Source organism: Paenibacillus lutimineralis, assembly GCF_003991425.1.
Lineage (GTDB): Bacteria > Bacillota > Bacilli > Paenibacillales > Paenibacillaceae > Fontibacillus > Fontibacillus lutimineralis.
Window position 1 is genome coordinate 2,885,048 of the sequence record NZ_CP034346.1, and the last position, 57,671, is coordinate 2,942,718.

Genomic DNA, 57,671 nt, shown 5'->3' on the forward strand with positions numbered 1-57,671 from the left:
TCTTGATCATAATATTGACAGCAAGAAGCTGTTGCTCGGCATTCCTGCATACTCCTATGCTTGGAAGAAGGTTAAGGACAGCAGGAATAACGGCGCATTTGCTCCCGGACAAGCGGTTGATATCGAGCGGGTGGATCTCACCTATAAGATGATTCAGAAATCGTATTTGAACCAAAATGGTTACAAGCGTTACTATGATGATCAAGCAAAAGCAGCTTATCTTTATAATGGAGATACGTTCATCACCTATGAAGACCCGGAAGCTCTTATTGAAAAGGTAAAGTATATCAATCAGCATGATCTGGGCGGCGCAATGGTCTGGGAATACTCCCAGGACGCCGAGGACGGGATCGTGAAATTTCTGGGAGATCAGCTGCGTCGATGATGAATTAGAGGATGTCGAGCCAGCAGCCAATGTATAGTCTTTTATAGTATAATAATTACTATTAGTGCGTGTTCAAAAAGGCCGGTTTTCAGCACCGAGAAGGTTGGATAAAGCTAGGGTCTGAGGAGCGGAGCGTACGTAGTTTGTACGTGAGCACCGGAGGACCCGGCTGAATTCAAGATTCGATGCCGAATAACTTCTTGATTGACTTCGTGATCAAAAGTGGACTTTTTGAACAACCTCTACTATATGAGATGAACAGAGAGAGAGGATACGGATGCCTACTATACTGGTTGCTGATGACGATGCGAACATTCGCGAGCTTGTTAGTCTATTTTTACGCACCGATGGATTCAATACGGTCGAGGCTGCAGATGGTCAAGAAGCGCTGAACATCTATGCCTCGACACAGGTGGATCTTGTCGTGCTTGATATTATGATGCCGATGATGGATGGCTGGACATTGTGCAAGGAACTCCGCAGGGCTAATCCCGATCTGCCTCTGCTTATGCTGACAGCCAGAGGTGAAACATGGGAGAAAGTGAAGGGATTCGAACTAGGAACGGACGATTATTTGACGAAGCCATTTGATCCGCTGGAGTTGACGGCTCGAGTGAAGGCATTATTGAAGCGATACCGGATTGGCTCCACGCAGACAATTCAATTAGCCAGTGTCATCCTCGATCGACTGACTTATAAGGTTACGAGAGGGACGGAGTCGTTCACCTGCCGCTCAAGGAGTTCGAATTGCTGTATAAGCTGGCTGGAACACCTGGTCAGGTCTATACGCGAGAACAGCTGATTGATCAAATCTGGGGAATCGATTATGTGGGAGATGAACGAACGGTAGATGTGCATATTAAACGACTGCGCGAACGGTTTGCGACCATATCCGATTTTCGAATTGAAACCTTGCGCGGGCTAGGCTACAAGCTTGAGGTATGCGAATGATCAAATCTTTATATACTCGGGTTGTAGCCACGTTTTTGGCCGCTATTATATTGGGGACGGTCATCGGTTTTGTTATTACATTTTGGGTATATAGAGAGAAATTGAATGAAACCATGCATACGACCTTATCTAATTTCAGTCAGGATATCGCCCGGATTTACGAAACCATTCCAGTTGATGAGGCGAACTTGTATCTGGACGGGATGAGGCAGCTCAATTCTTATCATGTTCGAATATACGATGGAACGGGGCAGTTCCAGTCCTACGGAGCACTTAACGGACACTCCCCTGCCTCTGTGACGATGGATCAAGTAAAGAAAGTATTGGGTGGGGAAATAGTTCGAGTTAATGCGAGTACCGTTTCTCCGAACCTCCTAGGATTGCCGTTGAAAACGGAAGTGGGCATGAAGGCGATGTTTGTGGAACAGCTCACGGCTCCTACTGCTTCTTTTAACATAAAGTGGTTATCTTCTTTTGTAACCTATTCGTTAATTGCAGGCAGTTTACTAATTTTGGTTGCCTCTATATTCCTGGTAAGTCCAATTAAAAAGCTAACAAGAGCTACCAGACAGATAGCGTCCGGGGATTTCAATGTCGAGCTGAACATTAAGCAAAAGGGAGAGATTGGCACTTTGGCTCGCAGTTTTGAAGAAATGATGCATGACCTGCAGCAGCTTGAACAAATGCGCAAGGATTTCGTATCGAACGTATCTCATGAGGTTCAATCGCCACTCACTTCGATATCTGGTTATGCTAAGGCGCTTAAGCATGTATCTATCTCTGATGCCGAGCGAAGCCGTTATCTTGATATTATCATTGCTGAGGCGGAGCGGATGTCCAAGATGAGCGATGGCTTGCTGAAGCTTAGCATGCTTGAATCACAGTCACAGCAGCTGAATCGGGTCTCATATGGTCTTGACGAACAGATAAGACGTGTGATCGTGGCGATTCAGCCGCAGTGGTCGGCGCGCAATATCTCTTTTGAGCTTCATTTGAAAGCAGTGACTGTAACAGCAGACTACGATCTTCTAAATCAGGTATGGACCAATATCATTGGCAATAGCATCAAATTCTCGGAGGATAGCGGTGTGATTTCCGTTAGCATCATACAGGATACCAAAAATGTGTCCGTCCAAATTACCGATGCAGGAATGGGCATCTCTACCGAGGATCAGAAGCGAATCTTCGAGCGATTCTTTAAGGCGGATCGTTCCCATAGCCGCAAGTATGGCGGCAGCGGTATGGGGCTGGCCATCGTGAAACAAATTGTATCTCTTCATCAAGGTGACATTCGAGTAGAAAGCGAGCTTGGCCGGGGAACAACGATTACGGTCACTTTGCCAATGAATAGTCTGTCAGAGTAATCTAGAAATATTCTGTTATTCAGATTGTTTAACCTATATTTCTTATGCTACAGCTTACACGGCAAGCCTTCCTTGCTATGTTAACGTAGCATTTTTTTATATCTGTTCATATTCAGTTCATATTGTCGTCATGAGGAGGACATCTTCATAAGATACACTTCTTCTAGTAGCCAAGGAGACTGAATAAACAGATATAGATAGGAGAAGATGATCATGCCACAAACCGAGGAAATGAAAATGAAGAATGGAACGAGAGCAAAAAAAGTACGAAGTATTTTGTTTAAAATAGTAGGAGCCATTATTTTAGCAGTTGTACTGTTTCTAGCCGTTGTTTTTACAGTGGATAAGATCAGTAGTCGTTCGGAGCAAAAAAGAATAGAGCACTACGGTCAGCAGGTATCAGTAGATGGAAAAAATATGAATGTATTGATTCAAGGGGAGGGAGAAGAGACGGTTGTTCTCCTGCCTGGTTACGGAACAGCTGCACCAGCACTTGATTTTAAAGCGCTAATTGAAGAGCTAGCGCCATTCTACAAAGTCGTCGTGGTTGAGCCCTTTGGTTATGGATTAAGTGATGATACCAAAAAAGAACGAAACACAGCGAATATTGTAAGTGAGATTCATGAAGCCCTGCAGAGTCTGAATATTGATCGATATATTCTGATGGGCCATTCCATTGCCGGAATTTATGGGCTGGATTACGTGAACAAATATCCAGATGAAGTAATTGCATTTGCCGGAATAGATAGCAGTGTTCCAGCACAGGGTGGTATGGATGTTGAATTCCCAACGGGAACGTTCAAGTTTCTCAAAAAATCAGGTTTAGCTAGATTAATGTTGAAAGCATCGGGTGACCCCTATGCTGAACTCCCTTTTGATGATGAAACAAAAAAACAATTGAACCTGATTACGCTCAAAAACCTCTATAATTCCAGCAGCATGAATGAAATGGAACATATTTATTCTAATTTCGTTGCCGCCCAAAATTTAAAATTTCCGGAAAATCTTCCCCTTATTTTATTTGTACAATCAAATAATGAGAACAGAAAAGATTGGTTATCACTGCATGAAGAGCAAGCCAAAGAGTCTCGGTATGGAAAAGTGATACCACTTGAAGGAAGTCATTATTTACACCATACCCGTTCAAAAGAAATCGCCGAAGGCTTTAAGGAATTTATGAACGATATAAGTTCAAAAGTAAAATAAACCATCCCCGGTCATTAAATAGACTAACTAATAAGAGGATATTATGTTCAATATATGAGCATATATCCTCTTTTTTATTGACTACTTGGACTATGGTGTTACAATATCAAATTTTTTTAGCCATAGTTATATTCGTAATTTCATAACCCATTTTTTCATATAAGCCACGTGCAATTTTATTATGACCAAAAACGTTTAGACCCATTTTATTCATACCTAACTCTTTAGCAATAATTTCAGCTTCTTTCAATGCTTTCTTGCCATACCCCTGACCTTGATATTGTTCAAGAATCACAAAATCATATATAAAACCTTCATTAGGATATGTAGGCGCTTTTTGTCCAATCCAAATCATTCCAACTAATATATCGTAGTGAAAAATAGAGAATAAATGATTATTCTCGGTCTTCTCATCGTTTGGTAGTAGTCGTTCAAATGATTCCCTCGATAAGTCAATCGCTTCATCTTCACTCCAATTTCCGGAAGCAATCTTGTCTTTTGCATAGTCTTCAATTGCATAACTGATATATTGTTTGAATTCCTCTTGGTTCATTGTTTTTAATGTAATCAATTTATTTTCCTCCCATATTAGTTTTCAATTTCAAACTTTTTAAGTTTCGTTGAATATAGATCTTGATAACTATATAGACATCCTATCGAGATTTACGCCTAATGCTATAAAACCGCATTCCCGCAGGAACTCCTTGAATTGCTAGGATACCGTTATATATCATTTCACGTAGCCGATATTCGAAATAGGCATCTCCAATACACTGCTCACAATAGCCGAGTGCCTCGCCAATCAGACGGGCTGACTTGAGGAAATCGTTATTGCTTGCCGCGGGCCGAAGCTTGTCTAGCGTGTCCAGCAAGTATTGATCATAGTAACCAGCAGGTACCTCTAGTACAGTGTTATCCTGCCAAATCCGCAGTGTACCAGTCTGTTCGGTGATCAACTGCCATTCTTGTTGTAATTGCTCGATATCTTCCGTGGATAGCGTGGCATTGTCGTTCTGACGGATGACAACTTCGCGTAATTTGTCCGGCGGGATTTCGCCGGAATGTCTGTAGTGAATAGAAGCATCAGGGCGATTGAACATTTGCTCGGCAGCTGCTCCAGCATCACATACCACAATGGAATTAGGCTTGTTACGGAGTAGATATATCGTGTGTCGCAGTCCAGCCTGTTCACTGACATTATCGTTAGTCCAGATGACTATTTGCGCCTGATCGGGAATTTGCTCCAGCCTGTCCTGTAGTGCCTCGAACTCCTCGTCGAATTCTGCATAAGCTTCATACCCATCCGTGATATGATCGTGGAACCAAATGCTGCGCGCCTCACGACCCTCCGGCGTGTCCAGATCGCCTAGCGGGCCAATAGCGTAATTCTCTCGCAGTATAATCAACTTGTGCTCTTGCGTAGGGTTAATCCCCCTGAGTACCTGCTTCATACTACCCGCGAAGGAATCACTATGAACGATATGTACATGCGTAGAGATCGGACCAGGATCCCAGGATATTCTTCCGGCCTGGAGTCCCATCAGATTATCATATATCTCAATCAATTCGGCTACGCTCTCTTCAAGCGGTATTTCCTTCTTCCTCAGATCCTCGATCCTCAATAAAATAAAGCCGAGATAAGACCGTAATTCATTCTCGCTTAAGTGAGTGATCGCTTTTTTGATCGCAAGTATATCATTCATCTCCACTTACCTGCCTTTCATTCTATAGTGTATAACGAAACGTGGTATCGCTATTTGGCAGAAAAAGAGCCTCTGAAAATTGTAACGAAACTGGGTAACGTTATTAAGGAAAATTAGCGGTATATAGCCCGTATTTCTAGTAAATAGCGATATGGAGTTTCGTTAGAATGAAGTTAACGTGCTATTCACGAAAATAGCGTTCTGTAGTTTCGTTAGAGATCTAGGGTGACGCCTGTATCAACAGTAACATGTATTCCGTAAGGTTCGCAAAACCTATGGAATAGATCGCGCTCACATTTCCTTTCAAAGTTAATTTATTTCGCGATATGCCTAAGCAAGGATATAATAGAGTAATAACTTTGACTAATATGGGGGAATGAAAATGTATCCAACGAAGCAGCAACTGGATAATTATGCGGAGCTTGCCGTTAAAGTAGGGGTTAATGTTCAGCCCGGTCAAACGGTAGTTGTCATGGCACCTGTTACGGCTGCCGACTTGGTTCGGTTAATTACGCTCCATGCGTATAAAGCGGGTGCTCATAATGTCTATGTTGAGTACAATGACGATCAACTGTCCAAAATTAAATATCATCATGCACCGGAAGAGGTATTCTCCGAATATCCAGAATGGCGTGCGAAAGCGATGGAGGAATATGCGGAAAAGGGAGCAGCCTTTATCCAGATTTACTCTCCGGATCCGGATTTGTTGAACAGCGTTGAGCCTGCACGGATCGCCACCGCTGCCAAGACGGCTGCCACTGCGCTAAACAAGTACCGCAGTTATTTGATGGCCCACCATAACGCATGGACGCTAATCTCTTATGCTACCCCTGAATGGGCAAGCAAGGTGTTTCCGGACGAAAGTTCAGAATCCGCACAACAGAAACTATGGGAACGCATCATCGATGCAACCCGAATTGATCATGACAACCCGGTAGATTCATGGGGCAAGCATAATGCGAAGCTGAGTGAAATGGTCACCTTCTTGAATGATAAACGTTATAAGCAGCTCCAATATGAAGCCCCTGGCACATCGCTGACGATTGAGCTTCCTGAAGGACATGTCTGGCTTGGCGGAGCTAAGGAGAACTCCCGTGGCGTATGGTTCAATCCTAACATTCCGACAGAGGAAGTCTACACACTGCCTAGCAAGAATGGCGTAAACGGAACGGTTCGCAGTACGAAGCCGTTGAACAATAACGGAGTGATTATCGATGGATTTTCTCTGACATTTAAAGATGGGAAGGTCGTTGATTTTAGCGCGGAACAAGGGGCTGAAGCGCTGCAGAAGCTGTTGGATACCGATGAAGGAGCAAGATATCTTGGTGAGGTCGCGCTGGTTCCTCATGATTCCCCGATTTCCAATTCGAACGTTATTTTTTACAATACATTATTTGATGAAAATGCATCCTGTCACCTTGCGTTGGGTCAGGCGTATCCTGTTACTATTGAGGGTGGAACGGACATGGGTGAACAGGAGCTGGCGAAGCATGGGGTAAATAAAAGCTTGATTCATGTCGACTTTATGATCGGAGCTGCCGAGCTTTCCATTGATGGTATTACCCAGGATGGGCGGAAAGAAGCGATCTTCCGAAACGGCAACTGGGCATTTTAGATGGATGATATGATAAATGAAGCGTATGTTTGGTCTATAATATTATCTATCTGATGTCGAGGAAAGGGAGTTCATTGTGTTTAATCTAACGGATTGTATCGGATTTATTACAAATACAGCTTCCAAGAAAATTGTTGACGCTTTTAATGAGCGCTTGCGGGATAATAATATTACCCGAGTAAAATGGATCGCTCTGTTCTTCATCGGTGAGGAGAAGAATATCTCTCAGAAAGAGCTGGCTCAAAAGATGAACGCCAACGAATCCTCCATAGCCAGATTATTGGAACGGATGGAGAGAGACGATTTATGTGTGAGGGAGAGAGATACGACGGACCGCAGAATCATTAGAGTTAACTTGACTTCCAAGGGAGCACAGTTAAGAACGGAGCTGCTGCCATTAGGACAGAGCTTCCATGATGATGCGACAGATGGGATTCCTGCGGGGGATTTGGAGATTTTCAAGAACGTGTTGGATAAAATGGTTGCGAATGTGACCAAAGATCAATAAGATATCATTTAAAAAGGCAATCTCGGTACGGTGCTGTTTATAGCTGCCGCGAGATTGCCTTTTTTGTACTAATCGATTTTAATGATCCCTGTTGTATGCAGAAGGACCAGAAGAACAAGAATAGGCGCGATATACCGAAGCATAAACAGCCATATCTTGAACCATTTCGATTTCAGTCCCGCTGCTTCCGCAGCGCCCTTCCAGAAGTAGCCCGCGAACAACGTAGTAATGAGTCCGCCGATCGGCAGCATTATATTCGAGGTAATGAAGTCAAGCCAGTCAAAGAAGTTCTTACCTCCAAGATCCGACAGGGAAGGTACCATCCCGAAGGACAGCGCAGATGGAAGTCCAATGAGCATAACTAGAATGCTAATGATGATTACGGACTTCGTACGGCTCCAGGCCCAGCGGTCCATCGTAAAAGATACCGGTACTTCCAGCAGCGATACAGACGAGGTAAGAGCTGCAATGGCTAATAAGATGAAGAATAGACCTCCGAAAAACGCTCCGAACGGCATCGCCGAAAAAGCGGCCGGAAGGGCCATGAACACGAGACTCGGTCCGGAATCAGGAGCAATGCCAAAGGATGCAGTCGTCGGGAAAATAATCAGCCCGGCAACAAATGCATAGATCAGATCTCCAGCTCCGATAGCTAGCGTAGCCGTTCCAAGCGATTGACGCTTGTCCACATAAGCGCCATAAGTAAGCAGGATCCCCATGCCAAGCGAGAGCGAGAAGAAGGCATGTCCCAATGCAACCAATGCGGATTCCGGGCTCAGCTTGGAGAAGTCGGGATGCAGGAAAAAGGCTACTCCTTCCCCCGCGCCCGGCAGAGATACGGCGCGTATCATCAGACCGATGAGCAAAATGATCATCCCAGGAATGAGTACTTTGTTGAATTTCTCAATCCCTCCGGAAATCCCTTTGATTACGACAAATGCAGTAATCAGAATGGCAACAGCCTGCCAGACGATCGGCATATACCCGCCAATAAAGGAAGAGAATTGCCCTTCATAATCAGGGTTGCTGTACAAATGGCCGCTAAAGGATTGAACCGCGTAGTTCAGTGTCCATCCAGCAACAATGATATAGAAGGTCAAGATCAGAAAAGGTGCTATAACTTGCAGAATCCCGAGTTTTCCGAATATTTTCGAGCCGCCGGCCTTCACAAACGAAGTAGCTGCGCTGCCTCTGCCCGCACGGCCAATGGCCAGCTCGGCCAGCAGGACCGGTAGGCCGATTACGATCAGACAGACAATAAAGAGCAGGAAGAAGGCCGCACCTCCATTTTCGCCAGTAATGTACGGAAATTTCCACATATTCCCAAGTCCAACTGAACTGCCGATAGCAGCCAAGATAAACCCTGACGAGGAAAAACGATCGTTCTTTCCTGACATCTCTGGGCCTTTTTTCGGTGTAGTCATAGAAGCTCCCCCAGTATTAATATAAATATTTACTTATTATATTGCATTTTTGTAAGAAAACCATGAAAAATTGTTTCGAAAAAGAAAACCTTATTTTCGACATAATACTTTACAATGCAATGAATGCAGTGTAAAGTATTATTAGATCATAAGTGAATTATTTCACAAAAATAAGGAGCTGACAGAAATGAAGAAAGACGTTAGACAAATGCTGAATGATTTTACGGGTGGATTACAGGAATTGTCTGGAACGAATGCGGCGAGCGTCAATGCGTTTATGAACTTGTTGGGAACGAACTATGCTGATGGTGCTATTGATACGAAGACGAAAGAGCTGATTAGTGTAGGGATCGCCGCTTATAACCGCTGCGAATATTGCATCGTGTTCCACGTCTATAAAGCGCTCGAAGCAGGTGCAACCCGTGAACAGATCATTGAAGCGGCTATGGTTGCTGTTGCATTTGGCGGCGGACCAAGCATGGCTTACTCTGTTACCTTGCTGAAGGATTCTATTGATGAGTTCGAAAAGGACTTTAAATAAACCTTGATGATGTTATACACAGCAACCTTCTGAATGGTTCGGGAGGTTGCTTTTTTTCAAGTAAAGCTAAGCACTAATGATTAATTGGAGGGAACATCAATGATTATCAAGCTGGAGCAGCTCACAGGACACGCCAAGCAGGCGAAAATCGGGAAGCTGAATGTTGCCGAAGGGGATCAGATTGAGATAGGTCAACCTTTACTTCAGATGGAGAGCAAGAAAGGAAATTCCCCTGTACTATCCAAATATAAGGGCAAGATTGAGAAAGTGCTGGTCGATGAGGGCCAGGAAATTGAACTCGGTCAGAGCTTATTTGAAGTAACTGCGGAAGGGGCCGTCAAAGAATCAGCAGAGGTTAAACCGAAGCTGGACTATTTCGGCGGGCTTCTGCGCGGGAAGAAGGAGGATGTACGGACTGAGCTGCTAATTATCGGTGCGGGACCGGGAGGCTATGTCGCTGCTATCTATGCAGCCAAAAAAGGCATTCAAACCGTGCTTGTAGAGAAGGATTCCATGGGTGGAACATGCTTGAATGTGGGCTGTATTCCGACAAAAGCATTGATCAAATCCTCTGAGGTCTTCCATCAAATACTGCATGCCGATGATTTTGGTCTTTCCGTGAAGGAGATCGAACTGGATATGGCTAAGGTGATCGATAAGAAGGATGAGATTAAGGGCAACTTGGTGTCAGGGATTGAGTATCTGCTTAGCAAAAATAACGTTCGCGTCATTAAAGGAAACGCTTCATTTCTAAATGACAACCAGGTGCTCGTCAAGAGTGGAAAAGATGAATATATGATTGAAGCCAACAATACGATCATTGCTACCGGATCTCAAATCGCAGACATTGCTCTACCAGGAATCGATCATGATTTTGTCATGAACAGCACCTCAGCACTCGCCTACAGAAAAAATATTAGCTCGGTTACGATTATCGGCGGCGGCGTCATCGGTATGGAATTTGCTTTTCTCTATTCTAACTTTGGCATTCAGGTTAATGTCTTGGAATTCTGCGACAGGCTGTTGACGATGGTAGACAAAGATGTCTCGGAAGAGATCGCTCATATTGCTGCCGAGAAGGGAATCGGCATATTTAACGGAGCCAAAGTGACAAGAATCGAGAAGGACCAGACAGGCAAAGCGGTTGTTATCTTTGAACAGGACGGAGTCGAAAAGTTTATAACGAGCGAGAAGGTTATGATTGCGATTGGCAGAACGCCCAATATAGATGGGCTGGAACTTGAGAAGACAGGAGTCAAGCTGAACGACAATAGGAAAGGGATTGCGGTTAATGAGCATTTACAAACTTCGGTAGATCATATCTATGCAATTGGCGATGTTACGAACCGAATTCAACTGGCCCATGTCGCTTCCCATGAAGGAATAGCGGCTGTGGATCATATTCTCGGTACGGATGCCCATGTTGATTACGAGATGGTGCCAAATGTGATATTTACTTCACCAGAAATCGCCGCGGTTGGTCTAAATGAAGATCAGGCCAGACTTATGGGCAGGAACATTCAAGTGAGCAAATTCCCATTTCAGGCCAATGGCAAAGCATTAACGATGAGAGAGGGAAGGGGCTTCATCAAGCTGGTCAAGGATCTGGACAGCAACAAGCTGATTGGCGCTTCGATCATCGGACCTGAAGCATCGGCCTTGATTAGTACATTGACAATCATGATCGGCTCAGGCATTCCTGAGGAAGAAATCGCGCATACCATTTTTGCCCATCCGACGACGGGTGAAGTGATTCATGAGGCGATACTTGGCCTTGGTGTAGGGGCTTTACATTACGATGAATAGGATTATTATATCCGAAGAGTATAATCCGTACTATAATCTAGCGCTGGAGGAAGACTTGCTGCGAGGGGTTAACACGGATGAGGTCATTCTGTATTTATGGCAAAACGAGAAGACGGTCGTGATCGGTAGAAATCAGAATCCGTATCTTGAATGCGATGTACCGCAACTGGCGGCTAACGGAGTCCGGTTGGCCAGACGGATCTCAGGCGGGGGCGCCGTGTACCATGACCTGGGCAATCTGAACTTTACTTTCATTTACCTGGAGCAGCACAAAAATCTGGAACAGCAGCTGAATGTAATTAAAAAAAGCGGTTGAAGCACTGGGAGTTACGGTTGAGTTCTCTGGCAGAAATGATCTGACCATCCAGGAACAGAAATTTTCCGGACATGCCTTCTATGCGGAGGACGGCCATGAATTTCATCACGGGACTCTCATGGTAAATGTAGATTTGGGCCAGTTAGGGCAGGTGCTTAGACCCTCCAAGTTAAAAATGCAAGCCAAGGGAATCACATCTGTGAAGAGCAGGGTCGTTAATCTACAGCAGCTTGCTCCTTCCTGTACAGTGAATCAATTGATTGACTTGCTAGCAACCAGCTTTGCAGAAAGCTATGGAGATGCGCAGTTGCTCAAATATAATAATGGAAACTACATTCCGTCGCAGTTGAGTCTGTATGAGGATTCCAAGTGGCTGTTCGGTGAGAGCCCGAAATACGACGTAATGCTGGAGAGAAGAACCTCTCAGGGTTTGATTCAAGCCTTGCTTTATGTGGAGGATGGATTGATCCAGCGGATAAAGATCCATACCGACAGCCTAAGGACCGGACCTTATGAAGAGCTTGAGCAGCAATTCAACGGTAAGGTATTTGATCTGCATTTCGAGGATCAATTATTTGGTACAATCGAAGACTGGTTTGAGTCTGGCTCCTCATCATAATGGAACTGGAAAACACCCTTGTAATCATTGGTTAACCTGAGCGGTTCCGATGCTTTATCAAGGGTGTTTCACTTATGTAACGGTATGCAAGGTTAATGATATTTGTCTGGAATTAAGGAAGAGCACTAAATAAGCTATAATGGTCTTACGTATACAGACAAGGAGGATATAGCTCATGGAATATCTTGCAATCTTACTCTCGCTTATTGCCTTGATCGTATGTCTGAGTGTATATAACAAATTATCTGCCTTAGAGGCACGGATCAAAGCGATGCAGTTCCCGAGGCCCCAGGCAGTTCCTACAGCTCAAGCAGAGGGACCAACGTCGTACTTGGGGCAAGATGAAGTGATTCGTCTAATACATGAGGGCAAGAAGGTCGAAGCTATTAAGAAATCGAGAGAATTGTACGGCATGTCGTTATTGGAAGCCAAGCAATATGTAGATGATCTGGCACTGAAGGTGTAGAAATAGAAGGGGATCTCATCATGAAGAAGTATATAGTTATTGGAGCAGGGATTTTAGGGGCATCAACGGCTTATCAATTATCTAAAATGGGGGCAGATGTTCTTATTATAGACCGTAAAGAGCAGGGACAGGCCACGGACGCAGCGGCCGGAATCATTTGCCCCTGGCTATCACAACGGCGCAATCAGGCTTGGTATCGCCTAGCTAAAGCAGGCGCGGGCTTCTATCCAGAATTAATTGAAGAGCTTATGAACGAGGGAGAGACAGAGACAGGCTACGCTAGAGTTGGCGCTCTCAGCATTCATCATGATCTAGAGAAAGTGATCAAAATGGAGGAACGGGCCCAGCAGCGCAAAGCGGATGCACCGGAGATCGGTGAGATTACGCGATTAGATGAGACCGAGACCCGAAGGCTGTTCCCACTATTAGAAGAAGGCTATCATTCCGTTCATATTAGCGGGGCAGCCCGTGTAGATGGGCGTGCTCTGCGGGACGCTTTGCTGCGCTCAGCAGAGAGACATGGGGCGAAGCGGATTGAGGGAAATGCCGCGCTAGAGTTCCAAGAGAATCATATTACAGGAGTTCGTGTGGGAAGTAACACTTACACTGCAGACAAGACGATTGTCTGTGCAGGAGCTTGGGCTAGGGAACTGCTTCAGCCTCTCGGCATTCACTTTAACGTTCGCTTCCAGAAGGCGCAAATTATGCATTTAGAGCTGAATGAGCGTCTGGATACCGGAAGCTGGCCAGTTGTTATGCCGCCATCGGATCAATATCTGCTTGCATTCGATCATCATAAGATCGTAATCGGGGCTACTCACGAGAATGAGGTTCAAGGTTATGATACAAGAATAACACCAGGCGGGATGCAGGAAATATTGAATAAAGGGTTGGAACTGGCACCAGGCTTAGGGGACAGTACCTTCCAGGAGGTAAGAGTCGGTTTTCGGCCTTTTACCCCCGGTTTTCTTCCTGTAATTGGCGCGGTTCCCGAATGGGAAGGACTTATCACGGCCAATGGTCTTGGAGCGTCTGGACTTACGATGGGGCCGTATATTGGCAGCCAGCTGGCTAAGCTCGCGATCGGAATGGAACTGGATATTGATCTTAATGACTATGACGTTCGTGGAGCGATAGAATAACAAAGTCCAGGTTGAATGATAAACACATCATAACTCTGTTGGTGAGGGGGAATGGGCTATGAATGCTATGAGTTCTCAGTGTATAACAGTACCTTCCCCGTACTCTTCCGACTTTCTACAAGCTGATGTGCCGCAGCAGCCTCGCTTAAGTGGAATCGCTCACTTATTTTTATGTTGATTTGTCTGTCCTCTAGCATTCGGAATATTTGCGATGCCGTCTCTTGCAAAGCCTCGGGGCGTTCTTTTCTTGTGGTTCCCAGACTATATCCTAGAACAGAACGGCAGCTCGCATGCAGATCTTTTGCGTGCAATTGTCCATACTTTCCACTAGAATTTCCGAATACAACCAGACGGCCGTAATGGGCAAGACATTTTATGCTTTGCTCCGTTATTTCGCCGCCAATCGAATCCAAAATGATATTTACCTTTTCGTCGTTAGTTAGCTCATTTACTTTCTCGGCAAAATCTCCATCGGTGTAGCATAACACATGGTTTGCTCCAGCTTCTAATGCCACAGGGATCTTTGCTTCATGGCCTACAGTTCCGATAATAGTCCTCGCTCCTAATACTTTTGCCATTTGAGTCGCTGTGGTTCCTACCCCGCCAGAGGCGGAATGAATCAAAACCTGATCCCCATCCTGAAGCCTAGCGATATCAACAAGTAATTTGTAAGACAGAAATGAGACAATACCGCTTGCTCCTGCGACATCAAAGCTTATAGATTCAGGAATCGCAAAGGTTAGCCTCTCATCGGCAACAATGTATTCTGCATACGAACCATTCGCTGGAAAGGCAAGCACGCGTTGCCCTACATGTAATGAAGTTACCTCATCTCCTACTTGTTCAATGACGCCTGAAGCTTCTAAGCCAGGAATAAAGGGTAATTTTCCTTGCCCCTTGTTACCCAATCTTGCTTTAATATCCGCAAAATTGACAGACGTTGTCTTTACACGGATTAAGACTTGCTTGGAATGGAACGAAGGAATCTCCACATCTGTATATTTCAGGTTATCGGTTGATCCGAACTGCTCTACAACAATTGCTTTCACAACAAACACCGCCTTCGTTTCATTGTATGAAACCTTGTTTCGATAATTAAATTATATATCGAAAAGGAAGAGTGTTAAAGGAAAATAGCCGATATGCGAATAAGATTAAACAAAAATAATATTATTTTATGATGCGACAGACTTCGACAAAGCCAATCTGCTAAATTAACTTTAGGCATGTGAATAAAAACGTTTTTATTATCGGGATAGGGGGTGAGCTGTACATATTTTATCTTTATCATGGTTCATCATTCTATAAAAGGAGAGGTATTTGTATGATAAAGAGAAATCGATTTCATAAGAAAAGCTTTAGAATCTTGTTGACTATTATTTTGTTGCTGGGTACCTTCTTGGCAGATTGGAGCTTAGGTCGTCCAGCTTCAATTCATGCTGCTGGCAGTTTATCGGATGCCGATTTTCTAAAGACCAACGGAACGTCAATTCGTAAATCCAAGGGAACAGGAAGCACTGCATATCTGCGGGGGACGAATGCCGGCGGTTGGCTGGTTCAGGAGTCCTGGATGAACCCGACGAATGCTCCGGATCAGAAGACAATGATGAATACATTGAAGGATCGCTTCGGCGCAGCGGCACGGGATGAGCTTCTTTCCGTATATGAGGATCATTATTGGACTACACAGGATTTTGACAATATCTCAGCGATGGGGATGACGGTTGTTCGGCTTCCATTCACGTATATGAATTTGGTGGATGACTCCGGAAATTTGAAAGCGGATGCATGGTCACGTCTGGACTGGTTCGTGGAGAACTGCCGCCAGCGGGGAATTTATGTCATTCTTGATATGCATGGTGCATTCGGTTCTCAGAACGGAATGGATCATTCCGGGGAAGTTAATGATGGCAATCAACTGTACGGAAACCCGAATAACCGCCAGAAGACCTTATGGCTATGGGAGAAAATTGCTGAGCACTTCAAGGGGAACCCGGCCGTGGCAGCCTATGACATTCTGAATGAGCCAGGAATCAAAGCGGCAGCAACAGGCCGTACACAATGGGATTTCTATAACGAAATTTATAATCGGATTAGGGCAGTGGATGGCGATCATATCATCATGATGGAATCTTGCTGGGATGCTGGGAACTTGCCGCATCCTCGGGACTACGGCTGGACTAACGTCGTCTATGAATATCATTATTACCCGTGGGATTCAGTGACTAGTGTCCCAGGCCAAGCGGCTTATATCTCCAGCAAAGTGGCCGATATCCGCAGTCATAATTACGGAGTACCAACTTTTGTCGGTGAATTCACTTCATTCGATATTGAAGATGCTTGGAAGAATACACTGTCTACATTCAACCGTGAGGGCTGGCATTGGACGACTTGGACTTATAGGGTAACGGGCAGCAACAATTCCTGGGGAATTTACAATCTCAATGCAGAAGCAGTAGATATTTATCATGATTCCAAGGATACGATCCGGCAAAAATGGTCTAAGGTCGGAGCGCAGTATAGTGCGGTGAACTCCAAAATCTACAACGTGATCAAGCCTTATTTGCAGGGAACTACAGATCCGGGTAGCGGTGGATCACCGCTGTTCGCGGATGGGGAATATTATTTGACCTCTGTTGCGAACGGCGGGGTTGTCTCTGCGGAGAACGGAGGGGCTGATCCATTAGTGGCCAATCGTTCTGCTGTAGGAGGGGCATGGGAGAGTCTGCGACTGGAGAATAATAGCGACGGGACAGTCTCCTTCAAATCAATGGCCAACCAGAAGTATGTCTGTGCGGTAATCGATGAGAGCAATCAATTGTTAGCACGCAGCGCCTCGATTGGAACTTGGGAGAAGTTTGAGCTGGTTAGCACAGGCAACGGAGATTACGGAATTAAGGCTGTTGCCAACGGCAAATTCGTGCAGGCGAATTTCAATGTCGGCGGTAGGCTGGAGGCAACTCAGGATAGGGTGGCAGGCGCTTGGGAAGCATTCAAAATTACGAGAATGGGCGATTCTTAACGCCTTCTCCTTATTAAGGCGGATCAACAGAATGGAGGCAAGCCGTTTGCCTCCAGTGATACGATTGGCGAAGCCTGGAAGGCGTTCTGGATTACCGGTATGAACTGAACCTCGCTAGAGAGCGGGCAGAGATGTTTTCAGCCCGCTCTTTTTTTGTTGAATCGAACCTGGAACGAAAATTGGTACTTGAGAATTGGCAATTATATGATCAGAATAATAGATTAAATGGGGAAAATACTCGCCTCGGTTTTAGGTAAGACCAAGTTGACTATATGGTTGTCGGGAGAAGGGGGTGGAACAATGGCAAATGTAGATAGGCTGGCGGAGATATTTGCGAATGCCCCTTATGAGATCAAGAGTGTCTACCGTCTAGTAATTCAGCCCAAAAGCATATTGCGTGAATTCAGGACTTTAAAGTACGGATTTCTCTTTATCATTCGCGGAGCCAACAGAATAAGCGTGAACGGGACGGTCTATGATTTACATCCAGGTTCCGTATTTCATGCAGCGCCTGGGATGCAGATGGAGGCTCAAGTTGCGGGCGAGTCAGAGTTAGAGTATTACTCCGTCTTCTATAGCTTGGATCAGCGTTATGCGGAGGACAGCCATCATGGATGCAATGCTCATTTCAAACTGGAGCCTGGTGTCATTCCAAGAGTAATAGAATTGCTGCTTATGCTTCATCAGAGTGTCCATACTCAGGGAGGGATGGAGAAGCTTCGCGTGAAGGAATTATTTCTAAGTATTATGCATCAAGTGCTGATGGGACATAAGAATCAGGCGACCATCGGTTCATCCGATATTGCAGCTATAGAGAAAGCCATCGCATACATCAAGAGAAATTATATGAACCCGTTGACACTTGAAGAACTGGCGGGAATACATGCTATGAATCCAAAGCGATTCTCTTATTTTTTTCATAAGCATATGGGTCTTCGTCCCATTGATTTCGTTATCCAATATCGGATGGAGAGAGCGAGCGAACTGCTGCGAGGGGGGAGTTTTCCTATTCGTGATATTGCGGTTAGTGTCGGTTATGCTAATCCGCTCTATTTCAGCAGAGCATTTAAGAAGAAATTCGGGATATCTCCATCCTTATACGCCAAGCAATTCAATAGTCATATCTAATGTGAAGGTAGTAGGAAGCATCTTGTTCAGTTATAAATATATCAAGTCTATATCGATTTGATAATTGTGCATGTCGTATTTGTTATTTGTGTATTTGCATTTGCTAGCGTCCTTGCTACACTGTTGATTGAGAATGATAATCATTGATAACAGGATTGATAATGATTAAGCTCGTTCTTCTAGAATGAATATCAGGGATAGCGCCATTCCTGAGCGAATGACTATTCTCTGAGTGGGGAAAGGGTGGAAGCAAGGTGAATGCAGATCGGCAATTATGTATCGGATTTTCTTTATCGGCAACCTGGATGAAGGGACATGGCTGGCGGCTTCCGGATAGCGGTGTTGAGAAAATGGGTTCGATTGATTATTACATCGAATTAGCCAAGTTGGCGGAGAACGCTAAGCTCGATTTTCTATTCAGGGCAGATTATCTTTATGTAAGTCCGCAAATGCTGGGCGATTCCGCTAATTTTGGCAGCCCTGATCCGACGATGATATTCGCGGCGATCGCCCGCGAGACGGACCGAATTGGACTTGTTACGACGATCTCGACTACTTTTAATCCGCCGTACGTTGTCGCCAGACAGCTTCAATCATTGCATTGGCTTAGCAACGGACGTGCTGGCTGGAATATTGTAACCTCGATCGAAGGAGCTGAGAATTTCGGCACGGCAGCCATGCCATCCCCGGAAGAGAGATATGCGCGGGCGAGGGAATTTACCAATGTAGTGCGTAAGCTCTGGGCCAGCTTCCCGCATGAAGCGGTTCTGATTGACCGTGAATCGGGCAAATTTACCGATACGGATCGGATCTCTCCCATTGATCATTCAGGTGAGTTTTTCAATGTTAAAGGACCGCTTAGCTTGCCAGCTCACTCATCGGGATCCATTCCTCTATTTCAAGCAGGCGCATCGAATATCGGGCGAAATTTCGCGTCTTCCGTAGCGGATGCTATCTTTGCTGCGATGCCTGATCTCGAATCTGGGATCGAATTGCGGAATGATCTGAGAAGACGAGCAGAGGAGCAGGGGCGTGATCCGAATGCGATCAGGGTTCTGCCCGGGCTATATTTCTTCTTGGCCGATACACGTGAGGAGGCACAGGCATTATTCGAGATGGCGAATGCGCATTTAAGTACCGAGCGCAGGCTTGCTTCGCTCAAATCTGTATTAGGCCTTGATCTCAGCAGTTATGCCCTGGGTGATCGGGTGACTGCCGGTATGCTTCCTGATGCGAATCAGCCAGTTCGCAGTCGCACGCATGCTGAACTGCTTCGTCGATATATTATCAACCATCACCCGACCGTGGCAGAGGTGCTGTCAAGACCGGAAGTTCTTGGCTCAGCGCACTGGGTCTCGGTTGGAACGGTTGAGGACGTATTGAATGATATTATTCAGAGATATGAAGCCGGGGCAATTGATGGGCTCATTGCTCTTCCAGGCGGCTCGGAGCAATCGATGGAGCTGTTCTTTGAGAAACTGATGCCGCGATTGGTGGAGCTGGGCTTATTCCGGAGTGAATATTCCGGTTCAACCTTGAAGGAACATTTGGGGATTTGCTGATACTGTTCTGATAAATGAGAATCCGATGATATGGCCAATTAAGCGAGGAGATTAAAAAATGCATAATAAGGAACTGTTTGATGTCACAATTGTAGGCGGCGGACCCGCAGGGCTGTTCTCCGCATTTTATAGTGGTTTACGCGAAATGAAAACGAAAATTATTGAATTTCAGTCCTTTCTGGGCGGGAAGGTGCATGTCTATCCAGAGAAACTGATCTGGGATGTAGGCGGCTTGACACCGCTTCCCGGCTCCCAGTTGATTGAGCAAATGGTAGCTCAAGGCTTGACCTTCCAGCCGGACGTTGTTCTAGGAGAGAAGATTACGTCCATTTCCAAGGATGATGAGGATCATTTCGTTCTGCATACAGACTCCGGCCAGATGCATTATTCCAAGTCCGTCATTCTGGCTATAGGGGGAGGAATTCTAAAGCCGATTAAGCTGGATATTGAGGGAGCGGAACGGTTCGAGGTAACGAATTTGCATTATACCGTGAAATCACTGGAACGCTTTAAGAACAAGACAGTGCTAATCTCTGGCGGCGGCAATTCAGCCATTGACTGGGCAAATGAACTGGAGCCGATTGCCAAGCAGGTCTATTTGACCTACCGCAAAGAAACGTTAAAAGGACATGAGGCAGAAATTTCGCGTCTTGAGAGAAGCTCAGTGGAGTGTTTGCTGAATACATCGATCGAGAAGCTCATCGCGTCTGAGGATCATCAGAGGATTGAGACGGTTGCACTGAGAAGAAATGAGACGGGCGCTACATTTGAGCTGGAAATTGACGAAATGATCATTAATCATGGATATGAACGCGATAAAGAATTGCTGGCCAACAGCGAGGTGCAGATTGAGCTGAAGGATTACTGGATTGCAGGCACTCCATTGAGCGAGACATCGGTGCCGGGGCTTTATGCCGCAGGCGATATTCTGAATCATGAGGGCAAGCTTCACCTGATTGCCGGGGCTTTCCAAGACGCCGCAAACGCGGCGAACAAGGCCAAGCAGTATATCTCGCCAGAAGCGAATGCGCATGGAATGGTATCCTCACACAATGATCTGTTTATGCAAAAGAACCGTGAGTTGATGCAGCATTTATATACCAAGAGTTGAAGACGAGGCTGGAGGAAGCAGTATGAAGAGATGGATAGGTAGTATAGTAGCGTTTGTCATTGTGACAGCGATGTTGGCCGGGTGTGCCGGAACGCCAGCGGCTGCGCCTTCAGTGAACGAAAGTAATGGCGGGCAGTCCAGCGTGACCAGTACGTCTGAAGCTGGATCGACGGACTTAGGCGTATGGCCAAGAACGATAACGGATGCTGCCAGTCATGAGATTGTACTCCAGGAACGGCCGGAGCGCGTTGTTGTGCTTCATCCCCTGTACTTGGATTACTTCTTGGCGCTGGATACGCCTCCGGTCGCTTCGGGCAATGCAATAAGCGCGTTGGAGGAATTCGAAACTCTGAAACCGTACCAAGGAACGGTTGAGATCGCTGATTTGGGCAGCGGAAGAGATTTGAATCTGGAGGCGGTGATAGCGGCGAACCCGGATGTGATCGTGACTTTTAAAGGACATGTGGACGCGAACTATGATGAATTAAGCAAGATTGCTCCTGTCGTCCAAATTGACTATGGGGATACTTGGGAGAATGCCACGATGCTTTGTGCCCAAATTATAGGCAAAGAACAGTTGGCAGAACAGCTTATCAACGATACTAAAGAAATCATTGCGAAGACGAAAGAACAGCTGAGCGGAATGAATGGTAAGAGCTTTGCGTTGCTGCGGGTTGACGGAAAAGCTAATTTTACAGCTCAGGGTGCAAAGAACACCGTCTACTATAATGATGCTACGGGATTTGGCCTGTTGAAGCCGGAGGGCTATCCTGAAGACGGGCAAGTGCTCTCGCTGGAGGCATTATCGGCGATGAATCCTGATTATATTATTATCCAGCATGATCTTAAGACGGCCCAGGCAGCGGTTCAAGAGAAGGAAGCGATGGCTGTATGGAAATCACTCAAAGCGGTAAAGGGGAATCACGTTCTATTCTTTGATAATTCTCTTAACACGGGAAGCGTCCTAGCAATTCGCTTGGCAGCGGAAAATTTCATGGAGTTGGCTGGGCAATAGAAGGTTATCCGTCTAAAATTAAAAAAAACGAGAAACAAGTATTACAAATATGTAACCATCCAAATCCTTCTTTAATTAGAAATAAAGAGTTTATTTTCATCAAAATCACCTAAATTAATCCTCTATTAGTAAAAAGAGTGCTTTGTGTTATCGTTTCCACTCTGAGATAATGAAAAACAGAGAAGGATATTGCCCCTATTAAGGCAGAGGTATAACCTAAATGGTTACAAAAATGTCATCTCAGAGGAGGAACAACATATGATTAATATCAAGAAAAGCTTGATCGGCAGCCTGGTCGTTTCTGCAGTAGTATCGGCGGTCGTTACTCTTCCAACTCCATCGCGTGCAGCATCTGCCAAAGACATGGCACCATCCTATACAACAACACAAAATGTTCAGGGTCAGGCAACTGCCAATTCTACTATTGAAAAAGTAATACAAACTGGAATGAAATATTTGGGTACTCCGTATGAGTTTGGCTCTAACCGCAGCACAACAACAACATTTGACTGCTCCGATTTCATTCGTCAAATATTTAAAGAAAGCGCAGGTGTAGTGCTTCCTACTGATTCTAGGCAGCAGGGAACATGGATCAAACAGAATAGTACACCTGTCTATAATATAGACAAACTCAAACGTGGTGATCTCGTATTTTTCATGAGCTATAAAGGTTCTAGCAACTCCGCATACAGCCGGATTGACAAATCGCAGGAGCGGATTACGCATGTGGCATTGTATTTGGGAGATGGGAAGCTTCTGCATACGTACTCCCAAAAAGCGGGTGGTGTGGTTGTGACTGATTTTACATCGTCCTGGCAGAATCGTTTCTTATATGGAGGCAGTGTTTTGAAATAGAGATGCTTTGAGAGGCCGCTGCAATGCGGCTTCTCCATTTTTGAAAGATTCCAATCATCGGCGAATCGAGAAAAGAAGAATTGTTAGAGACAGCGGCTGTCTGATTTTTTCAGACTACCGCTGTTTTTTTTGTAGCACTTGATTTGTCACATAAACGACATAAAACTGTTCGCTTTTTTATGAAAAAGGGCTAAAAAGGGCTATATTAGTGAAGAAAGTTATAGCTTATTCTAGTTTTGAGGATGATGTACGTCTGTTGGGTCATCTGTAAATAAAAGGGAGGGAGGAGGGGGACAGAATATGGTAGCCAATCGCCCAAAGATGTTCTTTGTCCGAATTAACTTACAGCTTCTAGTTATAGGCTTAGTAACAGGAATAAGCTGGAGTTCGGCTTTTACTTATACATCAGCAGCGGCGGATAGCAATGAGCAGGCCACTATGGAGGCTTCCATACTTCAACGAATGATTAACGAAGCAGAGCCAGGAAGCAGTATTGTGCTGCCTGAAGGAAGCTACTCTGGATATATCTTGATCGATAAGAAGCTGACGATTCGAGCGGACAAGACTGTGTTATCAAGCATAACTGCAGACCCTGCTGTAGTGGTCAAGGGAGATGGGGCAGTTCTTCAAGGTCTTGCTATCAAGCAGGGGGATGCTGATGAAGAGACAGCGGCTGTACTGGTTCAAGCGGATAATGTCGTTCTGATGGATCTGAATATCAAGACGCAGGGGTTTGGCATAATGCTGCGCGATGCAAATGAAGCGACAATTCTAAATAACGAGATTGCCTGGAAAAAGATAAAAAATGCCAACGGCAGCATATCCGGACAGAAAGGCAATGGGATAGATCTGTACAATTCGTATAGCAATCGGATTGAGCAGAATCGGATTTACAATATGAAGGACGGCATTTATTTAGAGAAAGGCAGTCAGTTAAGCATTAAAGAGAACCGAATTTACAGCTCTCGATACGGAATTCATTGTATGTACATAGACGAGTCCCAGATTGTCGGCAATATAGGTGAATATAATTTCACCGGCGCGATGATCATGGGAGTCAAGGACACAAGGATATCCAACAATTCATTTCTGAAGCAAAGCTGGAATGTGTATTCACAGGGAATCTTGTTATACGATGTACAGACCTCTACAGTTGAGCGAAATCAAGTGGATGGTAATCGTGTTGGAATCTATATGGAGCGTTCCAGTAACAATGAACTGAAGGAAAACTCGGTTAATCGGAATTTTATAGGCATTCAAATGCTCAACGCGGAGAATAACAAGCTTCATTATAATGACTTTGTCGCCAATGTAATCGAGGCCGAGGCTGTGAACAGCAAGGATAACGATATCTTTCATAACTACTGGGATTCAGCACAGGGCCTGGATTTAAATGACGACGGAATTAGTGAAATCGCTTACTCTATTAATCCTTTCTATCAGCAGCTCATATCGGATAAACCGGCATTTCAACTTTTTTTTCAATCACCGGGTATGGCATTTCTAAGTTCAATGTATGAGGGAAATCGGGATCAGTGGACGACAGACAGTTCTCCATTCATGCATTTAAATGTGGCTGGGGATCATATCTCGACGTTAAGCGATACGGGGGGAGAGCATGTACTGTCTGAGAAGACATTTATGCTGATTATTGCTTGTATGCTGCTTGCGACAGCTTCATTAATTATTATTTATACGGGGGGATCCAAATCATGAAAAAAGGTCTAGCAGTTCTAATGATTATGTTTGTAGTTGCCGCTCTGGTGGGATGCGGGCAGAAGAAGTATGCGGCACAAGCGATCAATGAGGACGTGAATGTATGCGCCGTTTGTAACATGCAGGTGAAGGATGGAGCGTATGCAACACAGATCGTCACCAAAGATGGCCGAAGCATTAAATTTGATGATATTGGTTGTATGAACAAGTGGAAGACTGAGAACGGAATGGATCAAATCGGTATGGAGTATGTGCGTGATTACAACGATAAGTCCTGGGTTGAGTATGAGAAAGCCTCTTATGTCTATGATCCTTCTATCCGGACACCGATGGCATACGGAATTGTCAGCTTCAAGAATAAGAAGTCAGCAGAATCATATATGAAGGATCAGGGTGTTGGTGCATTGTTAAGCGCAGATGATCTAGAGAAGCATGCTTGGGAACAAAGCATGGACATGCACGGTATGGATAATCACGAGCATATTGAAGAAGATAGCGGACATGAGCAAATGCATGGAGACGGGGATGCTGAACATGGAGAAATGAACATGAGCAGCAATAGCGGGCACTAATCCGAATAAAGGACGGAGATATGAGCATGACGGATTTACTGCAAATTGCTAAAAGAGAGATTAAAATGGGATTCCGTAATCCCTGGTCCTATTCTTTTCTCATCCTGTTTTCTGTGTTCAGCTTATGTCTGCTCCTGATTAACTCTCAAAATGAAGTCAGCGGTTATTCAGGAGTTACAGGCTCTATGATCAGTCTAATATTGTACCTCCTCCCGCTTATGGCTTTGTTCCTGGGCTCTTTCTCGCTGACAGCGGAGAAGGAGGAGGGGAGCTGGCAGCTGCTATCGACCTACCCGCTTGGAACACTTCCATTTCTAGTTGGGAAGTTTGCCGGGCTGTCTATCGTATTGCTGACAATCGTCTCTTTTGGTTATGGACTTATGGGATTCATTGCGATCATTCTGGGTATTGCCTTTGAGTTGAACACATACCTTCTTTTTCTCGCCTTCTCCTGCGGATTAGTTCTACTATTCCTGAGTGCGGCTCTATTCATCGGCTCTCTGTCCAGGAATCGCTGGCAGGCTCTGACGATCTCACTAATGGTCTGGTTCTTCCTGGTGATCAGTTGGCCCGCTATTTTGATCGCTGTGTTAGGTCTGCTGCCATATCCATGGATTAAGCCGCTACTGAGCCTCTTGACCTTGTTGAACCCGGCTGAACTGGTGCGTCTGTTTGTTGTCATCAAGCTCGGCGGAGGCTCGGTGTTGGGGCCGGAATATTATGAATGGGTCAGCTGGATTCGAGAGCCTTGGGGGAGTCTGGCATTTATTCTCGTATTTATAGCCTGGATAATGTGTTCAATTGCTTGTGTGTACTGGATTTGGGAAAGGAGACGTTCTCGTGGCTGATCCTTTGGTAAGAGTTATGGACGCGGGTAAAGTTATCAAAAAACAGACAATTGTGGAACATATCAATTTGAGTATAGATCCTTCGAGTATTGTTGGACTTTGCGGTGGAAATGGTGCAGGTAAGAGTACGATTCTACGAATGATTGCTGGTATTATCCAGCCTACCTCGGGAGAAATTTATGTGAACCATTTACAGTGGAAGAAGGATCGAAAGCGATTTGCCGAGCACATAGGTTATATGCCCGATGACTATCATTTCCCGCAGGGCCTGACTGCGCATGAATTGCTGTCGTTCTGGGCTGCATTACGCAGAGTTCCTGAAGTCAGAGTAAGGGAAGTGCTGAGGATCGTAGGGCTAGAGGAGAAACGAAATATAGCGGTTAGCACGTTCTCCAAGGGGATGCGTCAACGAGTTCTATTTGCTCAAGCGATTCTGGCTAAGCCGCCATTGCTGATTATGGACGAGCCTACAAATGGTCTCGATCCCTATTGGATGAATGAATTTGTTAAGCTGCTAAGAAACATTAAGCATGAAGGGCATACCGTAATCTTCTCAACTCACCAATTGGAAATCGCTGAAGAGATCGCCGATTCTGTTGTTTTCTTGAATGCAGGTCGAAGCTGTGGCGGAGGAACCTTAGAGCAATTACGACAAAATTACGGACAATATCCGCTACATGCCGCCTTCCAGCAAAGCTTAGGCTTTAAGGCAATTCTATAATGTAGGGAAATGCGTATATCTTAGGAAGTCGCAGCAATGCGGCTTTTTTCTGTTGATAATATCTTAATTCATCACATAAGTAATTCATTGCATGAATGAATAAAGTTCATGCTATATTATTGACTGGAGGGGAATAATAAATGCTAATTAGAGAGATTGAGGAAAAGGATAATAAGCAGGTTGAGAATCTCATCAGAACTTGTCTGATAGAATTTGGTGCAAATAAACCGGGCACAGCCTGGGCCGACCCCAATTTAGGAGATTTCTATCATCTGTATAGTGCTGAGGGATACAAATATTGGGTTGTCGAACATGAAGGCCAGATTGTAGCCGGCTGCGGCATTGGGCCAGTTCATGACTTTCCTGATATATGTGAACTGCAGAAGATGTATGCATTGCAAGAAGCGCGTGGTACCGGAACAGCGAGTCAATTGCTTAAGATTGCCCTTGATTTTGCTAAGGATCATTATAAGCAATGTTATCTGGAGACACTTAGCAATATGATTGCGGCTAACAAGTTCTATGCCAAAAAAGGATTTAAGCAATTAGACAAGCCATTGAATGCGACGGAGCATTTTGCTTGTGACGCATGGTATATTATTGATCTATAAAATGATTAAAGCGGGTTATATTCCTTCGGATTCTACATAATCTCAACACCCTAGGGGATGATAACAGAGATTCATAAATTTCTGTGAAGGGGAGTTTATGGTGTCTCAAAATAAAAGCCCTGCGACAAGTGAGAATAAGTTGAAATGGTGGCAGCTGTCGTTGCTTGGAGTAGCCTGTACGGTAGGTACAGGTTTTTTTCTGGGATCCCATATTGCTATTCAACTTGGAGGCCCATCGGCAGTTATAGCTTATACATTAGCAGCCTTTGGAGCTTATCTGGTCTATGACAAGCTGTCGCAAATGACAGCGGAGGATCCGATGGAGGGATCTTTCCGTTCCTACGCCAAGAAGGCCTTCGGCCGTTGGGCGGGCTTCAGCAGTGGCTGGGTGTACTGGTCGTCAGAGCTGCTGATTATGGGAAGCCAGCTAACAGCTCTTGCCCTGTTCTCAAGATTTTGGTTCCCGCAAGTACCGATGTGGTGCTTTGCGGCTGGATATGGCATTGTGGGTCTTATCATTATTTTCATCGGGACCAAAGGATTTGAACGGATGGAGAGCATTTTTGCTGTTATGAAGATTGCGGCCATTTTCATGTTTCTAGTGATCGCTATACTTGCGATTGCCGGAGTACTCAGGACCGATGCTCATGGACCGTCAATCCCTAGGGACTGGTTTCCCAATGGCATTCTCGGCTTTTGGGCGGGGCTCATTTTTGCTTTTTACGGCTATGGAGGTCTAGAAGCACTGGGGCTAATGACGATGCGACTTAAAGATCCTAAAGAATCCCCGAAGTCTGGTAAGGTAATGCTCTTGCTGTTGATGTTCATCTATGTCATCTCAATTGGTCTGGCGCTGATTCTCGAGCCTTGGCAATCCTATACGGTCAGAGAAAGCCCTTTTGTCGTGGCTCTCGTTGATTACAGGCTGTCCTTTGTTCCGCATTTGTTCAACGCCGTCCTCATTATTGCCGGATTTTCGACGATGACAGCCTCGTTATTTGCAGTCACGACGATGATCGTTACTCTAGCCAGGGACGGAGATGCACCGCGATTTTTTATTAAAGGGAAGAAAGAAGAAGGGAAGAAGCCCTTGCCGGCTATAGGTTTGACGACGGTAGGGCTGCTTGCCTCCGTTGTGTTCGCTCTGTTAATGCCCAGGAGCGTCTATGAATACATTACCACGGCCGCAGGGATTATGCTTCTGTACAACTGGATGTTTATTTTGCTGATGTCAGGTAAGCTACTTAAGCTCACGGGCTGGGGGAAAGCCAAGCGTTACATCGGCATGTCGCTGATCAGTCTGACGCTGGTGGGAACCCTATTTCATAAAATCAGCCGTCCCGGATTCTTTATTAGCCTCGGATTTATCGTCATTATCGGGTGTGTCACTCTAATCATGCGTCATTTCTGGAATAAGGCCGATGGGGCAAGGAAGAATTCATCCGACAGTAGAAAAGGAGCTAAGATTCCCCCCAGTATCAGTTCCCGAACAAAATACGGTATGCCTCGTATCCGAAGTAAAGGCCGAATCCGATAAGAGATAGGCCGGAAATTACCGAGACAGCGCCAATGAGACGCCCGGTAAGGATTCGTCTGAACATGCTGGCCACCAAGGCCATAGCTACATCCCAGAGCATGATGCCGGCCATGATAGCACAGCTGTAGAGTAACACCCTTTTGGCGTCGTATTTAGCGATCATGTCCGCTAGTACCGATCCGTAAATTCCCATCCAAAACAGGATGGAGAGAGGATTAGAGATGGACATAATGAATCCGGCGCTAAAGGATTTTACATGCGATTCATTACCGCCACGGGTTTCCATCCCCGTCTTACCGACTGTAAGTAAGCTTTCCACTCCGATGTAGGTCAGAATGAAGAAACCGAATAACAGAAGGAATGTTTTCATAAATGGAATGTTAAGAAAGTGAATAACGCCGAAATAAACAAGCAGCATAAAAATCCCATCCGCTACCATAGCACCGAGTCCGACTAACCAGGCATGAAGAAACCCTCCTTTTATCCCCCGGTCCATCTGGGCGGCATTAATGGGCCCGATCGGCGCAGCCAACGAGAGTCCAAGCAATAAATGACTGATCCATATACTCAATATTCATACCCCCAAACCTAAGCTCTGTGTTATATCCTATGAAGAAAAATGACTTGTACAACTAAAATTTCCCTTGTCCTCACTCCAGCATCCATAGTCGATGGGGAGGATAACCAATACGGGACAGCATGTACAGGTTATTCTTTTTCTTGAGCATTTAGTATCCGGTATCTGGGAGATCTGAGTCGGAGTCCTCCTAATATCACTGCAATAGAATAGCCTTTACTTTATACTATATTCCTGTTTATAGGGTTGATCATCAGGGTTGTCAGCCTGGAACTGTCTTTCAGATGAACTGATTTTCTTAGATAATTCCAGGGAACAATATCGCTATGTAAATATTCCGCTTCGCCTGTCGTTATAGATATATGCTGCTTCATTGTTATCGTAGTTACTTTGCAGGACACATAAAGAACAAATGACTCAGTTATAGTGTATATATCGAGAAAGTCTGATTACAGAGAATTCTGTAGGTGAAAATATGAGAAATAGAAGCATTACATTCAAACTGTTTATTTTATCTGTCATTTTTTTTGCTTGTTTTTATCTTATGATCATTCTGTCGCAGTTCTTCTTCTTTGAGAAGTTCTATCAGAATTACCGCATAACTAAGGTGGAGCGGGAATTGGATAAATTCGCCTTGAAATATACGCAGGAGAAGGCAGATAACAAAGAGCTTCTACTGGAAGCTGTCAAATTTATGAGCCACAGCCGTAGCCAGCTGGCGGTTGTTAATATGGACGGAAATATGGTGATGGAAGACCCTTACCGACTAGTGCTGGAGCTTCCCGATCATAAGAGGGTCCTCGTTGCGCTATCTCTTTTTATGAGTATGAATCCGGAGAAGTTCAGGGAGGCCAATATTAAAGTAGGGGATAAGTTAACGATCTGGGGAGAGAAGGACATTCGTGAGAATGAATCACCCATGGTCCTATACCCGGATAAGATCAATAAGCTAAACTCCAAATCCTCATCAATTGGCGAGAACTTCGATGAAGATTCCTCACAAATTTCGGGTACTGTCGTCGATCTCGTCCTGCCGAATATCAAGAACTGGAATCAGCGTCAAGGCTTGCTCATGGTCGCTCTGTATGAGCATTTTCCGCTCTCTGCAGAGGTCAAAGAGCAGCTTAATTCGATGGTTAAGCAGGAATTCCAGTGGGTGGAGCCATGGAGTGGCACAAGCAATTTTATCATTATTGAGCCTATCATGAAGGAGAATGGGAAAAAGGATTTGCTGTTCACCGTAACCTCACTGCAGGAGATTAGCGATGCGAATGAGGCGCTGCGTTGGTTGTTCATTTATGTTGGATGCGGCGGCATTATACTCATTCTGATCCTGGCGCTCTTCTTCTCCAAAATGGTGGCGAAGCCTTTAATCGCATTAAATACAATGGCCAAGAAGATGCTCAACTTTGAATTTGGATCCTTAAAACCGATTCGGCAGAAGGATGAGATAGGCGGCTTGTCTATGAGTATGCTAACGATGTCGCAGAAGCTGGATAATGCGCTACGCGAGCTTAAAGAAGCGAATCAACAATTACAGAAAGATATGGAACAGAAAGAACGAATGGAAAAGACACAAAAGGAATTTTTTACCAATGCGTCTCATGAGCTAAAAACCCCATTAAGTATCGTCAAGAGCTTCGCCGAAGGCTTGAAGGACGGGGTGAATTTGAACAAACAGGATCACTACATCTCCGTTATTGTCGAAGAGGCTGAAAAAATGGAGATGTTGATTACCAATATGTTAGATCTGGCGAGGTTGGATTCAGGAACAATTGAATTGCGAAAAACATCCCTTATGCTCAGTGAACTGGTGGAGAAAGTTGCTAGCAGACTGATGTACCCATTGCAGGACAAGGGATTAGAGATCGTCGTAGTACCGGTGAATGAACAGCCTGTACCGGCTGATCCACTGTGGTTCGAGCAAGTCGTCTTGAATCTGATAACGAATGCTATTCGTCATGCAGTAACAGGAAGCACGATTCTCATTGAAGTCATTAGTACACCAGATCGGACTACCTTGTCGGTGTCGAATCAAGGGGAGACCCTAAGTGAAGAGCAACTGGACCTCATATGGGAGCGATTCTATCGCGGAGAAGCATCACGCAGTCGGCAGACCGGGGGAACCGGCCTGGGACTCTCGATTGCTCGGCAAATCATGGATTTGCATGGCTGTGGCTATTCGGTGAGAAATCTGCAGGATGGCGTTCAATTTCTCGTCGAGTTCCCGGTTTGATCCTCAGATGGCTCAATCAAAAATTTTGAGCCATCTGAGGTTCGACTGTGGATGGAACAGATTTAGAAAGAAGGAATATCGTGAGTAAACATGTGCTTATAGTGGAGGATGAGGCGCGGATTCGAGAGGTGATCTCGGATTACTTCATTCAAGATGGCTGGCAGGTCACGGAGACGGACAATGGGCGCGATGCACTGAGTTGGTTCGAAGCTCTCTATCCCGATCTGGTCATCTTAGATATTATGATGCCTAAGATGGATGGATTTGAGGTATGCAAAGAGCTGCGACTTCGTTCGGGGGTTCCTATTATTCTATTAACAGCCAAATCGGCGGATCAGGACAAATTGCTTGGTTATGAGCTTGGAGCGGATGACTACATTACGAAGCCGTTCAGTCCAAAGGTATTGGTTGCCAAGGCAAACTCGTTAATGAAGCGTGTTATAGACAATTACAAACCGGATGGATACCGAATCCTGTTCGGTTCTTCCGTTCTTAATACGCTGGCGCATCGACTGGAAGTAGATGGTGTGGAGGTTGAATTAACACCCAAGGAGTATGAACTCCTGCTGCTTCTCATCAACAATAAGAATCTAGTTGTGACCCGTGAAGCGATTATCGCCCGGGTATGGGGAATTGAGTTCGAGGGAGAAAATAGAGTTGTAGATTCTCATATTAAGAAGCTAAGGTCCAAGCTCGGGTATGATTCACAATTTATCCGAACCGTGATTGGCGTCGGCTATAAATTTCAACAAGAAGATTCCCTTGATCAGAAAGGAGAATTATAATGAATTGGAAATTCATTCCTAACACTTTTACTTTTGTTAATTTATCTGCGGGTGCAACCTCTTTAATATTAACGATTCATGAGCAGTATCGACTTGCTCTATTCTCTATAGCTATTGCAGCTCTATTTGATGTGTTCGATGGGTACTTGGCACGGCTAATGAACTGCAGTAGTGATTTCGGCAAGCAGCTCGATTCCTTAGCGGATATTGTTTCTTTTGGTGTGGCGCCAGTTTTTCTGGTCCTATTGCATAGAACCGGTGAATTTCATTGGCTGAGCGCTGTAGCAGCAATTATATTTCTAGTATGCGGTGCCTCAAGGCTTGCTAGATTCAACATTTCGATGTCAAGCCCTCATTTTACGGGAATGCCTATAACCTGTGCTGGAACCTTGTTGGCTTGCTTGTCGCTTACGAACAATTTAAAACCATCGGTGATTATTGCGTTTATCGTTGTATTATCATTTCTAATGGTTAGCCGTATTCCGTTCCCTTCACTTAAGAATATCAGCATCAGGAAATAATCGGAGGAAGTTATGGAGACAGCTATTGAATTTGTAACGCAATATGGATATGCCGCAATTGTAGTACTGTTGGCGCTTGGGATTGTAGGACTTCCGATCCCGGATGAGACACTGATGGTGTTTGTTGGTTATTTAGCATCAGAGCATATATTGAACTATTTTCTAGCTATTATAGTTAGCTTCATCGGTTCAGTGACTGGAATGGCCATTACTTATGTGATTGGGAGAAGAGTCGGCTCAGCTATTATCGAGAAGTGTGGGAAATGGGTTGGGCTGACTCCTAAACGATACGACAAGGTCAAGAATTGGTTCAACAAGTACGGTGCGTGGACGATTGTATTTGCCTATTTTATCCCCGGTATCCGTCATGTTTCCGGCTATATGTCCGGGATTTCAAATCTTCCATTTCGAAAATACATCGCCTTCTGTTGTACAGGAGCATTGGTGTGGACCATTTTGTTCATTTCGTTGGGTTACTTCATCGGAGGCCGGATTCTGCAGTAATGGATGCAAGTTCAAATAGAAGATATAATTAAACTTTACCTTTAATAAAGGCGTGGAATTACATATCCTATAATTAAAATAGGAGGAGGGATTCTACGAATATGGATCATAAATTACCCTTATTTATCGTTACAGGTGCAAGTGGTACAGGCAAAACAACTGTGATGCAGGAACTTCCGGCTCTTATGCCGGATTTTGTTGTATTTAGCACAGATGATGATATTTTTGGTACAACGGGCCCTAAGTTGGAATATCAGGACAGATACAATATATTACTGCATTTTGCTAGTTTTGTAGCGAAGTCGGGAAGAGGTACGATCATCTGTGGTACGATGATGCCTTGGGACATAGAGAAATGCGATAGTTATAGCCTTTTTAGCGATATTTGCTTTATTAATCTACATTGTGATGATGCAACTCGTAACCATCGCCTTCGCAATCGGGGGGATCGAGCTATGTGGTCGGATGATATGCTGAGACAGCATGAGCAGTTTGCCCAGTGGCTACTTGATAATGCGGAGTCCGCATATCATCCTCCGATGCCTACAATTCATACTTCGAATATGTCACCGTATGAAGTGGCAGAGCAGATCAAGCATTACGTTATGTTGAATTGGCTTGCGGCGGCAGAAACTTCAAAATAAAATAAGTTGTGTGAAAAATCTAGACATGAGAATCCTGCGTTGACTTGACAACGTGGGATTTATAACATATATTGTTATTAACAAATTGATAATAACAATATATTACTAAGAGAGAATTATGATTACGGTGCAGGTGACGATAAATGGAGTTAAGGGATCGCAATGGGTTGACGGAACGAGAATTCCTGGAACAATATCGAGCTGGAGATTATGAGCGTCCGTCGGTGGCCACAGATATGGTCATCTTCACGGTGAGTGATACGGTGGAAGATAATTATCGCAAGCTGCCCGAGAAGGAGCTGCGCATCCTGCTTATTCAGCGCGGTGGGCATCCCTATCTGGGACAATGGGCGCTGCCGGGGGGATTCGTCCGTTCTACGGAGACGACGGAGCAGGCGGCTCAGCGGGAACTGTGGGAGGAGACCGGCGTCGATCATGTCTACCTGGAGCAGCTATACACCTTCAGCGAACCGGATCGTGATCCGCGCACCTGGGTAATGAGCTGCTCTTATATGGCGCTCATCGATAGCAGTCAGGTCCAGGTTGAGGCCGGGGATGATGCGGATCATGCCGCTTGGTTCCAGCTCTCTTATCGATTGGTGCGGGAGTCGATGGAACTGCTGGAAGACGGGTATATCAAGACGAGGCAGTACGATCTTAGTCTGATCCATGGAGATGTCTGCTTGAATGCTGTCGTAGAACGGAAGATCACATCGACGGATACAGCCCATGCAACGGAGTATGCCATTATCTCCAATGAAGGGCTTGCCTTCGACCACGCGAAGATTATCGCCTGCGCTATCGAACGCCTGAGGGGCAAGGTTGAGTATACGGACATTGCGCTTCATTTAATGCCTAAATTGTTTACCTTAACAGAACTGCAGCAAGTATATGAGGTTATTATAGACCGAGATCTGCTGAAGGCGGCCTTCCGCCGGAAGATCGTCGATCTTGTTGAAGAGACTGACCATTATACGGAGAACGCTGGTCATCGTCCTTCAAGACTGTACCGGAGAAGTAGGGAGAGGATTTAATTGATCTATAACATAGAGGAACTTCGTAAAGCACATAATGCGGGTCAGAAATTTAAGTATTTGTTCTTCTGGGGACATACGCCGCCGTCGGATGGCAGCATTAATCAGAGCTGCTTCAGTCAATGGTGGAAGTGCGAATTTACCGTAGAGGGCAAGCGCTATTCCTGTACTGAGCAATATATGATGGCGGAGAAGGCGCGCCTGTTCAATGACAGTGAAATGGAAGCAGCGATTATGAATGCCAAGCATCCGAAGCAAATGAAGGCCTATGGCCGTGCTGTGAAGAACTTCGATCATAAAGTATGGGAACATAACTGCTATGAAATTGTGAGGGAAGGCAACTTGGCTAAATTTTCTCAAAATGAGCAGCTAAGGAATTTTCTGAAGACGACGAAAAATCGGATTCTCGTAGAGGCTAGCCCTCTTGATCGCATCTGGGGCATCGGTATGGGGAAGGACGATCCCCATGTTGAGAATCCGGTAAAATGGCGGGGACGCAACTTATTGGGCTTCGCACTAACTGAAGTGCGGGATCAGCTCTTAATACAAGATTGAAAGTAGGGATTACCATGAACCGAAAAGCAATTGCACAAGATACGCTGCGTTATATTCAGCAAGGATATTATGAAGTAAACGGACGGCGGATTGATTTTTCCGCAGAGCAGAAACATTCCGAGGATCGCAGCGTGCTAATTACGCCTGAACAAGGGGATGCGCTGGTGCGCACTTGTACGATACCATCGATTGGAGAACAGGCGAAGCAGACAGTCGTTAGTGCGGCAACAGTCAAGGCAATACTTGATATTACACAGGCGGGGGTTGAACGGGTTGGTGTGCTCAACTTCGCCAGCGCCAAAAATCCGGGAGGCGGCTTCCTGAATGGTGCAATGGCGCAGGAGGAGAGTCTTGCTGCATCAAGCGGTCTATACGGTACTCAGCTGCGTAACGAAGGCTACTACAAGGCTAACCGTGCCTGCAAGTCCATGATGTATACCAACCATGCGATCTATTCGCCGGATGTGGTATTTTTCCGGGATGAGAGGTTTGAGCTGCTGGAGCGGCCGGTAACTGCCTCCGTATTGACGCTGCCAGCAGTCAACTATGGACAGGTGCTGTTGAAGGGGGAAAATGCGGAGCAGGCGCTGCAAGTTATGCTGGATCGTATGCGTCTTTCTCTAGCCATCTTCGCTGAACGAGGTGACCGCAACCTGATTCTTGGAGCATACGGCTGCGGCGTATTTCGTAATGACCCGGTCAAGGTTGCGGGCTGGTGGCATGAGCTGCTCATAGAGGAAGGCTACGGCAAATGCTTCGAGCATATTGTATACGCAGTCCTTGACAGCTCCAAAGATCATAAATGCATTCGAGCATTTGACAACCGTTTCGGAGGTCAAGTAGGCTAACGTTATACACTATACGTGTTTAAAAAGTCAGACTTTCAGCACCAAGAAGGTTGGATGAAGCTAGGGACTGAGGAGTGGAGCGTACGTAGTGGGTACGCGAGCACCGGAAGGCCCGGCTGAATTCAAGATTCGATGCCGATTAAGCTAGAGTATTGCTTCGTGATCAAAGGGGGACTTTTTAAACAACCCTTATTCGCACTTTTGAGGAGGTTACAGATTTTGCAATATTTCTCCATATTTGCTTCTAAGAATGATATTGATGATCTAGAGAGCATGATAGCGAGCGTGTTCGCGAGAAGCTATAAGATCGGGAAGAGCGGAAGCGATTATATCCTGCAGTCCAATTCCCTGTTCAAGAAGCAGAAGCTGACAATCCGGGTCTTGACCGAGGATGGGAACCCTGATTATTTCGAAGCGAATATTCCGGGAATGATGGGCTTTTACGACCGTATCCCTTTTGCTGATGAGCATCTGAAGGAATTGGTACTTACGCAAATTTCCGTCTTTAACACATTGCTTGCGATCGAAGCGGAGAAGGAACTGAGCGAAGGACAATGGCAGCTATGTCTCGAACTGATGTCTGCACTTGGAGGCATCGGATTTCTGCAGGATGGTACCCTGCTTGACAGTGACGGACGAGCGATCGTTCATCCGGACGGCAGCTCCGGTCCAGCTGAGTTCACACCTCATGCGTGCACGAATAAAATTATGGGTCCACAGAAGACATCAGAGGAAGGCGTGGGGAGAAAGCAAGCGTCTATCTCCTACATACGGGATCGTGGTATACCTTATCTGGAATCGATGCCTGAGCTTCCACCCGCGGCAGAATGCAAGTGGAAGACGCCAGAGGAAATTGCCAGCAGGGCTGTGGCCCTGCTGATCGTTATTCAGTATGCTTGCGATGTTGCCCAAGGAGAAGATCTTGGGGAATCCAGGGACTTCATCATCAATTTATTGCAGAAATTTGGTGTGGAGGAGCAGCTGACCAATAAGGAAAGAGAGCTTCTGCAGGACGAGAATCCGACGAATCGGGCAGCCATCAATATAACTTGGCAATACGAAGCTTATTGGGCGTTGATCTGGGCGCTCGGGCTCGTAGAGAAGCTCGATTTTCCCGATCAGGTTTGCGACTGTGACTATGCCATTAAAGTCGTCTCGGAATGCGATTCCTTCGATGATTTCTATCGGAAAACTTCGATGCGCAGTCAAGAGGAAATTCTGGACGAAGCCGACAGAATCTACCGGCTGCACTGGGCGTGCGTGGACAGTCGGATCCATGGTCAGGAATTACCAGCGGGTATGAATGAGAGCATCGTCATGGAGAGGCGCCGTGGTCTGTTCTGGATGATCGGACGCTTTGATGAAGGCTGGGACGATATATCGATGGACACATAGTCATAGTTAAATAGTCGCTGTTTACATGAATGACCGCCTTTTTATGGGCGGTTTCCTTTTTTTGTGGTATCCTTATAAGGCGTTTTGGGTAGGGGAATAATCTCCACTTGCCGAAGAGACGATATATACATATAAGTAATTTATTTGTGGATGGGGTGTACAGCATAGATGATACTTGCATTGTGGATAGTTCCGCTTGTCACATTGGTTATATTCCTCTGGTTCTACCTGAGAGATCCAAGACGAATTATTAATGGCTTTCTGTTCAACATATTTGCCCTTTCGGCTGGTGGAATGTGTATTCTTGCGGCAATAACGTCCGATATTCCGATCCTTCGAATACTTGCGATATTTCCAGTCATTTTAATCTTTCTTGTTTTGCTCTTTGGCGGCTTCGCCTTGGCGATCCTCTTACTGATTAATGGTCGAATCTTAATCAAAAAAGAAGGACGGAAATTTTCTAACTATCTCGCCCTTCTATTAGGGATCTGCATCTTAGCTTATATCGTCCTTTCTTTTATTCAGCCGGTTAGTTACATGCCGTGGTGGGCCCAAATTCTATATTCTGGGGTAACGGTCTTACTATTCTATTTCTTCATCGATTTATCCAGCTTCCTGTCGGCTTATTTCCTGTATCAGTTCAATCGTCCGAAATTGAATCAGAATTTTATTGTTGTACTCGGGAGCAGAGTAATTGGCCGTAGAGTTCCACCATTGCTCGCAAATCGTATTAATAAGGCGATTGAATTTTATCATCGTCAGGAAGCGGTGACAACCCCGCCTAAGATCATTTTCTCCGGGGGAAAAGGGTCGGATGAACAAGTGTCAGAAGCCGAAGCGATGCAAGCTTATGCTTTGGACAAGGGGATTCCGATTGAGGATACGATTCAAGAGAATCGTTCTACGAATACATATGAGAACATGCTGTTCTCCAAGCAGATTATGGACGATTTGAGCGGAGGCAGCCGATATAACAGCATTTTCACAACAAATAACTTTCATTTGTTCCGGGCGGGGATGTATGCGCGCTTAGCAGGGTTGCCAAGTCAAGGGATCGGGGCCAAGACGGCTCTATATTATTGGCCAAATGCGATGATTCGGGAATATGTCGCTGTTGTCGTCATGAATAAGAAACGGCATAGTATCGTCTCTGGTATCTTATTAGGGATTCCGGTTATCGTACTGATGTTTACGTTTTTTGTGAGGTGATCTCAGATTTGAATCAGAGTTAGAACGGGAGAGGGGAGTATATTCATGGATACAAAATATTCAGTAGCTCAAGCAACGCATCAGGATTTGGATGATTTAGTGCTGTTATTTGACCTCTATCGAGTGTTTTATCAGCAGCCCTCTAATTTGGAAGGAGCAAGAGCATTTTTATTCGAACGCTTCAATCATGCCGAGTCGGTGATCTTTATTGCACGAAATGCTTCGAATGGCCAAGCGGCAGGATTTGCTCAGCTCTATCCTACATTTTCGTCTATTTCTATGCAGCGTTCATGGGTACTTAATGATCTGTATGTGCGGGAGGAAAGCCGTAGAGAGGGCGTTGGTGAGTTGTTGCTGAAGCATGTGAAGGAATTTGCTGTATTAACAAAGGCAAAGGGCATTGCACTGTCAACGGCCCTCAATAACATCAAGGCACAGTCTCTGTATGAGAAGGAAGGCTACGTTAAGGACAATGAGTTCTATAATTATTTCTTAACACTAGAACAGAACGGATTGAAGGCAAAATCGCACTTGGAAAAATCAAAGAAAAGAGCTGGAGCTAAGCGATGAAAGTCTGGAAATGGGGCTATGAATCTGATAAATATGATTCTTTTACTTTTCCTAACCGTGATGCAGTAAGTCAATATCTAGATCCTTATTTTAATGGAACTGTAATCGGGGAAAAATGGGGAGTGGTGCCGTTTGAAACCTATCGATCGCGGAAGCGTTGTGACTGTACAGGGATAGGCAGCCATATTCCTATATTCGGTGAACGTACCGTAGAAGTGCTTGCACCTTATCTCAATTCGAATGTAGAGTTACTGCCTTTACAGCATCCTTCAAAGCGTTTCTATGCTGTCAATGTCATTAGGCTTATAGATGCATTGGACTATGAGAATTCAGAAGTTGAATATGTTGAGGGACACCCCGGCTTTGTTAGAGATGTTCATCGATTTGCATTCAAGCTGGATGTGATCCAAGAGTCCCCGATCTTTATGATTCCAGAATATAAGAGTCTACGTATATTTGTGACGGATACTTTTAAAGAGGCAGTAGAAGCTAACGGGCTAAAGGGATTCACTTTTGAGTTGCTGTGGGACTCCGAGATGAATAATGATGCAGAGGCAGATTTGGAGTGGCAGTATCAAGAAGCGTTAGCGGCTGTAGAGCGTAATAAGGGTGAAGAATTCTCTTTTGATGAGGCTATAAAAAGAATGGAAGCCGGGGAGAGCTTAGCGAGCGGTCAGTGGAGGCTTCAGCAAGCACCTGACGGAACGATAAGACTTGGGAATCTTCAAGCAGATGGCAGCTATAACTGGATTCAGCCGATCTTTTATCCCCCAGTCCTGCTTGATCTAAAGTGGCATGTAGTGAATTCTCTGCCAGTGAAATAAGAAACTAACTGTCATACCCCTTACATCGAACTTTCGTTAGACGTTCGAGCATTTCATGAGCATAATAAATAGTCACAGATTTGATAGTTTACAAGGAAAAAAAGGAAGGCTGCCTAACCAGCAATGTGAACTGCACCCCGTCAAGTAGACAATACAAATAAGTAAAATATTTAGGCGGTCTTAGTCCTGTATTCCATGGGACTGAGACCGTTTAATTTTGCTTGTAAACGGTCATTGTTGTAGAAGTGGATGTAGTCGTTAATGTCCTTCTCTAGTTCCTCAAAGGTACTGTATGTATTCAGATAATACCTCTCGCATTTTAAGGTCCCCCAGAATGCCTCCATCGGTCCGTTGTCGATACACCGACTAATACGTGACATACTCTGTGTCATGTTGGCTTTGTCCAGTTTTCGTTTGAATTCTAACGAAGTATATTGAAAACCTCGATCACTGTGTAGCATAGGAGTAGCGCCCGGAACAGCATCAAGAGCTCTATCCAGCGTTTCAAATACGAGTCTGTTGTTGTTCGAATGCCCAATCACACTGGAAATAATCATGTTGCTGTGGAGATCCAGAATAGCGCTGAGATAAGCCTTCTGGCCGTTTCCGCACTTAAATTCCGTTACATCAGTTAGCCATTTCTCGTTGGGCTTTTCAGCCTGAAACTTGCGGTTCAGCAGGTTCTCTGCAACATGCTGAGGTGTAGAGCGCATGTATTTCTTTTTCTTCCTGCGAATGACCGACTGTATACCTGCTAGCTTCATAAGCCGCTGGATTCGTTTGTGGTTAATAGGTTTGTCCGTGTCTCGAGAGAGCTGGACGGTATGTCTTCGGTAGCCGTAAATGCCTCGCACCTGCTCATGAAGGGCTAGTATGGCTTCTGTCAACTGTTTGTTCTCCTGCTCACGCTGGCTGGGCTTATGATTAATCCATTTGTAATAACTAGACCTTGGCACCCGAGCTACCTCACATAGTATCCGCAGGCTAATCTGCGACTCTTCGTGAACGGCTCGAATGGCCAAGTAAACATGCGCTTGTCTATGCCCGCTTAAACTCATCTCCCTTGCAATTCCCGTAACTTTTTTAAGAATGCGTTCTCCGCTCTTAACCGTTCATTTTCATATTCCAGTTGTTTCATTGCAAATTTCTGCCGATCGGTTTCAGTCAGTTCCTCGGGTGCTTTCTTTCGACCTCGCCCATCCTTTAGCGCATCCGGCCCCCCACTCTCATATTTCTTCACCCACTGGTACACTTGATTGTAGGAAACCTCAAACTGGTCTGCCGTCTTCCGATAGTCACGCTCATGTGCAATACAATAAAGCGCGATATTCATTCGTTCCTGCCAAGTAGTAGTCCGACTTTTTGTCATAGACCTTGCGCCCCCGTTATACGTTTTCAAGTTGCTATGACCATTATACTTGTCGATCCACCGTTTGAGTTGAGTACGGCTTGCAATTTTATATTTAACGATTAGTTCGTATTGCGAGTATTGTCCCGAAAGATAATCCTGGACCGCCTGGGTTTTCAGTTCTGATGAATAACTGCAGTTACGAGTTCGGATTTCCAATCCATCCATTCCATAAAGCTCGTAACGTTTACGCCATTTCACCAATGTATTAATACTGATTTTATGTTGGCGAGCGACTTCGGCCCGAGTGCCCTCCCCCGAACTTAACTCTTCTAAAATTGCTAATTTTTCTATTGCTGTGAATGTGTCTGGTTTTGACAAAAGAAATGCCCCCCTCTGGGTAGTCGGTTTATTTTTTAAACCTGTCTACTTAGAGGGGAGCATATCAATGGATAGGTAGCCTTTTTGTTTTGTCTCTTTAGATCTATACAACGATTAGACAGCATGATTCTTGTATTGCTTCGGCGTGACGCCGGTATATTTCTTGAAGACCTTCGTGAAATGGCTCTGATCGTGGAAATTTAGCAGACTGGCGGCGCGAAGGGGAGAGGCATCAGAGAGAGTAAGGAGCTTCTTAGCTTCTTCGATCTTCTGTCGTTGAATATATTCGATGACGGTCATGCCTGTCTCTTGCTTGAACAACTTAGAGAGATATGCAGGGTGAACACCGGCCACATCCGCAAGCTCTGTCCGCTTAATCGACTCGTAGATACGGTTGAATATATAATCCTGGCAGACCCCGATCGGTTTGGAGTGGATCCGAAACGGTATGAGTGAAGGACCAGAGATAATTATAGATCGGTTGAGCGTCCTAATTGAGGGGGGAATTGAAAAAGCAATAAACAAGTACGTGAAAGGTTGCTAAAAATTAACAACCTCGTTTGAGCCCATCTTGCAAGAGGTGGGTTTTTAGTTATAAGAAACTTTCCTTTACATAAAAAGGAAAATAACCTCTCGGAGTCGAATAAATGAACTTGGGAGGGAGCCTATGATAAAAGATCTGTTACTGGATATTCTCGATATATTATTTCCATTATTGTTATACCAATTGGTCTGCATTACAAATTATAACTTCTATAAAAAAGATCTACGGAGGCAGATGCTTCTCGGATTATGCTGTGGAGTCGCAATTGTGTTATCCATGCTTTTGCCAACGAGTATTACGAATGACTTTGACAGCGATCTCAGAACCATACCGTTAATCATTGCTGTTTTATATGGGAGTAATGTAGGCGGCACCATCTCCTTTATTCTTTTCTTCATGTGCCGTTATTTAATCGGTTTGGACAACATTTTAATCGCTTTCATGACCTCACTTTTGATCTACGCTGCCGCATATCCTTTTGCCGCCCGCTTCAATAAGAAATCTCCGCAATTCCGGTTCATCATTAGCATCCTGTTAACAATTACTGCTTTTATTGTTTTATGGGGCGGATTCACTTTGACGAATCAAATGCCCGAGTCTTACTCCCAATTCTTTATACTACAAGTTTTCATACTGCAATTAATTACGATGTGCATGGCTGTCTTGTTAATGGAAGTGACGATTAAAGCGATTTGCATGCAAGAACAAATTATCCGTACTGAAAAGCTGAATGTAACCAGCCAATTGGCTGCGTCTTTAGCACATGAAATTCGTTCGCCGCTAACTTCGATTAAAGGTTTCTTGCAGTTATCACTGCGGAACGCGGAAGGGAAAAACAAAAAGTATCTGGAAATATCAATGATGGAACTTGGCCGCATGGAATATATCATTAATGATTTCCTGAATTACGCTAAACCGCAAATGGAGTCGATTGGAGTGTTCCCGGTATCCGAAATATTGTTTCAAATTAAAGATGAAATGGAGCCGATTGCACGGGCAAACCATGTGGATTTGCAGATGTTGGCAGAAGAGGATTTATGGATCCAGGCAGATTTGTCCAAAATAAAGCAAGCGCTGACCCATATCATTAGGAACTCTATAGATGCGACTTCAGCATCAAAAGGACAAGTATCTATAGCCGCTTATCGGCAATACAATCAGATTTGTATCCGGATTCGTGATAACGGTGTGGGCATGTCAGCAGAACAACTGTCGATATTAGGAGCTTCTTTCTATTCCACCAAGATGAATGGCACCGGTCTTGGGCTGATGGTGACCTTTCGGATTATCCAGTCGATTGGAGGAAGAGTGGAGTTTAAGAGCGTCAAGGGAGAGGGAACTACCGCCCTTGTCAAGCTTCCAACTGCTCCTGATTTACAATTGAAAGCTTGACAAGCTTGTCCCTGTTCAGAAAAAGGGAAGATGGATTCCATGTTAGACATTGTGGGCGGCTTCTTTATTGTAGGACGTTAGAGGAACAGTTCGAGGATGTTCCGCACGATATGGAATGCCATGTTGATACGGAAGGCCATACCTATGATTTTGGCTACGGAATGAACTGGAGCAGTATCATTGAAGATACACGCACGGCGAAATACAAGAAAACACGTTAATCAATCATGCAATGGATAAAAAAGATGACTCCTGTCCAGTACCAGTACAGGAGTCATTTGGTATTCCTTACAGTGCATTACTCGCCCCAGTATTTCAGAGCGATGTTTTGCCCTTGATCAATCTTCGCCCATTGCTCATCTTCGGTCAGTTCATTGCCGCCGTCACAGGAGGCAAAGCCGCACTGGTGCGAGAGGAGCAAGCGTTCTTTCGGGATAATCTTGGATGCTTCGTCAAGTAATTGGAGTACGCGGGATTCGTCGTCAAGGGTGTTTGTTTTACTCGACAGCAAACCAAGTACGATTTCAGTATCTGGCTTATCCTTGAACACCGCAAGTGCGTCAAGCGAACCGGCTCTATCGTCATCCCACTCCAGGAAGAAGCGGTCGTATTTCAGCTGCTTCAAGAACAAATCGGCAATTTTGCTGTACGATCCACCGCCCATATTTCGAGAATCGTAGTTGCCACGGCAGTTGTGCGTCCACATTTTCAGTCCAAGGCTGTGACCGAAGTCAATCACTGTGTTGTTGATGTCGATAAATTCCGTCGCCAATGCCTGCACAGCTTCTTGATCAATATTTTGGCCCGTGTACGGAGAGTTGGGGTTGTCATCCGCAAAAATCTCCCAAAGGCAATCATCGAATTGCAGAATTTTACCTCCTGCTGCAGCGTATTCCTGAACAAATTCTTTGTACGCTTGAATAAGCCCCGCTTTTAATTCCTGCGGTGTGGCATAGACGGAATCTTTGCCGCCGATGTTGTCAGACCATGAGAGTTCTCCGAAAATATGAGATGGCGAAGGGATACAGAGCTTCGTTTCTCTGTCACCTGTAATATCAGCCTGTCTTTGGAAAATGCTAATGAAATGATGGTTCTTGCCGCTAAGCGGTGCGGTAATGCGCAGACCGATGTCGCGGCGAGTTTCGTATTTTTGGGTCTCGTCCTTGTCACGGAAGAAGTAGCCGTGCTCGGCAATATAGCGGTTGATACCTGCTAATCCCCATACAAAATCCAGGTGCCACATCGACTTTGAGAATTCGCCGTCCGTTATAATCTCAAGTCCATGCTGAATTTCTTGATCTATCACTCTTTTAGTCGCTTGATGTTCGCATTCCTCATATCCCGAGAAATCGGTATAGAACGGATACGTAATATCGTCGCGGTGTTCGATTTGGTGTTTGTAGCTCAGCAGGTTCTGAGGGCGAAGCAAGCTGCCGACCGTTTGAAATTTCTTGCTCATCGGGTAGTCCTCCTAAATGTTTGGTACTAAAAATGTAATACAAATAGGAGTATATAGGGTAACGCCATTATTCTATGTTCCGTTATAGTTATTAGCTATACCTAACCATCCATAAGAACATCATACTCGGATACCACTTGTTTTAATTCTTCCAGGTACATCATGGCCTGCTTGGTAAGTTGTATTGAATTATGCGCAATCCAGCCAACCACTATCGTATCTTCGATACGAAGGGGTACGGCGATAATGTTATCCCCATTCAAATCTGCGCTAACAATTCCCGTTGAAATCGTGTAGCCATTGAGGCCGATCATCAGGTTGAAGATGGTAGCTCTATCGCTAACGCGGATCGTTTTCTTGCTATATGCCGTGCTGAGGATTTCCTCGGAAAAATAGAACGAGTTGTTCTCACCTTGATCAAAGGAGAGGCAAGGGTACTCTTCTAAATCTTCAGGCGTGACATACTCTTGCTTGGCGAGCGGGTTCAACGTACTGACGAAAATATGTGGTTTGGCTGTAAACAGCGGGTGGAAGGTCAATCCATTCTCGCGCAGTAGTTTTTCAAGGACTCTTCTATTGAACGGATTCATGTATAGAATGCCCAGCTCGCTTCTCAAGGTTTTTACATCCTCGATAATTTCATGAGTCCGTGTCTCGCGTAACGTAAATTCATATTCGTCCGCATTGGTTTTCTTGACCATGTTCACGAACGCATTCACAGCAAAGGCATAGTGTTGAGTTGAGATGGAGCATAGGCGACGAGTTGGTTTCTTGCTTAAATAGCGCTGCTCCAGCAAGCTTGCTTGCTCGACGACTTGACGGGCATAACCTAGAAATTCTACACCGTCCATTGTTAGTGTGATGCCTTTGGGCGTTCTGTTGAAGAGCTCGACACCGATCTCGGCCTCCAAGTCTTTTACTGCATTGGACAAGCTCGGTTGTGATATATAAAGACTCTCCGCTGCCTTATTAATCGAACCACAGTTCACGATTTCGATAAAGTACTTGAGTTGCTGCAATGTCATCGGATTTTCCTCCTGGTCGAGTGTGGGATATTTGTTCTATTTTTTGTGTTGTAATTCTCTCTTATGTTATATACATAGTATCCGCGCAAAATATTGTCTGCTGTTTGCAGAATTATATCATATTCAGTACGAGCAAAATATTTTGAATGAAATTAACGAAGCTAGAAGGTGGCCAAATTGACTCTTAATATACTGAACAGCGAGGTGCACAGCCTCTTTGATCAATTTACGGATCTGATTCAAGGACAAACCCAGCAGCGTTCATGGGAACAGCATATCACGATTCCTACGCAGGTTGGAGAGGGAAGCATCTTGAGAACACCCATCCGTCCCGGTATGGAAATAGTTGTAACAGACCTGACCTATGCGCAGGATATGAAGCTTCGTATTCAGGAAGCATGCCCGCTGTTTGAGCTTAGCTACTGCCTTAGCGGAGACATTTATTGTGAATGGGATGGCAAAGAAAGCCATACTCGTCATTGGACGGGCAACGTGCTATTTTTCGAGGATGAATTGGTCTATGAAGAGAAGAAAGCGGATGTCCGCCATCAAATGCTGGAAATCCGTTTATCTCCGCAGGGGCTATTCCATTATGCGGCTGATCCGAGTGAGAAGCATAGAATGGAGACTTGGCTGAAACGGCATAAGGGACATATTAATCCGTATCCAAACACGCCGGAAATTCATCGATGTGTATCGGATATGATGAACTGCTCTTATGATGGTGCACTGAAACGATTGTATATGGAGAGCAAGGCCATGGAGCTGATCGCTTTGTTCGGGGAAGTGGAAGGCCATGAAATGGAGGGCCATAGCCGCTTCCTGACCCGTGATGATCTACTGAAACTGGATCAAGCAAGAGAACTGGTGCTTCGCTATTTCGAACAGCCGTTATCGCTTCAGGAGTTGTCGCGTAGAGTTGGGCTTAATGAATTCAAGTTGAAGAAAGGCTTCCGGGAACGTTTTGACATGACCGTATTCGAACTGGTGCGGAAGCAGAGGATGGAGAAGGCTCTGTATTATATGGAAGTACAACGGATGAATATAGGGGAAGCGGCGGTAGCTGTGGGCTACAGTAATGTCAGCAATTTCACGACAGCTTTCCGTAAAATTTATGGATACAATCCAAGCGAATATCTCAGAAGGTTCTCCCATTAATGATAGTAAATAGGATAGACGAGATGTTACAAGAGGGATTTCGGACATGATCAGCATGTTCGGAATCCCTTTTTTGGCTTTTTCAGCTCCTTCTACAGGCAAAGAAAATACCTTTGCAGGTAGAACACCGATTCATTATCACTGATAATGATTATCAATTGGTCATGCTGCTATTTTCAATATTTCCTGGAACGAAAAGTATGTCCAAATTTGCAGAAATTTCAGGGGAGGCAATCATGAGAAACTCAAGCATTAAAATGATCCAGTTCACTATACTTTTGACGGTGCTCGCTTTATTTAGCGCGGCATGCGGCAATCCGCCGCATCAAGGAGCTCATTCTGTGAATACCGATAGTCAGGGGGTGGAAGGCGGAACAGAAAGTGGTCATAATGGCAGTCAACATTACCCAGTTACGCTCCGAATTTATACGGACGAAGGGAAGGAAATGAAGCAGACCATCGAGAAGGAACCGCAAAAAGTAGTCGTACTTGGAACAGCTATGGCAGAGCTGATGATTCAATTCGGGCAAAAGGATAAAATTGCTGGCCTGGCCTATCTTGATCAGTCCTTTTCTCCATATACGGATGAAATCGCCAAATTGCCGCTCTTAACTGAGCTGTGGCCGAGTAAAGAAGCCGTTATCGCCCTGCAGCCTGATTTGATATACTCGATGTCTTCGGCATTTAAAGAAGATCGGTTAGGCGGGATATCCTTTTGGAACGAAAGGGGTATTCAGGTGGTTCCCGCATCGAATTTTAATATCGGACGCAGCATCGATAACTATTTCGAGGATATCCAAAACTTTGGAAAAATCTTTAACGTCGAGGAGCAGACGGATTCTTATCTTAAGCAGCAGCAAACAAGAATCGATGAAATCACACAGAAGGCACAGCATGTGAAGGCTAAGCCTAAGGTACTCCTACTGGCAAGCGCCGGGCGTGAAAATTATGATTATTATCCTCCATCCTGGTGCGTGATCGATGAGATGGTGGAAGGATCAGGCGGAGAGTATATGCAGTTAGCGGACGGGTACATCGAATTGCAAATCGAAGCGATCATTGCAGCAAATCCAGATAAAATCATCCTGACCCATTTTCAGGAAAGCGACCACGAAAGCATCAAGAATAAGCTGCTCTCTAATCCGCGCCTTAAGAATATGAAGGCGATTCAAACCGGGAATGTTATGGTGGCGGATTACACCAATGCCATTCGAGGTGGATTGCAGCTCACGGATTTATATGAAGAAGTTGCTCGATTCGTACAGCCCGAGCTGTTTGGAGGACAATAAGCCATGGTAAGGCCGCAAACGTATAAGAAGATCAAGGGCCACTGGGCTGATTTCGGGAAGTTGGCAAGTAGACGTTCTTCATTTGTCCTGATGATTTGTGCACTCGTTCTCGCTTTGATTTGTTCGATCGGACTAGCTTTGTCGATGGGTCAAGTATCGGTATCCTTTGGCGATGCGATGCAGATCGTCGTAAATCAGATGTTTGGCATCTCCCTCGATCATCCGGGTGGGACGCTCCCAGCTGGGGCTGTTGATATCATTTGGAATATTCGGTTCCCAAGGGTATTGCTGGCTATGATTGTGGGCGCGGGGCTTGCATTATGCGGGACGGTCATGCAGTCGTTCGTGCAAAATCCGCTGGCGGACCCTTATATTCTCGGTATCTCGTCGGGTGCCTCCTTGGGGGCGACCTTCTCCATTATGCTGGGGATTGGGACAGCTAGCCTGGCAGGAAGCATGGGGGTGGCCTTTTGGGCTTTTATAGGGGCGTTAGGAGCAGCCGGAGCCGTGATGATATTAGCAAATTTGGGCGGGAAAATATCATCGGCCAAGCTGGTGCTGATGGGTACTGTAGTCAACGCACTATGTAGCGCATGCTCCAATTTCATTATATATATGGCGAGCAACTCCGAGGGAATCCGCTCGGTTACCTTCTGGACGATGGGCAGCCTCGCTTCCGCCCATTGGGATAGCTTGCCGCTCGTTGGGAGTATAACGGCCGCTGCTGCATTCTTTTTTATTGTGCAGTCACGGGTACTCAATACGATGCTGATGGGGGACGAAGCGGCTGTAACGCTTGGTATGAATATGAAAGCCTATCGAGGATTGTATATGGTGATTTCTTCGGTTCTGACGGGGACGCTTGTCGCGACATGCGGTATTATCGGTTTCGTCGGGCTTATCATTCCGCATATTGCAAGGAGCATGGTGGGCTCTGACCATAAGCGATTGCTGCCGGTATCTATATTATTTAGCGCTATCTTTCTTATTTGGACAGATGTGCTGGCAAGGACAGTTATACCTAACAGCGAACTGCCCATTGGAATTGTAACGGCGCTTCTTGGAGCACCGATGCTGATGTACATGCTGTTGAAGAAGAACTACGGATTTGGAGGTAACTAGCATGAAACTGGCGGTCAATGAGATTGTAGTAGCTGTTAACGGCATCCAAATCGTTAATGAGATTTCACTTTGTGTCAGGCGAGGTCAATTCGTTGGAATCATCGGCCCAAACGGCTGTGGTAAATCCACACTTCTAAAATCGATCTATAAGGTAATCAAACCAAAGCGGGGAACGGTCTTTTTAGATAATGTCGATGTTATGAAGGTGAGGCCGAAGACGGTTTTCCAAAAGATGGCCGTAGTTGGACAATTTAATGATATGAACTTTGATTTTACTGTGCTTGAAATGGTGCTGATGGGGCGTACTCCGCATAAACAGCTTCTGGAGTCCGATCGCAAGGAGGATTATACAATCGTCCATGAAGCCCTGCAAAAGGTTGACCTTCTGGACTATGCAGATCGAAGTTATTCAACGCTCTCCGGCGGCGAGAAGCAGCGAGTCATTCTGGCACGAGCCATTGCACAGCAGCCGGAGCTGCTTGTTCTGGATGAACCAACCAATCATCTGGATATCAAATATCAATTGCAGCTATTGTCTGCCGTTAAATCGTTGAAGATCGGCACTTTGGCCGCGCTACATGATTTGTCGCTTGCGGCATTGTACTGCGATGTGCTGTATGCGGTCAAAGACGGGGAGGTTGTGGCCAACGGGACGCCGGAGCAAGTGTTGACTAAAGATATGGTTCGGCATGTCTACAATATTGATTGCGAAATCTACAACAATCCAGTGAACGGGAGACTGGCTTTTGCGTTTCATCCGAATGGAGACTGCAGCAGGGAAGGGAGCTGCAATAAATGACTTTGAATAATCTGACTGCTGCCCCTACGAGTGAAGTTGATGCGGTACCCCAGGCCAATCCGCGCCGTTGGTTCGCCTTAATCCTGATTTTGCTGCCAACGCTTCTGATTTCGCTGAACAATTATATGATGCAGGTGGCGCTTCCAAGCATGCAAGCGAGCATTCATGCCAGCTTCGCTGAAGCTCAGCTTATATTCTCAGGATATTCGTTAGGGCTGGCCATTGCCTTGATCCTGGGTGGGAAGCTGGGAGATATGTATGGACGAAAACGCATGCTTTGGATCGGGGTTATGGGCTTTACTTGTATGTGTTTGCTCGGCGGATTGGTGTCCGACCCGACCTTACTTATTATGATTCGCATCGTTCAAGGGCTGTCGGCAGCGATGATTCAACCGCAGGTTTTGTCCATCATGCAAAGCAGCTTTCTCCCCAGTGAAAAAGGGTTAGTCTTCGCTATTTACGGCGCAGTTATCGGTATCGGATTCACGTTGGGGCTGATACTAGGCGGTTTATTGGTGGACTGGAACTTATTTGGTCTTGGTTGGCGAATCGTATTTCTGTTTAATGTGCCGTTTGGATTGCTAGTGATGATGGGACTGCCCATCGTCCCTGAATCCCGCGGACAGTCCAGTCAAGGTATTGATTGGTTCGGGATCGCATTGATTATTCCGGGCTTGCTCATGCTTATTTATCCATTAACCATCGGGCAAAAGCAAGGCTGGCCGCTATGGACCTGGGGCTGTTTGATAGTGTCCATCTTGCTGCTATTGGTATTTGTGCTTTTGCAGAAACAGAGAGAAGAGACGGGGCGCATACCATTGGTGGGGCTATCCATTTTCAAAATTGGCTCATTCCGTGTTGGAATCATTACAGAGCTGGTCGTATATCTTAGCATGTTTACTTTTTTCTTCATCCTGAATTATTATTTGCAGTCGGGACTGCATTTCGGTATTGCAGAGACGAGTCTTGTCTTTTTACCGCTGGGCCTTGGATTCTTCACCACCTCATTATTGTCATCACGGATGGTGCAGAGATGGGGGGCTGCGGTATTAAAAACCGGGATGCTTACGATGGGAGCCAGTTTATTTATACTGATCTGGTCCTTGCAAATCGATGCCGTACATTTATTCCATTGGCAAAATATAATGATCCTATTGGTATATGGACTGGGTCTGGGTATGGCGACAACGCCGCTGGCTAATATGATCTTGCATCAGGTGCCCCCGGCATTGGCCGGAACCGGTTCAGGGCTGTTCACCACCTTGATGTATTTGGCGAACGTTTTTGGGGTAGCATTAATTAGCATTTTGTTCTCGGCTGCTCTGCGCTCCCCACTTACGGAAGCCAGCCTGGAGGACTATGTCCGAGCTTTCTCCTTGTCGACGGCAGTGAGCGGGGGATTGGCTATCGCGGCATTTGGCTGCATTAGCAGATTAAAAAAAGAAGGAAGAACAAGAACGTGAATGATTGACAAACTTGATTATCTTTAGTTAATTTATTAATATAAGTTAACTAAATTAATAGGATGATGAGCATGACCAATACGGATATTTCACTGAGGGAGATCAAGAAGGCAAGGGCTAAGATTGCGCTATATGAGACCAGTTTGTCCTTAATGGAAGATAAGATGTTTCACGAAGTCATGGTAGAAGACATTTGTCAGAAAGCGGAGCTATCCCGGGTTACTTTCTTTAAGTTTTTTCCGAAAAAGGAAGATGTGCTTATCTATTTCATGCAAATATGGCTTACTGAACGGATTATTGAAATCGAGAACATGCAGAAGCGTGGTTTCGGTGCGATCAGGCATCTGCTCTACAAAGTAGGAGAGCAAGCCGAGACGATCACTGGCATCATGCCTAGCCTGATTTCTTTTCTCGCGCAGATGAAGATGCATCCCTGTCCGCCGGAATTGAGCAGAGCTGAAGTCCGGCTCCTGTTCCCCGATGAAGAAGAAATAGGAAGCAAGGCACCGAATCTTTATGATCTTTTTAAGCGCAGCATGTCAGAAGCCGAGGAATTGGAGCAGCTCAAGCAGGGAATATCCGTCGATAGCGCGGTGAAAATTCTGTTTACGATTTTTTTATGGCTCTTTCCTGACCGCCCAGCAATATGCTTCTACCGATATTATAGGATTCTATGAAGTGCATCTCCAATTGCTTGAAAACTAATAATGAGAGTATTACGGAGTTTAGTGTCGTAGTTGATGACTTTATGTAATAAGCCAATACCGTTATACGGTGTTGGCTTTTTCAGGCTACCGATAAAGTCTCGACAGCCTACTTTTTATTATTAATTTAAGACGACACTGCGTTAATATTGTATAATATAAGTACTATTCATGAACGGATGGCATTTTGGTGCTGAGATCCAACTGGGAAAAAAACAAGAGTATGAAATAAACATAAGGAGCTGATGCAATGGACTTCATAACCGTCTTATCTTTTCTGGGGGTGGCCGTTCTTCTTACTTTGATGCCTGGTCCGGACAATCTGTTTGTTCTTGCACAGAGCATTTCGCAGGGAAAAAAAGCAGGCATAGCAACGGCATTAGGACTTTGCTCAGGGCTCATCGTACACGTAGCTGCTGCAGCACTTGGGATTTCAGCGATCATTTATCAATCAGCGATAGCTTTTGCGATCGTAAAATATGCCGGAGCAGCCTATTTATTGTACTTGGCATGGAAGTCGTTTCGAGAAAAAGAATCCGGTCTGACATTGAATGATCAGAAGTCGCTAAACTATCGTTCTTTATACAAAAAGGGAATCCTGATGAATATCTTAAATCCCAAAGTATCATTATTTTTCTTGGCGTTACTTCCTCAATTCGTTGATCAATCAATGGGTCATGTCCCCATACAAATGCTTGTTTTGGGCGTAGTTTTTATGCTTCAGGCGATCATTATTTTTATTGTAATTAGCTTTTTCTCTGAAAAAGTACGTAATCTTTTATTAAAAAGTCCGCGTATATCGAAAAGATTAAACTATATACAAGGTACTTTACTGGGGATTATAGGATTAAATATTGCTTTCAGCGGAAATAAATAGTTCAATCCATTCAAGTCATGATTTAAAAAAAGGGCCGTCCGGCATGCCGGACGGCTCCTTTCTTTCAACATATTAGAATTTATAAATTTCTTGGGGTCCCCGCAAAGTATTTGGAATAAGCATCGTACATAGGCTCCACTTTGTGGGTTATTTACTTACTGGCTTGGTTGAAATATTCAATATCATTTTTGTAAACGTTGTACGCTTCGGAATATTCCATAACCCGGGCTACATCCGAAATGAAGGTTTCATCATATCCGGCGCGTCTGAGCAAGTGGAATCCCATCTCCATACCGGATGCAATCCCGGCACCGGTAATGATTCTGCCGGTGTCAACAATCCGCGCTCTACTGATCGTGCAAGCCGGCGCGATTTCGGCAAGACGATCGATCGGCACTTTGCCCATTTCCGAAGCTTCCAACCGATCCGGTTCTTTCCGGCTTGTAGCAGGTAGACCATCCAGCAGCCCCATGTTTCCATAGATCCAGGAACCTGTGCAAACGCTGGTCAGCAGTGTGGTTTCGGGCAGTGACAAAATAAATTGATGCAGCCGTTTATTATAAGTTTCCTGTCTTGTACCGAAACCACCTGGAATCAGAAAGGCATCCATATCAGGCATTTCATTGAAACTGTAATTGGGATGCACGGTGAGACCAGCTTGTGTTTGGACGAGTCTTAACGAATCCGCGACAAGAAATACATCAAGTTCAGGATCCAATCTCCGTGCTACAGAAAATACGCCATAAGGTGCTGCATAATCAACGACCTCAGCATCTTTGAAAACATAGACTCCAACTCTAAAACCTTGTTTTTTACTCATAACTGCTCCTCTCGCTTTCCTATCGAATTTTCGAATCGATTTCTTATTTTCTTACGAGATTTATGATATCATGTAAACAGGTATCGCAGTCATGATATAAATCGATATAACATATTTCATTTATCGATATCAGGAGGGATTCATGTGATTGAATTGTTGGAAGGAAGATTTTTCAAAACCTTTATCGCTGTGATGGAAGAAAAAAGTTTTAGCCGTGCAGCGGATAAACTGGGTTATGTTCAATCCACGGTGACGACGCATATTCAGTTTTTGGAGCAGGCGTGCAAGCAGAAATTGTTCCATCGATTATCTCGAGGAGTCAAACCGACAGCGGCTGGTGAAAAGCTGATGAAATATGCCTATCAATTTGTTCACTTGGGGGCTTCGATCGAGGAAGCTATGAATGAGATAGAGCAACCCCAGGGCACGGTTTATCTTCGAATGCAGGAATCCTTTTTTCTGACACGGTTTTCTCCGTTTATACAGCATTTTGTCAAGGAGTACCCGGAAGTGAAACTCAGAGTTGAATCAGGATTCCATCACGATATTCTGGATCAAGTGCTTGATCATGCGATTGATTTTGGTATTGTGCCACGCGATCCACAGCGTAATGACATCGTATTTTATCCTTTGGTTGAAGAAAAATTGATATTTATTGCATCCAATGCCTTGATGATGGAAGTTGAACGAGAGGGACTTCATCGATTAAGTAAAGAAGTTATGATCAGCTTCGGAACCGATTGCTTATACCATACACAGGCCAGCATGGCGATGCAGGAAGCAGGGATTGATGTTAAGGAAGCAATTGAGCATCCGAGCCTGGAAATGATTAAACAATCGGTTCAATGCGGGATTGGTTTTGCATTGGTTCCGGAAATTGCGGTGCAAAGAGAGCTCGACGAAGGCGATTTTGCATTACTTCCTATAAGTCAGGCAAGCTATTCCATGCATGGATTGATCGTTCATAAAAACAGGGAATTAAGTTATCCGGCAAGATTATTTAAATCGGAATTGATAGAGCGATCAGCAGCATCTATTCGTAAACTGTAAACGACTGCAGTACGGAGCATGAAGAAGTGGTGATCCACCTGGATCAAGCCAATACCGTTATACGGTGTTGGCTTTTTAGTTTTGTATTCGTCGAGAACCAGCCCAATAGTCCCCCGAAATAAATATGTTTACTCCAATAAATATATTTACTCAAGTTAACTTATGGATTATAATTTACCTTATAGAATGATGATCTCAATTCGGGAAGGAGATTTATATGGCTACAGGGATTGATGAGCTGCATGTTGTGGTCGGAACAGGACCACTAGGAATAGCGGTGATGGAGGAACTTCTTCGTAAGGGGAAAAGCGTACGGATGGTGAACCGAAGCGGTCGGGCGAGTGTACCTTCAGGGATACAGGTCATTCAAGGGGATGCCGCAGATCGTGAAAGCATCGGGCAAGCCTGCAAAGGCGCTTCGGTTATATATCATTGCGCCAAGGCTGCTTATACAGAATGGCCGGAGAAGTTCCCGCCAATAATGAAAGGCATCATTGATGCAGCAGCAAAGGAAAAGGCTAAAGTCGTCTATGGCGATAATCTGTATATGTATGGAAGCAAGCACCAGGTTCTTACTGAAGATTTGCCGAATGGTGCGATCGGGCACAAAGGCAGGACACGCGCTCAAATGGCTGATATGCTGCTAGAAGCGCATCATAGCGGAAAAGTACGGGCTGCGATAGGCCGTGGCGCTGATTTCTATGGTCCAGGCGTTCTGGAATCGTCGTTGGGCGAACGAATCTTCCAAGCTGCGTTAGATGGCAGGGCCGCTGAGGTGCTCGGAAATATCGATATTCCTCATACGTATCTTTATATCCGTGATTTTGCGAAAGGCTTGGTTACGCTTGGAGAGCGCGAAGAAGCATTAGGTCAGGTTTGGCATATTCCGGGTGCAGCTACAATAACGACGAGACAAATCGTCAATATGGTCTATGAAGCGGCAGGCAAGCGGACTAAATTCCGCATCGCACCAAAATTCTTTGTATATCTGATGGGCTTGTTCAACGCCAACATGAGAGAGATTAAAGAAACCCTCTATTTATTCGAGAAACCGTTCATTGTTAACACGAGTAATTATGAACAAGCATTTGGTAGGGATACAACACCGCATAAGCTGGCGATTGCAGAAACGATGGATTGGTTTAGAAACAGGTCTCAAAAATGAATCAGCTGTACATAACTCCAGATCTCTTGTTGAAGAAGACTTACTTCTAGGAGAAGCCTGCTTTATTTAAAATGGTATGTTCAATATTGATTAGAAGAGGTATTTATGGATACTAGGCTGGCATGTTAACATAGAAATTACCAATTCTAAAATGAAGGTACGGAGGCACTGTAATATGAAGATATTCGTAGCAGGTGCAGCGGGGGTGATCGGCCGCTTGCTGCTCCCCAAATTAGTGAAAGCAGGACATCAAGTTGTTGGAATGACGCGCAATTCGGAACGGACGGAGCTGATCCGTAGTTTAGGAGCTGAAGATCTCGTTCTTGATATTTTTGATCGTGAAGCCGTGTTTTCTGCTATGAAGGACATCCGACCAGATGTTGTGATTCATCAACTCACTTCATTAAGTGATCGGAACTTCCAGGATAACGCCAGAATTAGGATCGAGGGGACCCGTAATTTGGTGGATGCTGCTCAGGCTGCAGGTGTGAAGCGGATGATCGCACAGAGTATTGCCTGGGCCTATGAACCAGGTGATCAGCCAGCTAGTGAAGAAGATTCACTCGATATGGACGCTCCCTTACCGCGAAAGACAAGCATCGATGGTATCGTCGCTTTGGAGCAGGCAG

At 45.1% G+C, this 57,671-nt stretch carries 57 protein-coding genes and 2 pseudogenes (2 of these 59 running past the window's edge); 48 read left to right on the forward strand and 11 right to left on the reverse strand.

Translation table 11 applies throughout. The features are described 5' to 3' along the window. The 4 genes and pseudogenes from EI981_RS12280 to EI981_RS12295 all read left to right on the forward strand — a co-directional run. A protein-coding gene (locus tag EI981_RS12280) for a glycoside hydrolase family 18 protein (RefSeq protein ID WP_126998507.1) crosses the window boundary here: on the forward strand, positions 1 to 385 show its final stretch. It extends 752 nt beyond the left edge of the window; only the last 385 of its 1,137 coding nucleotides appear in the window; its start codon lies beyond the left edge, outside the window; it ends in the stop codon at positions 383 to 385. A gap of 277 nt (positions 386 to 662) precedes the next feature. Beyond that, positions 663 to 1,336: pseudogene (locus EI981_RS12285) on the forward strand (response regulator transcription factor). Then, entirely contained in the window at positions 1,333 to 2,700 is a 1,368-nt protein-coding gene (locus tag EI981_RS12290; RefSeq protein ID WP_126998509.1) for a sensor histidine kinase, read from the forward strand. Before EI981_RS12285 ends, EI981_RS12290 begins: the two are co-directional and overlap by 4 nt. A gap of 213 nt (positions 2,701 to 2,913) precedes the next feature. Further along, positions 2,914 to 3,906 (forward strand): alpha/beta hydrolase, encoded by a 993-nt coding sequence (locus tag EI981_RS12295; RefSeq protein ID WP_126998511.1) that lies wholly within the window; start codon positions 2,914 to 2,916, stop codon positions 3,904 to 3,906. Between the two features lie 106 nt (positions 3,907 to 4,012). On the opposite strand, the gene EI981_RS12300 is transcribed toward EI981_RS12295, so the two are convergent. Next, positions 4,013 to 4,477, reverse strand: coding sequence for a GNAT family N-acetyltransferase (locus tag EI981_RS12300; protein ID WP_126998513.1), 465 nt, complete (start codon positions 4,475 to 4,477; stop codon positions 4,013 to 4,015). 82 nt (positions 4,478 to 4,559) lie between these two features. After that, complete coding sequence (locus tag EI981_RS12305; RefSeq protein ID WP_126998515.1) at positions 4,560 to 5,609, reverse strand: DUF1835 domain-containing protein; 1,050 nt, start codon at positions 5,607 to 5,609, stop codon at positions 4,560 to 4,562. Between the two features lie 376 nt (positions 5,610 to 5,985). Between EI981_RS12305 and EI981_RS12310 the strand changes: the two genes are divergently transcribed. Both EI981_RS12310 and EI981_RS12315 read left to right on the forward strand, forming a co-directional pair. Beyond that, positions 5,986 to 7,224, forward strand: a complete 1,239-nt coding sequence (locus EI981_RS12310) for an aminopeptidase (protein ID WP_418789052.1) — start codon at positions 5,986 to 5,988, stop codon at positions 7,222 to 7,224. Between the two features lie 76 nt (positions 7,225 to 7,300). Next, on the forward strand, positions 7,301 to 7,732 hold the full coding sequence (locus tag EI981_RS12315) for a MarR family winged helix-turn-helix transcriptional regulator (protein ID WP_126998519.1): 432 nt from the start codon (positions 7,301 to 7,303) through the stop codon (positions 7,730 to 7,732). 68 nt (positions 7,733 to 7,800) lie between these two features. Here EI981_RS12315 and EI981_RS12320 read toward each other — a convergent pair whose 3' ends face one another. Next, on the reverse strand, positions 7,801 to 9,156 hold the full coding sequence (locus EI981_RS12320) for a sodium-dependent transporter (RefSeq protein ID WP_126998521.1): 1,356 nt from the start codon (positions 9,154 to 9,156) through the stop codon (positions 7,801 to 7,803). Between the two features lie 187 nt (positions 9,157 to 9,343). Between EI981_RS12320 and EI981_RS12325 the strand changes: the two genes are divergently transcribed. The 6 genes from EI981_RS12325 (at position 9,344) to EI981_RS12350 (ending at position 14,046) form a co-directional block, all read left to right on the forward strand. Continuing rightward, positions 9,344 to 9,697, forward strand: a complete 354-nt coding sequence (locus tag EI981_RS12325) for a carboxymuconolactone decarboxylase family protein (protein ID WP_126998523.1) — start codon at positions 9,344 to 9,346, stop codon at positions 9,695 to 9,697. Positions 9,698 to 9,796: 99 nt separating this feature from the next. Beyond that, positions 9,797 to 11,503 carry a dihydrolipoyl dehydrogenase gene (lpdA, locus tag EI981_RS12330; protein WP_126998524.1) on the forward strand — a complete coding sequence of 569 codons (1,707 nt, stop codon included), beginning with the start codon at positions 9,797 to 9,799 and terminating at the stop codon, positions 11,501 to 11,503. Continuing rightward, a complete protein-coding gene (locus tag EI981_RS12335) occupies positions 11,496 to 11,819 on the forward strand; it encodes a lipoate--protein ligase family protein (protein ID WP_126998526.1) in 324 nt (107 codons plus the stop codon). The genes lpdA and EI981_RS12335 overlap by 8 nt, the downstream gene beginning before the upstream one ends. 46 nt (positions 11,820 to 11,865) lie before the next feature. Beyond that, the gene (locus EI981_RS12340; protein ID WP_418789065.1) at positions 11,866 to 12,438 is read left to right on the forward strand and encodes a lipoyl protein ligase domain-containing protein; all 573 of its coding nucleotides are present in this window, start codon (positions 11,866 to 11,868) and stop codon (positions 12,436 to 12,438) included. A gap of 175 nt (positions 12,439 to 12,613) precedes the next feature. Then, entirely contained in the window at positions 12,614 to 12,904 is a 291-nt protein-coding gene (locus EI981_RS12345; protein ID WP_126998530.1) for a hypothetical protein, read from the forward strand. A 20-nt stretch (positions 12,905 to 12,924) separates the two neighbouring features. Then, positions 12,925 to 14,046 (forward strand): NAD(P)/FAD-dependent oxidoreductase, encoded by a 1,122-nt coding sequence (locus tag EI981_RS12350; RefSeq protein ID WP_126998532.1) that lies wholly within the window; start codon positions 12,925 to 12,927, stop codon positions 14,044 to 14,046. A gap of 65 nt (positions 14,047 to 14,111) precedes the next feature. Here EI981_RS12350 and EI981_RS12355 read toward each other — a convergent pair whose 3' ends face one another. Beyond that, positions 14,112 to 15,095 (reverse strand): quinone oxidoreductase family protein, encoded by a 984-nt coding sequence (locus EI981_RS12355; protein ID WP_126998534.1) that lies wholly within the window; start codon positions 15,093 to 15,095, stop codon positions 14,112 to 14,114. A 275-nt stretch (positions 15,096 to 15,370) separates the two neighbouring features. On the opposite strand from EI981_RS12355, the gene EI981_RS12360 reads away from it, so the two are divergent. The 12 genes from EI981_RS12360 (at position 15,371) to EI981_RS12415 (ending at position 28,744) form a co-directional block, all read left to right on the forward strand. Further along, positions 15,371 to 17,068: a cellulase family glycosylhydrolase gene (locus EI981_RS12360; RefSeq protein WP_126998536.1), complete on the forward strand. Its 1,698-nt coding sequence runs from the start codon at positions 15,371 to 15,373 to the stop codon at positions 17,066 to 17,068. A 300-nt stretch (positions 17,069 to 17,368) separates the two neighbouring features. Next, positions 17,369 to 18,196 carry an AraC family transcriptional regulator gene (locus tag EI981_RS12365; RefSeq protein WP_126998538.1) on the forward strand — a complete coding sequence of 276 codons (828 nt, stop codon included), beginning with the start codon at positions 17,369 to 17,371 and terminating at the stop codon, positions 18,194 to 18,196. A gap of 254 nt (positions 18,197 to 18,450) precedes the next feature. Continuing rightward, positions 18,451 to 19,758, forward strand: a complete 1,308-nt coding sequence (locus EI981_RS12370) for an NtaA/DmoA family FMN-dependent monooxygenase (RefSeq protein ID WP_126998540.1) — start codon at positions 18,451 to 18,453, stop codon at positions 19,756 to 19,758. Positions 19,759 to 19,816: 58 nt separating this feature from the next. Beyond that, the gene (locus EI981_RS12375) at positions 19,817 to 20,869 is read left to right on the forward strand and encodes an NAD(P)/FAD-dependent oxidoreductase (RefSeq protein ID WP_126998542.1); all 1,053 of its coding nucleotides are present in this window, start codon (positions 19,817 to 19,819) and stop codon (positions 20,867 to 20,869) included. A gap of 22 nt (positions 20,870 to 20,891) precedes the next feature. Further along, positions 20,892 to 21,884, forward strand: coding sequence for an iron-siderophore ABC transporter substrate-binding protein (locus tag EI981_RS12380; protein WP_126998544.1), 993 nt, complete (start codon positions 20,892 to 20,894; stop codon positions 21,882 to 21,884). A 258-nt stretch (positions 21,885 to 22,142) separates the two neighbouring features. After that, entirely contained in the window at positions 22,143 to 22,739 is a 597-nt protein-coding gene (locus EI981_RS12385; RefSeq protein ID WP_126998546.1) for a C40 family peptidase, read from the forward strand. A gap of 300 nt (positions 22,740 to 23,039) precedes the next feature. Then, a complete protein-coding gene (locus EI981_RS12390; RefSeq protein WP_227011815.1) occupies positions 23,040 to 24,455 on the forward strand; it encodes a right-handed parallel beta-helix repeat-containing protein in 1,416 nt (471 codons plus the stop codon). Beyond that, positions 24,452 to 25,027 (forward strand): nitrous oxide reductase accessory protein NosL, encoded by a 576-nt coding sequence (locus EI981_RS12395; RefSeq protein ID WP_126998548.1) that lies wholly within the window; start codon positions 24,452 to 24,454, stop codon positions 25,025 to 25,027. The genes EI981_RS12390 and EI981_RS12395 overlap by 4 nt, the downstream gene beginning before the upstream one ends. A 26-nt stretch (positions 25,028 to 25,053) precedes the next feature. Next, positions 25,054 to 25,875 (forward strand): ABC transporter permease, encoded by an 822-nt coding sequence (locus EI981_RS12400; RefSeq protein ID WP_126998550.1) that lies wholly within the window; start codon positions 25,054 to 25,056, stop codon positions 25,873 to 25,875. Beyond that, the gene (locus EI981_RS12405; protein ID WP_126998552.1) at positions 25,868 to 26,596 is read left to right on the forward strand and encodes an ABC transporter ATP-binding protein; all 729 of its coding nucleotides are present in this window, start codon (positions 25,868 to 25,870) and stop codon (positions 26,594 to 26,596) included. Before EI981_RS12400 ends, EI981_RS12405 begins: the two co-directional genes overlap by 8 nt. A gap of 140 nt (positions 26,597 to 26,736) precedes the next feature. Next, positions 26,737 to 27,207 (forward strand): GNAT family N-acetyltransferase, encoded by a 471-nt coding sequence (locus EI981_RS12410; protein ID WP_126998554.1) that lies wholly within the window; start codon positions 26,737 to 26,739, stop codon positions 27,205 to 27,207. A gap of 100 nt (positions 27,208 to 27,307) precedes the next feature. Beyond that, complete coding sequence (locus EI981_RS12415; protein WP_227011816.1) at positions 27,308 to 28,744, forward strand: amino acid permease; 1,437 nt, start codon at positions 27,308 to 27,310, stop codon at positions 28,742 to 28,744. Here EI981_RS12415 and EI981_RS12420 read toward each other — a convergent pair. Beyond that, on the reverse strand, positions 28,686 to 29,315 hold the full coding sequence (locus EI981_RS12420) for a LysE family transporter (RefSeq protein WP_126998558.1): 630 nt from the start codon (positions 29,313 to 29,315) through the stop codon (positions 28,686 to 28,688). The two genes, EI981_RS12415 and EI981_RS12420, sit on opposite strands and share 59 nt — an antisense overlap. Before the next feature lie 481 nt (positions 29,316 to 29,796). Between EI981_RS12420 and EI981_RS12425 the strand changes: the two genes are divergently transcribed. The 12 genes from EI981_RS12425 to EI981_RS12480 all read left to right on the forward strand — a co-directional run bounded on the left by EI981_RS12425 (position 29,797) and on the right by EI981_RS12480 (position 40,446). After that, entirely contained in the window at positions 29,797 to 31,557 is a 1,761-nt protein-coding gene (locus EI981_RS12425; protein WP_126998560.1) for a sensor histidine kinase, read from the forward strand. Between the two features lie 80 nt (positions 31,558 to 31,637). Then, positions 31,638 to 32,342: a response regulator transcription factor gene (locus EI981_RS12430; RefSeq protein ID WP_126998562.1), complete on the forward strand. Its 705-nt coding sequence runs from the start codon at positions 31,638 to 31,640 to the stop codon at positions 32,340 to 32,342. After that, the gene (pssA, locus tag EI981_RS12435; protein ID WP_126998564.1) at positions 32,342 to 32,863 is read left to right on the forward strand and encodes a CDP-diacylglycerol--serine O-phosphatidyltransferase; all 522 of its coding nucleotides are present in this window, start codon (positions 32,342 to 32,344) and stop codon (positions 32,861 to 32,863) included. The genes EI981_RS12430 and pssA overlap by 1 nt, the downstream gene beginning before the upstream one ends. Before the next feature lie 12 nt (positions 32,864 to 32,875). Then, positions 32,876 to 33,367 carry a DedA family protein gene (locus tag EI981_RS12440; protein WP_126998566.1) on the forward strand — a complete coding sequence of 164 codons (492 nt, stop codon included), beginning with the start codon at positions 32,876 to 32,878 and terminating at the stop codon, positions 33,365 to 33,367. Positions 33,368 to 33,468: 101 nt separating this feature from the next. Continuing rightward, complete coding sequence (locus tag EI981_RS12445) at positions 33,469 to 34,011, forward strand: P-loop nucleotide/nucleoside kinase family protein (protein WP_126998568.1); 543 nt, start codon at positions 33,469 to 33,471, stop codon at positions 34,009 to 34,011. A gap of 143 nt (positions 34,012 to 34,154) precedes the next feature. After that, positions 34,155 to 35,045 carry an NUDIX hydrolase gene (locus EI981_RS12450; protein ID WP_126998570.1) on the forward strand — a complete coding sequence of 297 codons (891 nt, stop codon included), beginning with the start codon at positions 34,155 to 34,157 and terminating at the stop codon, positions 35,043 to 35,045. Further along, positions 35,046 to 35,600 (forward strand): riboflavin biosynthesis intermediates N-glycosidase, encoded by a 555-nt coding sequence (locus EI981_RS12455; RefSeq protein ID WP_126998572.1) that lies wholly within the window; start codon positions 35,046 to 35,048, stop codon positions 35,598 to 35,600. Between the two features lie 14 nt (positions 35,601 to 35,614). Continuing rightward, positions 35,615 to 36,448, forward strand: coding sequence for a TIGR02452 family protein (locus EI981_RS12460; protein ID WP_126998574.1), 834 nt, complete (start codon positions 35,615 to 35,617; stop codon positions 36,446 to 36,448). Between the two features lie 219 nt (positions 36,449 to 36,667). Continuing rightward, entirely contained in the window at positions 36,668 to 37,843 is a 1,176-nt protein-coding gene (locus tag EI981_RS12465) for a DUF4272 domain-containing protein (RefSeq protein WP_126998576.1), read from the forward strand. Positions 37,844 to 38,014: 171 nt separating this feature from the next. Continuing rightward, on the forward strand, positions 38,015 to 39,052 hold the full coding sequence (locus EI981_RS12470) for a YdcF family protein (protein ID WP_418789066.1): 1,038 nt from the start codon (positions 38,015 to 38,017) through the stop codon (positions 39,050 to 39,052). Between the two features lie 45 nt (positions 39,053 to 39,097). After that, positions 39,098 to 39,622 carry a GNAT family N-acetyltransferase gene (locus EI981_RS12475; protein WP_126998580.1) on the forward strand — a complete coding sequence of 175 codons (525 nt, stop codon included), beginning with the start codon at positions 39,098 to 39,100 and terminating at the stop codon, positions 39,620 to 39,622. After that, complete coding sequence (locus tag EI981_RS12480; protein ID WP_126998581.1) at positions 39,619 to 40,446, forward strand: imm11 family protein; 828 nt, start codon at positions 39,619 to 39,621, stop codon at positions 40,444 to 40,446. Before EI981_RS12475 ends, EI981_RS12480 begins: the two co-directional genes overlap by 4 nt. A gap of 170 nt (positions 40,447 to 40,616) precedes the next feature. Here EI981_RS12480 and EI981_RS12485 read toward each other — a convergent pair whose 3' ends face one another. From EI981_RS12485 to EI981_RS30235, 3 genes are all read right to left on the reverse strand, one after another. Beyond that, complete coding sequence (locus tag EI981_RS12485) at positions 40,617 to 41,504, reverse strand: IS3 family transposase (RefSeq protein ID WP_126998582.1); 888 nt, start codon at positions 41,502 to 41,504, stop codon at positions 40,617 to 40,619. After that, complete coding sequence (locus EI981_RS12490; RefSeq protein ID WP_126998584.1) at positions 41,501 to 42,175, reverse strand: helix-turn-helix domain-containing protein; 675 nt, start codon at positions 42,173 to 42,175, stop codon at positions 41,501 to 41,503. Before EI981_RS12490 ends, EI981_RS12485 begins: the two co-directional genes overlap by 4 nt. Before the next feature lie 114 nt (positions 42,176 to 42,289). Then, positions 42,290 to 42,529: a helix-turn-helix transcriptional regulator gene (locus EI981_RS30235; protein ID WP_227011817.1), complete on the reverse strand. Its 240-nt coding sequence runs from the start codon at positions 42,527 to 42,529 to the stop codon at positions 42,290 to 42,292. A 313-nt stretch (positions 42,530 to 42,842) separates the two neighbouring features. Between EI981_RS30235 and EI981_RS12500 the strand changes: the two genes are divergently transcribed. Beyond that, a complete protein-coding gene (locus EI981_RS12500) occupies positions 42,843 to 44,111 on the forward strand; it encodes an ATP-binding protein (RefSeq protein WP_126998586.1) in 1,269 nt (422 codons plus the stop codon). Positions 44,112 to 44,182: 71 nt separating this feature from the next. Then, a pseudogene (locus EI981_RS30240) lies at positions 44,183 to 44,332 on the forward strand (glycoside hydrolase family 3 C-terminal domain-containing protein); the annotation flags it as partial. 77 nt (positions 44,333 to 44,409) lie between these two features. On the opposite strand, the gene EI981_RS12505 reads toward EI981_RS30240, so the two are convergent. Both EI981_RS12505 and EI981_RS12510 read right to left on the reverse strand, forming a co-directional pair. After that, a complete protein-coding gene (locus tag EI981_RS12505) occupies positions 44,410 to 45,570 on the reverse strand; it encodes a cobalamin-independent methionine synthase II family protein (protein ID WP_126998588.1) in 1,161 nt (386 codons plus the stop codon). Positions 45,571 to 45,671: 101 nt separating this feature from the next. Beyond that, positions 45,672 to 46,595, reverse strand: coding sequence for a LysR family transcriptional regulator (locus tag EI981_RS12510; RefSeq protein WP_126998590.1), 924 nt, complete (start codon positions 46,593 to 46,595; stop codon positions 45,672 to 45,674). Positions 46,596 to 46,772: 177 nt separating this feature from the next. Here EI981_RS12510 and EI981_RS12515 point away from each other — a divergent pair, with 177 nt between their 5' ends. From EI981_RS12515 to EI981_RS12545, 7 genes are all read left to right on the forward strand, one after another. Beyond that, positions 46,773 to 47,753 (forward strand): helix-turn-helix transcriptional regulator, encoded by a 981-nt coding sequence (locus EI981_RS12515; RefSeq protein ID WP_126998592.1) that lies wholly within the window; start codon positions 46,773 to 46,775, stop codon positions 47,751 to 47,753. Between the two features lie 236 nt (positions 47,754 to 47,989). Next, complete coding sequence (locus EI981_RS12520; RefSeq protein WP_227011818.1) at positions 47,990 to 49,042, forward strand: ABC transporter substrate-binding protein; 1,053 nt, start codon at positions 47,990 to 47,992, stop codon at positions 49,040 to 49,042. Between the two features lie 3 nt (positions 49,043 to 49,045). Next, complete coding sequence (locus tag EI981_RS12525) at positions 49,046 to 50,164, forward strand: FecCD family ABC transporter permease (protein ID WP_126998594.1); 1,119 nt, start codon at positions 49,046 to 49,048, stop codon at positions 50,162 to 50,164. 1 nt (position 50,165) lies between these two features. Continuing rightward, entirely contained in the window at positions 50,166 to 50,963 is a 798-nt protein-coding gene (locus tag EI981_RS12530) for an ABC transporter ATP-binding protein (RefSeq protein WP_126998596.1), read from the forward strand. Further along, complete coding sequence (locus EI981_RS12535; RefSeq protein WP_227011819.1) at positions 50,960 to 52,426, forward strand: MFS transporter; 1,467 nt, start codon at positions 50,960 to 50,962, stop codon at positions 52,424 to 52,426. The genes EI981_RS12530 and EI981_RS12535 overlap by 4 nt, the downstream gene beginning before the upstream one ends. A gap of 71 nt (positions 52,427 to 52,497) precedes the next feature. Next, a complete protein-coding gene (locus EI981_RS12540; RefSeq protein ID WP_335926380.1) occupies positions 52,498 to 53,103 on the forward strand; it encodes a TetR/AcrR family transcriptional regulator in 606 nt (201 codons plus the stop codon). A 277-nt stretch (positions 53,104 to 53,380) separates the two neighbouring features. Further along, positions 53,381 to 54,007, forward strand: coding sequence for a LysE family translocator (locus tag EI981_RS12545; protein WP_126998598.1), 627 nt, complete (start codon positions 53,381 to 53,383; stop codon positions 54,005 to 54,007). Positions 54,008 to 54,158: 151 nt separating this feature from the next. Here EI981_RS12545 and EI981_RS12550 read toward each other — a convergent pair whose 3' ends face one another. Further along, a complete protein-coding gene (locus tag EI981_RS12550; protein WP_126998600.1) occupies positions 54,159 to 54,827 on the reverse strand; it encodes a DJ-1/PfpI family protein in 669 nt (222 codons plus the stop codon). 144 nt (positions 54,828 to 54,971) lie between these two features. On the opposite strand from EI981_RS12550, the gene EI981_RS12555 reads away from it, so the two are divergent. The 3 genes from EI981_RS12555 to EI981_RS12565 all read left to right on the forward strand — a co-directional run. Continuing rightward, positions 54,972 to 55,877: a LysR family transcriptional regulator gene (locus tag EI981_RS12555; protein WP_126998602.1), complete on the forward strand. Its 906-nt coding sequence runs from the start codon at positions 54,972 to 54,974 to the stop codon at positions 55,875 to 55,877. Between the two features lie 217 nt (positions 55,878 to 56,094). Next, the gene (locus EI981_RS12560; protein WP_126998604.1) at positions 56,095 to 57,042 is read left to right on the forward strand and encodes an SDR family oxidoreductase; all 948 of its coding nucleotides are present in this window, start codon (positions 56,095 to 56,097) and stop codon (positions 57,040 to 57,042) included. A gap of 175 nt (positions 57,043 to 57,217) precedes the next feature. Continuing rightward, a protein-coding gene (locus EI981_RS12565; protein ID WP_126998606.1) for an NAD-dependent epimerase/dehydratase family protein crosses the window boundary here: on the forward strand, positions 57,218 to 57,671 show its 5' portion. 395 nt of this gene lie beyond the right edge of the window; only the first 454 of its 849 coding nucleotides appear in the window; the start codon lies at positions 57,218 to 57,220; its stop codon lies beyond the right edge, outside the window.

Coding starts and splice junctions, on each gene's coding strand:
- EI981_RS12295 (WP_126998511.1), top strand. CDS start 2,914: ATGCCACAAACCGAGGAAATGAAAATGAAGAATGGAACGAGAGCAAAA.
- EI981_RS12505 (WP_126998588.1), bottom strand. CDS start 45,570: ATGAGCAAGAAATTTCAAACGGTCGGCAGCTTGCTTCGCCCTCAGAAC.
- EI981_RS12310 (WP_418789052.1), top strand. CDS start 5,986: ATGAAAATGTATCCAACGAAGCAGCAACTGGATAATTATGCGGAGCTT.
- EI981_RS12395 (WP_126998548.1), top strand. CDS start 24,452: ATGAAAAAAGGTCTAGCAGTTCTAATGATTATGTTTGTAGTTGCCGCT.
- EI981_RS12380 (WP_126998544.1), top strand. CDS start 20,892: ATGAAGAGATGGATAGGTAGTATAGTAGCGTTTGTCATTGTGACAGCG.
- EI981_RS12400 (WP_126998550.1), top strand. CDS start 25,054: ATGACGGATTTACTGCAAATTGCTAAAAGAGAGATTAAAATGGGATTC.
- EI981_RS12550 (WP_126998600.1), bottom strand. CDS start 54,827: ATGAGTAAAAAACAAGGTTTTAGAGTTGGAGTCTATGTTTTCAAAGAT.
- EI981_RS12305 (WP_126998515.1), bottom strand. CDS start 5,609: ATGAATGATATACTTGCGATCAAAAAAGCGATCACTCACTTAAGCGAG.
- EI981_RS12390 (WP_227011815.1), top strand. CDS start 23,040: ATGGTAGCCAATCGCCCAAAGATGTTCTTTGTCCGAATTAACTTACAG.
- EI981_RS12525 (WP_126998594.1), top strand. CDS start 49,046: ATGGTAAGGCCGCAAACGTATAAGAAGATCAAGGGCCACTGGGCTGAT.
- EI981_RS12335 (WP_126998526.1), top strand. CDS start 11,496: ATGAATAGGATTATTATATCCGAAGAGTATAATCCGTACTATAATCTA.
- EI981_RS12360 (WP_126998536.1), top strand. CDS start 15,371: ATGATAAAGAGAAATCGATTTCATAAGAAAAGCTTTAGAATCTTGTTG.
- EI981_RS12320 (WP_126998521.1), bottom strand. CDS start 9,156: ATGACTACACCGAAAAAAGGCCCAGAGATGTCAGGAAAGAACGATCGT.
- EI981_RS12350 (WP_126998532.1), top strand. CDS start 12,925: ATGAAGAAGTATATAGTTATTGGAGCAGGGATTTTAGGGGCATCAACG.
- EI981_RS12445 (WP_126998568.1), top strand. CDS start 33,469: ATGGATCATAAATTACCCTTATTTATCGTTACAGGTGCAAGTGGTACA.
- EI981_RS12540 (WP_335926380.1), top strand. CDS start 52,498: ATGACCAATACGGATATTTCACTGAGGGAGATCAAGAAGGCAAGGGCT.
- EI981_RS12545 (WP_126998598.1), top strand. CDS start 53,381: ATGGACTTCATAACCGTCTTATCTTTTCTGGGGGTGGCCGTTCTTCTT.
- EI981_RS12510 (WP_126998590.1), bottom strand. CDS start 46,595: ATGACATTGCAGCAACTCAAGTACTTTATCGAAATCGTGAACTGTGGT.
- EI981_RS12500 (WP_126998586.1), top strand. CDS start 42,843: ATGATAAAAGATCTGTTACTGGATATTCTCGATATATTATTTCCATTA.
- EI981_RS12450 (WP_126998570.1), top strand. CDS start 34,155: ATGGAGTTAAGGGATCGCAATGGGTTGACGGAACGAGAATTCCTGGAA.
- EI981_RS12520 (WP_227011818.1), top strand. CDS start 47,990: ATGAGAAACTCAAGCATTAAAATGATCCAGTTCACTATACTTTTGACG.
- lpdA (WP_126998524.1), top strand. CDS start 9,797: ATGATTATCAAGCTGGAGCAGCTCACAGGACACGCCAAGCAGGCGAAA.
- EI981_RS12365 (WP_126998538.1), top strand. CDS start 17,369: ATGGCAAATGTAGATAGGCTGGCGGAGATATTTGCGAATGCCCCTTAT.
- EI981_RS12475 (WP_126998580.1), top strand. CDS start 39,098: ATGGATACAAAATATTCAGTAGCTCAAGCAACGCATCAGGATTTGGAT.
- EI981_RS12560 (WP_126998604.1), top strand. CDS start 56,095: ATGGCTACAGGGATTGATGAGCTGCATGTTGTGGTCGGAACAGGACCA.
- EI981_RS12480 (WP_126998581.1), top strand. CDS start 39,619: ATGAAAGTCTGGAAATGGGGCTATGAATCTGATAAATATGATTCTTTT.
- EI981_RS12345 (WP_126998530.1), top strand. CDS start 12,614: ATGGAATATCTTGCAATCTTACTCTCGCTTATTGCCTTGATCGTATGT.
- EI981_RS12325 (WP_126998523.1), top strand. CDS start 9,344: ATGAAGAAAGACGTTAGACAAATGCTGAATGATTTTACGGGTGGATTA.
- EI981_RS12385 (WP_126998546.1), top strand. CDS start 22,143: ATGATTAATATCAAGAAAAGCTTGATCGGCAGCCTGGTCGTTTCTGCA.
- EI981_RS12375 (WP_126998542.1), top strand. CDS start 19,817: ATGCATAATAAGGAACTGTTTGATGTCACAATTGTAGGCGGCGGACCC.
- EI981_RS12535 (WP_227011819.1), top strand. CDS start 50,960: ATGACTTTGAATAATCTGACTGCTGCCCCTACGAGTGAAGTTGATGCG.
- EI981_RS12425 (WP_126998560.1), top strand. CDS start 29,797: ATGAGAAATAGAAGCATTACATTCAAACTGTTTATTTTATCTGTCATT.
- EI981_RS12530 (WP_126998596.1), top strand. CDS start 50,166: ATGAAACTGGCGGTCAATGAGATTGTAGTAGCTGTTAACGGCATCCAA.
- EI981_RS12485 (WP_126998582.1), bottom strand. CDS start 41,504: ATGAGTTTAAGCGGGCATAGACAAGCGCATGTTTACTTGGCCATTCGA.
- EI981_RS12290 (WP_126998509.1), top strand. CDS start 1,333: ATGATCAAATCTTTATATACTCGGGTTGTAGCCACGTTTTTGGCCGCT.
- EI981_RS12410 (WP_126998554.1), top strand. CDS start 26,737: ATGCTAATTAGAGAGATTGAGGAAAAGGATAATAAGCAGGTTGAGAAT.
- pssA (WP_126998564.1), top strand. CDS start 32,342: ATGAATTGGAAATTCATTCCTAACACTTTTACTTTTGTTAATTTATCT.
- EI981_RS12460 (WP_126998574.1), top strand. CDS start 35,615: ATGAACCGAAAAGCAATTGCACAAGATACGCTGCGTTATATTCAGCAA.
- EI981_RS12440 (WP_126998566.1), top strand. CDS start 32,876: ATGGAGACAGCTATTGAATTTGTAACGCAATATGGATATGCCGCAATT.